Raw genomic sequence first — 57,671 nt, forward strand, 5'->3', positions numbered from 1 at the left:
CACCCAAGCTGAGCTGTACCGAGTTTGTTTTAACCACGTACGGACAGATAAACTGCAATTTGCAATATGGAAGTAGTTGCTTGTAGCCGCAGCCCATATTTCGTTATCTATTTTGGCCGGGATAGGGTATAATGAAGATAATGAATGATGGGGAGGGAATGGTATGGCAGTGACACCACCGGTGGCACCGACACCGCCGACGCCTCCGTCTGTGCCGAAAGTGATGATGGGGGATGGCGGCAGTGTGACGGAATCGACTGTGCCGCAGAACAGCCAGCAGACGGATGCGCAGCGGCAGGAGGCACAGGCCCGTCAGGCTGTAGCGCGTGGTGATGGTGCGCTTTCTAAGACGACGCAGGCGCGGCCGGAGGCTAAGAATGAGGCGCCGGCGGGACAGTCGTCAAATGGAAGCCAGCAAAATGGTGCAACACCTGTGGTGCAGACGGATCCGCAGGCGGCCGCCGCTTTGCAGGCTGGCAGTTCCCAGGAGCAGGGAGATCAGGCGGCGCAGGCTGCGGTTCAAACGGCGACGGGACAGCCGCCACCTTCGCCGTTGACGCAGGGAGCTGGGTATTGGGCGTTCACATTTGCAGCGGTCGTCGTCCTGGCATTTGTGTTTTACCGCGTGTTCATGAAAAAGCGGCGTGGCGCCAAGGGCGAGTTGTCGGCCGAAGATATCCGGCTAGCAGTGATGACGGAGACGGAGGATCTGCCGAATCTGCGTGGCTTGACGCCGGATGAGGTGTTGAGGCAGCTGGAGGAGCAGGAACGGCTTGAGGCTGAAGCCGAGATGCGCCAGGCCCGTGCAGAGGCGAAACAGCGGCTGGCGGCAGCCAAAGCCAGCCGCGGCGTACCTGTGCATCCGTCACGCGGGGAGTCGGCAGCGGCAGCACCGAAGCAGGCGGCACAGCAGTATCGTGAGCAGGTGACAGCTATGCCGCCTGAGGTAAAGGCAAAGCCGAAGAAGATCGTGCGCAAGCCACCGTCCAGCCCCGATGAGAAGGAGCATTTTGAGATAAGTGTCTGAATATTGACCGAGATTCTTTTAGACGATATAATAGAGAAATGGAATGACAGGAAATGATATGATCTGTTCGATTGTATTGAGATATGGAGAGTGAGTATTTTGTTAGACATGAAGTTTGTCCGTGAACATCTCGACGAAGTCCGTCAGATGCTCAAGAATCGCTGTAATCCGCTGAACCTTGATGACTTTGAAGGCATCGAGAAACGCCGCCGTGAGTTGCTGCAGGAGACGGAGACGCTCAAGAGCCAGCGCAATGCGGTTTCCAAGGAAATCAGCGCGATGAAGAAGAACAAGGAGAACGCGGACGAGCGCATCAAAGAGATGCGTGAGGTCGGCCAGAAGATTGCAGAGCTCGACGGCGAGCTCAAAGAGGTCGAGGAAAAACTCCGCGATATCCTGCTGCATATCCCGAATATGCCGCGTGAGGATGTTCCTATCGGCAAGGACGACACGGAGAATCCGGAAGTCCGCAAATGGGGAACGCCGCGTGAATTCACGTTCGAGCCGAAGGCTCATTGGGATATCGGCACGGATCTCGATATCCTCGACGCTGACCGTGCTGCCAAGGTCACGGGCGCACGGTTCACGTTCTACAAGGGCCTGGGGGCCCGTCTTGAGCGTGCCTGCATCAACTTCATGATGGATCTCCATGCGGATAAGCATGGCTACACCGAAATGCTCGCTCCGTATATGGCGAACAAGGACAGCATGACGGGCACGGGCCAGCTGCCGAAATTTGCAGAGGATATGTTCAAGCTCGAAGGGCTTGACTACTATCTCGTACCGACGGCTGAAGTTCCGACGACGAACTACTATCGCGATGAGATCCTCGATGCCAAGATGCTGCCGCAATATTTCAGCTGCTATACGGCATGCTTCCGGGCTGAGGCAGGCAGTGCCGGCCGCGATACGCGCGGTCTTATCCGCCAGCATCAGTTCAACAAGGTCGAGATGATCAAGTTCTGCACGCCGGAGACGAGCTGGGAAGAGCTCGATAAGATGGTGGACAATGCGGAAGACGTCCTGCGCCTGCTGGAAATCCCGTATCATGTCGTCAAGCTCTGCACGGGCGATATGAGCTTCACGTCGGCAACGACCTACGACATCGAGGTATGGTTCCCGTCCCAGAACAAGTACCGTGAGATCTCGTCCTGCTCGAATTGCACGGATTATCAGGCACGCCGTGCGAACATCAAGTTCCGCCGCGATGCCAAGAGCAAGCCGGAATTCGTGCATACGCTCAATGGTTCGGGCCTGGCTGTGGGCCGTACCGTTGCCGCTATCCTCGAGAACTATCAGCAGGAAGACGGCAGCGTTATCGTCCCGAAGGTTCTCGTACCTTATATGGGCGGCGTCGAAGTCATCAAGAAAGCAGAACTCTAAGCGAGAACGATTCAGAGCCTCCCAGGTGGGAGGCTCTTTTGCTGAAAGAAGGAGAGCGCTATGAAAATCGTTGTGGGAATCACTGGTGCCAGCGGCAGCATCTACGGCCTGCGGCTCATCGATACGCTGCGGCAGGCTGGCCATGAGGTGCATGCTGTCGTCACGGACAGCGGCTGGCAGGTGCTGGATTACGAATGCGGCGTGAGCCGCGAGGCTTTTGCCCAGCGCGTCGACGTGCTCTACGATAACCATGATATCGGAGCTGCCATTGCGAGCGGCTCCTTCCGCATGGATGCGATGGTCATCGTGCCGTGCTCGATGAAGACGGCCGGCAGTATCGCCCATGCGGTATCGGATAATCTGCTGACGCGGGCGGCGGATGTCGCGCTCAAGGAATACCGGCCATTGCTCATCGTGCCGCGTGAGACGCCGATGCATGCGATTCATTTGGAGAATCTGCTGAAACTTTCCCAGGCGGGAGCCCGCATTATCCCCGCGAGCCCGGGGTTCTATCATCGTCCGCAGACGCTGGCTGATCTCGTGGACATGCTCGTGGGCAAGATCTGCGATCAGCTGGGGGTGGAGCATGAGCTGTTTGCCCGCTGGCAATGAGATAAAGCGAAAGCCAGCAGGAGGATATATCCTCCTGCTGGCTTTTTTTACAGGTATTTCATTGCTTCGCTCTTGGCGAGCTGGTCGCAGCGTTCGTTGAGGTCGACGCCGACGTGGCCTTTTACCCAGTGGAAGGTGATCTGGTGACGGGCGTAGAGCTCGTCGAGTTTCATCCAGAGATCCTGGTTGAGCACCGGATTGCCATCGGCTTTTTTCCAGCCGCGGCTTTTCCAAGACTTGAGCCATCCCTTGGTGAAGCCGTTCTTCAGGTATTGGCTGTCGGTGTAGATCGCGATCTTGGCCGGGGACTGGGGGAATGACATGGCGGCGATGGCTGCCGATAGTTCCATGCGGTTGTTGGTGGTGCTTGGCGTTCCTTCGTGGAGCTCAGTTACTTCGCCGGTGTGCACATCGGTGACGACGGCGGCCCAGCCGCCAGGCCCGTCGGGATTGCGCAGGCAGGAGCCATCGGTGTAGATGACGTAATCCTGTTCGTCATCTGGCAGGGCCGGCGCGGCTGGCTGGGAAGCTGCTGTACGTCTGGCGGGGTTCGTGGCGCGCCGGGGGGCAGGGGCAGCCTGTGGCAGGGTGCGTTCGCCGCCATTCAGCCAGGCGAGGGCCTCGCTGACATCGGTGAAGCCCTTGTAGCGGGCACCGGCAAAACCATCGACCTGTTTCTTGCATTCGGCCCAGGTCGTGAAGATGCCGCAGGCGCGGCCAGCGCGTACGGCGTATACTTTCTTTGGCATAGAAACCTCCTGAATCGTAAAGTGAGAGTACCTTTATTATATAGGGAAATGCAGGGAAAAAGAAGTTGAAATTTCCAGTAAAAATAGTAAACTTATCTTTACTATTTCGGTTATCTCTGCTAAAATCGAAAGGTAGTATAGGATAGGAGAATTCTCGGCGGATGGGAAGGGAGATGGTGAGGCTGCTGAAGCTGCTGGAGCTTGTCGGTGCGTTTGTTTTGCGCCGGCTGGATGATTTGGGCACGATTGTGCTGCTTTACCGTGATACCATGCGGGAGCTCGGCCATAAGCCGCGTTTGCGCCATATCCTGGCGCAGATGTCGCATCTTGGCGTCGACTCTTTGCTGATCGTGAGCTTGACCCTGCTGTTCACAGGTGTGGTAATGACCTTGCAGACGGCAGATATCCTGATCCGTTTCGGGGCGCAGGGGACAATCGGTGGTATCATTTCAATCGCTATCGGCCGTGAGCTGGGCCCTGTTCTGGTCGGCGTCGTCTGTGCGGGCCGCGTGGGGGCGGCAATCACGGCGGAGATCTCGACGATGAAGGTTACGGAGCAGATCGATGCGTTGCGCGTCATGGCGGTCAGTCCTGTCAATTACCTCATTGTGCCGCGCATGATCGCCTGCATGATTGTCGTCCCGATACTTACGGTGTTCGGTGATATCATCGGTGTGATAGGCGGTTGGTTCGTGGCGGTCTACTATAATGGCATCAGCTCGTATCTGTTTATGAATTCAATCCATAAGTTCACGGAAGTCTTCGATATCACGGGCGGTGTCATCAAGGCGGTGTTCTTCGGCAATGTCATTGCTGTACTGGGCTGTTATTACGGCCTGCACAGTCCCGATGGTGCCGAGGGCGTCGGCAAGGCGACGACCAAGACGGTCGTTTCTTCGATCATCGTCATTTTTATCCTGAACGCCGTGCTGACGTTCGTCCTATATTGAGATTTGCTTGTAAAAGTGTGAGGAATCATGATTCGACTCGTGGATGTGTGCAAGAGCTTTGGCGAGAAAGAAGTCCTGCACCATATCAATCTGACAATTGAAGAGGGGGAGACGCTTGCCATCATCGGGGGCTCAGGCTCAGGCAAAAGCACGCTTCTGCGTCTGCTTATCGGTCTGATCCGGCCGACTGCGGGCGAGATCTGGATCGGTGATCAGGACATTGCACAGTTGGCGGAGAAGGAGCTTGATAAGGTCCGGCTGCATATGGGCATGGTGTTCCAGTATTCAGCCCTGTTTGATTCGATGACTGTGGGGGATAATGTAGCCTTTGGCTTACGGGAGCACACGGATCTTCCTGAGACGGAAATCCAGCGTATCGTGACGGAGAAGCTGCATCTTGTCGGCTTGGACAATGCTGCGCAGCGGATGCCGAGCGAACTTTCGGGCGGCATGAAGAAGCGCGTGAGTTTGGCGCGAGCCATTGCCTTTGGTCCGGACATCATCTTCTACGATGAACCGAGTTCGGGCCTTGATCCGCTGATGACGGCAAAAATCGACGAGCTCATCCTGCATACGCAGCAGACTCTCGATGTGACTTCGGTCGTCGTAACGCATGATATGGTGAGTGCTTGCCGCATTGCCGATCGCATCGCGATGGTTCACGAAGGGAGCATCATTGCCCTCGACACGGTCGAGAACATCAAGCAGAGCAAGGATGAAAGGGTGCGGGCATTTTTCCGCACAGTGGCGATAGATAGGGAGGCACAGGGATGATGACAACAGAGGCAAAGGTAGGTGCGTTTACGCTGGTGGGGCTGGCACTCTTGGCTGGTGTCATCGTCATGCTCAGCGGGTTCAAGTTCGGTGGTGACAAGGACTACACGCTCTATGCCGGTTTCCGTCAGGTCATTGGCGTAGAACCGCAGTCGACTGTCCGGCTTTCTGGTGTGCCGGTCGGCGAAGTCAAGGAAGTCAGGAATGATGGCCGTGGTGTTACCGTGACGATGCGCATCCATGGTGATGCGCAGATCCCGAAGGGGTCGCAGGTAACGGTCGGCTCAGCTGGCGTCATGGGCGAGAAGTTTATCAACATCGTACCGGCAGACACGTATAAAGGCTGGGTTGAAGATGGTGACTACTTGATTGGCCAGGACGAGGAAGGCATGGATACGATGTTCGCCAACCTCAATAAGCTGACCGAACAGGCGCAGACCTTGATTGCCGATATGCACGGTATCCTGGGGAACGCAGATTTCCAGCAGTCGATTATCATGATGGCTGTGAATATGCGCGATACGACAGCACATGTCAATGGACTCGTGGCGGCGCTGGAAAGCATGGCACAGTCCAATCAGGGCAACATCAATCAGATGCTTGGCAATATGAATGCGATGACGGCCAGCCTCAACCGGACGGCCCAGGTTGTCGAAGCCATGATGACAAATCTTTCGACTGTGGGAGCTGATCCGCAGACGGCTGAGAATCTGCGGCTGACACTTAGCAACATTGCCGAGGCCAGTGATAAGATCCGGGTGATTGCGGAAGGGCTGGCTAAAGTGGCTGGCGATGAAAAGACTATCGAAGATACGAAGGCTATCATCCATAATACGCGTGAACTGACAGAAAAGGCAGGAAAAATGAAACGCCGCCTCGAATCTATCAAGGTGTCACCGGAGATGGATGTTCTCTACAGCGGGGGCCAGGGAAAGTGGAGCACCAATTTGAATGTCAATGTGGGAGCGCCAGAAGGGGCATTCCTGAATTTTGGCATGGATAATATCGGTAAAGATGGCCGAGGGAATTTCCAGCTGGGGACACGTGCTGGCAGTTTCGGTGCGCGTGGCGGCGTCATCTATGGCAAGGCTGGTCTTGGTGTAGATGCCTATGCAGGCGATAAGTTCAAGTTTTCGGCGGATGTCTATGATGCTAGTGATCCATCGGTGCGCCTGCGGGCACAGTATCGTCTGGGGAACAGTGATACCTGGCTGCTGGGGCAGATGAACGATGTCAATGACAGCGAGCATCGTGCGACCTTCGTAGGCATCCGGCAGTCGTTTTGATTCTCGATAATCTCTGCCCGCGCAAGCGGGCATCTATATACATGATGAAATCTGGTTTCAAGGGAGGATATAGTCTTGAAGAGGAATAAAGGTTTTCATAAAAAATTGACGGCGCTCGTCATGGGCGGCCTGGCGATGATGATGGTGTCGGGAACGGCTATGGCTGCCGACACGGTGCAGCTGGATCTCAAGGACAGCGTGCAGATGGCGCTGGAGAATAACCGCAATATCAAGAGTGCCTTGGCGGGCGTAGATGCGGCGAAGTGGAATCTGTCGTCTTATCGCCGCAAGACCGGCGTGACTTTTTCCTGGGCAGCGACGGCTCAGCGTATTGGCGGCAGAACGAATGAGCTAAACGGCATCGATGGTTCGCAGTATGGCAACACCTGGAAGGCTACCATGCCGCTTTACAATGGTTCGCTGCGTGCAGCTATCGACCAGTATGGCTATGGGCTCAATGAAGCCGATGTAACGCTGGAGAATGTGAAACAGGGCATCCGTTACGAGGCTACGGCTGATTACTATAAGATCCTGCAGTGCCGCAATCTCATCGGCGTCCAGCAGGATGCAGTCAACACGCTGCAGGAACATCTCGACAATGTCAATGCCCAGTATCGCGTTGGTACGGTAGCCAAATCGGATGTGCTGGCTTCCCAGGTACAGCTGGCTAATGCACAGCAGGCACTGGTGACAGCGCAGAACAATTACGATATCGCTATCTCAACGCTTAATAACGTTGTCGGCTTGCCGACGGATACGGTGCTCGATATCCGTGATCAGCTTAAATACACGAAATACGATTTATCGCTTGATGACTGCACGAAGTATGCATTGGCTAATCGTGCCGATGGTGCAGCTGCGTATTATGCGGTCAAGCAGGCTGAGGCCTCCATCAATACGGCACGTTCGGGCTATTATCCGACGGTCAATGCTGTGGCCAGCAAGACCATTGCTGGTGACAGCGGGTTCAAGGATAATGAATCAGAAACTTGGGTGGCAGGTGCTGAGGCATCGTGGAATATCTTCGATAATGGTGTAACCGCAGCGAATATCAAAACAGCAGAAGCCAGCCTGGTCACGAAGCAGGAAAAAGCTCATCAGACGGATGAGACCATACAGCTTGACGTGCGCACGGCATATCTGAGCTTGCAGGCTGCAGAGAAGAATATCCAGACGACGCAGGTAGCTGTGACGCAGGCTGAGGAGGATTATAAGATTGCGCAAGTCCGCTACAGTGCTGGTGTCGGTACGAACCTTGACGTCATGGATGCCAACGAGAAGCTGACGTCGGCCCGGACAAATTACTATACGGCGCTCTATCAGTACAATACAAGCAAGGCAGCGCTTGATAAAGCAATGGGCCTGCCCGTAGATATCGATGTCGTGAAGTACCGTGAGTCGCAGCTTGCTGGCAACCGTGTCAAGAAAGTCCGCGAGGATGCCAAGCTCCATGCGGATGCAATTCTTGAACTGACGGAGGAAGCAAAACAGGCCTCCAAGGAAGAGGCAAAGGCAGGCCGTCAGATAGAGCGGGAAGCACAGAAGGCAGCCAAGGAGAAGAAGGTTAAGGAGAGTGCAGCAACGGCTAAGTCTGCACCGGTGGCAGAACCGGCTGAAGCAGCACAGAATACGGATTCAGTAGCAGAGGAAATGGCAAAATAAATCTTGCCGGAATAATATAGCCAGGGACTGGGCTTTTTGAGGGGTATATCATGAAGCGGAAATCAATGGGAATACTGGCAGTTGTTTGTTGCATATGCATGCTCGGGGTATTAGGGCTCCGCTACTATATGCAGACGGCTGCCTTCACGGAATCCGCTGGACAGACAATCTCCTCAGTGGCCACAGAAGCACTGGGCGTGCAGGTCGATGTCGGTGATATCGAAGTCAAGTCGTTCCGCACGCTGGAGTTGCACGATCTGGCAATCTATGATAAGCAGGCGGCAGTCATCGCACGGGCAGAAAAAGCGCAGGTGACCTACCGCCTGCTTTCTGCGCTTTCTTCGCCGGTCGAGGCGATCAAAGAGGTGACTGTCTCGGATGTGACGGCCGTTGTCGAGCAGCGGGCCGATGGCAGCTGGAACTATCGCGATGTGATCAGTGATGAGCCAAGCAGTCAGCAGTTCCACGGCATCGTCAATGTCGAGAACGCACAGGTGACTGGCCGTATGCAGGGGCGGGAACTGACGCTGACGGATGTCAATGGCAGCCTGGATTTTGCAGACTATCCGGTGCTCAAGGCGCAGGTGTCGGCCAATAACCAAGGGGCAGCCATCGAGGCGTCGGGAACCTTTGATGACGCGCGGCAGATTTTCAATGTGGCAGTCCATGAGGCCGATGTGCAGCACTATCTCGGACTCTTGCCAGCTGATTGGCTGCCCGATGAGGTGACACTTGAAGGTGGCCGGATCAGCCAGGCGGAACTGCATGTATTCCGGGATGGCAGCCAGCTGTCATTCAGTGGCGAGGCAGACTTCACGGAGGGGGCTCTGCGCGTCCAGTCGACGGAAATCAAGGGCATCAAGGGCCATACGGCCTTCACCAATGTGGAGGTCCTGCTTTCGGCTGAGGCGGAAGCCAATGGCCAGCAGGCTAAGGCACATGGCAAGATTCGGCTGGATACAGGTGTACCCTATCTGGATCTTGAGGCCACGTCGGATTCATTCGACCCTGGAAAGATCCTGGTGAATATCCCCTATCAGGGGGCGGCGTCTTTTGCAGCTAAGGTGAAAGGTACCATCCAGAATCCGTTGGTTGATGGCAGCGTCAAGGTAGCCGCCGGTTCCGCCGCAGGAGTGTCCTTCAAAAATCTGGCGGCGAAGGTTCGCTATCAGGACGGCCATGTGTTTGTGGAAGACATGCGCATGGACACGTTGGGTGGTCAGGCGGCAGGCGAGTTGGCGCTGTCGACGCTTGATCTGGGATATACTGCCCATGTACGGGTACAGGGAATCGATATGGCAGAGGTGGCCGCTGTGATTCCGGCTGCCAGTGCGGTGACCGGACGCGTGTCGGGAGACATCGGCTTCAGCGGTACCGGCCTGGAACTGGAGGTGATGCAGGCGTACGGCAATGCCAAGCTGCAGCATGGTGCCTATCGGGATCTGCCCATCGAGGATCTCAATGGCTCCTTCTATCTGGCTGGTGACGACCTCAAGCTGGATTTCGTCAGCATGAACCTGCCAGGCAAGAGCCGCTTAGGGGTCGAGGGCACGGTGGCCGATGTGCTGGCTGAACCGACGCTTGACTTGGCGTTCTATGGAGCGCATTTCGATTTGTCTCTGCTGAGCAAGCTTGAGCCTGAGGCCGACCTGACTGGTGTCAGTGATTTCAAGGGGACGGTGCAGGGCCCCGCCGTCAATCCGCAGGTGGAGATCAAGTTTTCTGGCCTTAATGGCACTTTGTTCAAACAGCCCTTTGACAGTCTGAAACTTATGGCCAGCGGCAGTTTGGATGGTGTGCATATCGATGACTTCCTGATGGAGAAAGATGGCCGGGAAGTTTGGCGGGTGGCTGGTTCTGCCGGTTTTGCCGGCGAGCGCCGGTTGAATCTGCGAATCGATACGATGGGCGCCCGTATGGAAGATATCGCGGCATTGGTGGCGCCGGATCAGCCCATCACGGGTAATGTCGATAATATCATCACACTTACGGGAACATTGGATAATCCCAAAGGTGTCGGTTATATTCATTTCTATCGTGGCAGTTATCATGGTGTACTGCTTTCAGGCATGGACGGTGACTATTTCCTGGATAATGGTGTAATCCGTTTGCAGGATTTTCATGCGTATTCGCCGATGGTTGATATGGTGCTCAACGGCACGATCGACCAGGCGAAGCATCTCGATATGGAGGTAGAAGCCCGGGACATCGATCTGAAGCGCGTGGAGCACAAGCTGCCCTATGAGGTAAGCGGTCATGGAACTTTCAAGGGCAAGATCCTGGGCACGACGGACAGCCCGGAGTTTTATGGTATCCTCGAGGCATCGAGCCTGGTGCTGAATGAGCAGGAAATCACGAATCTGCGCGGTCTGGTCAAGTACCGGCGTGAGATTGCTGACCTCGATCAATTCCGCTTTGAACAGAATGGCGGCACGTATGAGGTTACCGGCTCGGTCGATACGGCTACTGAAAAGATAGCAGGCAAGCTGAAGATCGATAATGCAGATGCCAATGCGATAGCGGCGCTGGCCAATCAGAAGAATGATTTGCTGCAGGGACGGGTCGACTGTACCGCTGATGTAGGCGGTACGCTGCGCAATCCGCAGGTACAGCTGGCTGGTGCTATGGAACAGGGTACCGTGGGCGGCTACGATATCCACGATGTGGCGTTCAACCTCCGGCTGGCAGATCAAGTGGTGTATATCGATAAGTTCTCGGCCTGTCAAGGGCCGACGGGGCTGATGACCTTGTCCGGCAGTGCCGGGCTGGCTGGCGGGCCGCTGGCAGCAAAACTTTCCGCGTCCAATCTGGAAATGGGCATGTTTGCGCAGTTGGCAGGCATCAAGACCACGGTCATCGGCACAGCTGATGTTGAAGCTGTGTTTGGCGGTGTGCTGGCGAATCCGTCCGCCGATGTGACCATCAAGGGCCATGACGGTGGTGTGCAGGGGTCGACTTTCGATAGCCTCGATGGTGCGCTGCACCTCAAGAATGGGCTGGTGCGTGTCGACGCATTGACCGTGAGAAAAATGTCTGGAGCTAGGACGTATCAGGCCAGTGCACAGGGAATCATCCCGTTGCGTGCGCTTTCGGCGGACCGCGACGAGGCGCTGGATGATATCGAGCAGATGCAGTTGACGCTAAGCCTCGATCAGGCGGATCTGTCACTGCTGCCCCTGCTATCCAAGCAGCTTGACTGGGCTGTGGGCGCGACGACGGGCAGCTTGAAGATCCATGGCACGCTGGCGCACCCTTATATCGATGGTTCGCTGGGGATAAGGGCTGGTGCTGTCAAATTCAAGGCGATTGAGAATCCGGTGACCGATATGAATGCGGATATTGTATTCATGGGCAGCAAGATGACAGTCAGGGATTTTTCTGGTAAAATGGGCGATGGTACGTATTCATTGACTGGTGATATACAGTTTGATGGCGTGAAGCCGCAGAAATACGATCTGAAGCTGCAGCTTGACAAGCTGGATGTGCAAAGCAGTATGTTCCGCGGGCCGATTACTGGTGAGTTCCGTCTGTTCGATACGGATTTTTACGGGGAAACACTGCCGAAACTCTATGGAAAAATCGATTTTGCTGATTGCCTTGTCTCGGTGCCGGCTATCCCCGATAGTGAGGGTGAGATGCCTGAGGCTGTGCTCGATGTACAGGTCAATGTCGGAAAGAAGGTTCATTTCTACAGTCCCTATCTTTACGATATGTATCTGACTGGCCAGGTCCATGCTGGCGGCATCACCAGTCATCCGAAGATGTCGGGCAGCTTGGAGGTCAAGCGTGGCGGCACCATCAACTACCTCAAGACAGAGTTTGCCATCCGTGAAGGGCGGGCGACTTTTAATCAGGTGGCTTCGTTCCTGCCGAGCATTGATTTCTTCGCCGACACACGGCTGACGCGGACGCGGGTGTTCCTGGCGGCCAAGGGGCCACTGGGGAACATGAGGGTCATCCTGTCGTCAAGCCCGCAGATGAGCCAGACGCAGATTATCCAGCTGCTCACATTGCGCGATGCATACAAGCATGGGCAAAATAACATGACAGCGGCAGATCTTCTGACTGTGGGCTTGCAGATGAGTTTCCTGTCGGAAGTGGAGGGCGTCATGCGTGACGTTCTCTATCTCGACCAGTTCACGATTTCCCGCGGTAATGGTTCGGCTTTTGAAAATCGCGCCGAAGAAAATGAAAGAAACAAATACGATTTTAATGTTCAGATGGGAAAATATATCTCGGACAAGGTTATGGTGAAATATACGCGCAGTCTGGGCGGCAACAAAAGTGTCAACCGCTATGGGCTTCGCTATGATTTCGATGACAGATGGGGTATGACGCTTGAGCGTGAAGGCCGTGACTATGTTGTCGGTGTTGAAGCAAGGACATCGTTCTGAGATGGCATGCTGGAAAAGGAGGTGAGCAGGATGCAGTTTGAACAATATGTCGCAGCGCTGCAGCAAGTGAAGACCTTGTCCCCTGAGCGGGAGCGCAGGCTTTGGCAGGCCTACAAAGAGGAGGGGCAAAGCGAAGCCCGCCGCCTGCTCATCGAGTCTTACCAGCCGTTGGTGTTCAAGCAGGCGGTGCCTTACCGCAACCTGCAGAATATCATGGATATCGTGCAGGAAGGTACTATTGGCCTTATCGAGGCGGTGGAAAGCTATGATCCGCAGCGCGGTGTGGCTTTCAGCCTGTTTGCCGTGCATCGCATCCGCGGGCGCATGCTGAATTACCTGCACAAGGAGGGCCGCGTGGATGTTGCCTGTATGGATGCGCGGCCGGCCGATGGCGGCTTGACTCTCAAGGAAAATCTCATGGATCTGAGCCCCTCGGTCACCGAGCAGGCTGAGTCCAATGAGCTGGCAGCCAGACTGCATCAAGCGATGGAGCGGCTGCCGGCACGCGAGCGCGCCGTGCTGGAGAGCATGTACATGCAGAGTGAGGAGGCTGGCGATGTGGCTGCAGGGCTGCAGGTCAGCAAGTCACATATCTACCGGCTGCAGAAAAACGGCATCCGCCGCGTGCGTGGCATGTTGTCGCGTTTCATGCAACATTGGTGAAAATGGCTGAAAAACAGTGAAATCAAGCTCAATAGGGCTTAAAATCAAGGATAAATGCCAACGTTTATCCAAAACCGCGTTATATTGCAGGTCACGCTCTATATAGCCAATTGGATTATAAGATAGAGTGGGTTACAGGAGGTTATGTGATGGCGGACCGGCGCAAAACGCAGAAAAATCATATCCGGGCAGCCCGGGATTGGCTTGGCGAGGCGGAGCATTCCTTGGAGCATGAAAATGACATCCAGGGAGATCTCAAGCTCATGCTGGCACGGGCGGAGCTGTCACAGGTAAAAGACAGTCCGCGCTGTGCGTGGCTGAAGTGCTGGGCAAAGCGGCTATTGCCGCCTGTGGTTGCGCTTTTACTCGTGGCGGCTGGTATTTTCGCTAGTGGCCGTCTGGCAGGTGATGAAGTGCCGCCTGGGCCGCAGTCTCCTGCCGTGGACGACATAGCAGATCCGGTCACGCCGCCTGTTGTGGAAGAGCAGCCGCAGCAGGCAGCTGGTGAAGCTGCAACTGCACCAGCCAAAGCTGAGGCCGGGGCCAGGGAGGCAGAAGCTCCCGCTGCGACGACGGCTGCTCCGGAAGAGAAAGCAGCGGTGCCAGCCCCAGCGGCGGTGCCGGATGCGCAGAAACAGCGGCTCATGCAGTCGGCAGGCAAGATCCTGCGGCAGCAATGACGATAGAAAACATCAACCTTAGGAGGTTTGTCTGTTGAATAGAAAGAATGAACGATTCCTTGCCTATGCGGTTGCATTGGCTACCAGTTTTTCCGCGTTCCCTGGCGCTGCTCATGCAGCCGAGGCTGAGGTACCAGCCGTGACAGCCAATGCCGAGGCGGCACCTCCTGCTGGCGCAACTGTTGAGGCAGCTGCTGATGCTGCTGCGCAGCCGCAGGCCGATAAGTCTGCAGCTGCCGATACTGCAGCTGGCAGTGCTCCGGCAGAGCAGACGGCGGCTGAAAAGCCGGATGACTCTGCTGTTGATACACGTACGGCGGAGTGGTCGCAGAAGCGCCCGCAGGAAAAAGCCATCAGCGATATGCTGAGCCAGTATGAGGGCAAGACCATTGTCGATACAGTCTTTGAGGGGGCGACAAGTCTTACGGAAGGCACGGCCAAGGCGGCCATCGGCATGCATACCGGTGATATGTTCACGGCGGCTGGTCTCAACAAGGATCGTGATGCTATCTATAACACGGGCTATTTCTATGATCTCTACCCGTCCTTCGAGGTGGTGCCTGAGGGTGTGGTCATCACGTATCATGTGCTGGAGAATCCGGTGCTGAATGATGTGAAGATCTCGGGCAATACGGTGGAATCGGACGAGGTGCTCTATGGTCTTGTGACGGTCAAGAAGGGCGAGATCCTGAATAGCCGTACCCTGCAGGAGAGCGTGCAGGCTATTCAGGACCAGTATCGCAAGGATGGCTATATCCTGGCCAAGATCACGGATATGAACATTGACCGTGAGGGGGCACTGCAGCTCAAGATCAACGAAGGTGTGCTGGAAGGCTATAAGGTCAAGGGAAATTCGAAGACCAAAGACCGCGTCATCCTGCGGGAGATGCGCCAGAAGGTAGGCGAGCCGTTCAACTCCAAGAAGGCGCGCCGCAGTATGCAGCGTGTCTATAACCTCGGCTTTTTTGAGGATGTTAACATCAAGATGAATCCAGGCGTTGAGCCGAATGCTGTTGTCATGGAGCTCGATGTCAAGGAGAAGCGTACGGGTACCTTTGGTATCGGTGCGGGCTATAGCAGCCAGGATGGTGTCCTTGGTATGATCAGTATCGGCGACACGAACTTCCTCGGCACTGGTGATGCCATCAATCTGACTTATCAGAAGAGCGGCGGCAACCGCGATGCACAGGGCTATACGTTCTCTTACCGTAAGCCGTGGCTTGATTCCAAAGAGACTGTTGGTACGCTGCGCCTTTACAACCGCACCTATGAATATGACGATTATAATACGGATGGCGGCCTGATCGAGTCGTATATGCGCAAGTATGCGGGCGGTGAGATCACGTTCGGCCGGCCGGTCAGTGAGTATTCGACGAACTATATCACGTTCCGCAATCGCGATGATAAATACGTACGGCATACCGGTGGCAGCACATATCCTGCCGGCCGTAAGGGAACGGCTTGGGAGAAGGAAAACTTTGGTACTACCCGCAGCGTTACACTCGAGCATGTCACAGATACACGCGACAATGTCTACAATCCGACGACGGGCGGCCGTGTCAGCTTGATGGGTGAGGTAGCCGGCTTGGGCGGTGATTTCAATTTCCAGAAAGTTACCATTGAGGATAAGCGCTATGTCAAGGTAGGCCATGCACAGGTTATCGCTTTGCGTGGGCAGTATGGTGTTGGCCGTGGTCATATCTCGTACTTCAATAAGTTCAAATTAGGTGGCCAGGATTCATTGCGTGGTTACCGCGACGACCAGTTCCGCGGCACACGCATGATGCTGGCTACGCTGGAATATCGTTTCCCGCTGGCCTCCAAGGTCCAAGGTGCGTTGTTCACGGACTGGGGTGCTGCCTGGAGCGATGGTCTGACGCCGAAAGACCTCAAGGGGAGTATCGGTGTCGGCCTGTCGCTGAACACGCCGCTGGGGCCGCTGCGTCTCGACTACGGCCGTGGCAGCAATGGCGGCCGTGTTCACTTCACGGTAGGCGGTGCATTCTGATAATAGGCAGGGGAGAAAGGAAGTGCCAGGCTGCATGAGGTATGTAGCAGTTGCACTTGCGATGTTCTGCAGTTTTCTGTGCATGGTGCCGTCCGTGCTGGCAGCGCCAGCCCCCCGTATTGAGCAGGTGACGGCTAAAGTTACTGCCGCCGGCAGTCTGCCGCCTTTGGTCCAGGAACGCATGGAGCAGAGTGTGGGGGCGATTGCCCGCCAGCTATTGGAAGGCAAGCCGGTTGCTGAGCCGCCAGCAACGCGCCGGCAACAGGAACAGCTCATCCATGAGGTATTCGATAAGGTGCTGGTTGGTTATACCGTCAAACGTGTAACCATCCAGCCAGCGCCGATTGCAACGGTGGCGGTAGAGCTATACCCTTGGGCAGATACCATCCAGCAGGTGGATGTAAAGACAAGTGTCGAAGGCATGTCACCGCGCATCGAGAAATTGGTCCGGCAGGATATCGCTGGGGTGGAGCAGGTTTTCCAGGCAGCGCTGACGGGTCTGCCGACTGCGGCTTCGGATTGGACGAATGGTGTGCTCAAGCATCATCTGAACGATTATCTGGCTGAGCATCTGCCGGAGTTCCGGGCTGATTTCGAGCTGGATCCGGAACAGGTGACGAAGGTACAGCTAGTGCTTTATCCGCGGCTGCCAGTGGTGCGAACCGTGGATCTATCCATGCGATCGGATACGGTGCCGAATTTCACGCTGCTCAATCATCGCCAGCTTGTTCAGGAGAAAGCCGATGAGCTAGTGGGGGTTCCTGTGGCCTTCGTGGCTCGGCACAAGCAGGAGCTCTCGCGGCAGTTCGCCGAGGAGCTTGACTGCCAGCCGGATTTCCGGATCATGCATATGAAGACGCAGATGACGCTGGAAGTAGCTGAGCAGCTGCAGATCATGAGCCGTTCAGATACGAGCCGTTACCGGCTGCGGCTTACTGGCTGGGCCGATGTTGGCCGCAGGAATAGTAGTGGCAAGGCGGAAGATGAGAATTTGATGCTGCGCCTGCATGCGGGCAGCATGCTGTCCCAGCAGGATGAGCTGTTCCTGTTGCTGGATTTTGCCCCGCAGGCTGTGAATTGGCGTTGGGCTTTGGGGTATGACCGCTTGTTGAGCCCCTATACGCATGGGCAGATCCGTTATGATTTCACGGCGGGGGATTTTGTGCTGGCGGCCACGCAGCAGCTTTCCCCACGCTGGCTGCTGCGTTATGAGTACCGGCTGGCCGATGCGTTGGGAGAGGCTGCTGTGCGCTATAAGCTTCACGACTTCCTGAGTGTGGAGTATCTCATTAATCGGCGGCAGAAGTGGTTTCGATTTATAGGCAATTTCTAATGGATGATGCCGGCTTGATCGGCGGAAATTTGCTTGAATAAGAAATGAGAGTTTGTTATAATGAAATTCGTATATGGCGGCGAAGCCAGCCATAGCGGAATCATAACTCTTAAACAAACCCGCAAGGGAAAAGGAGAAAGAAAAATGGTTAAATTAGAGAAAAAACAGGTCAAGATCATCAGCGTACTGATTGCGATTGTATTTATCGGTTCTGTTGTAGCTTTAGCCCTGACGCAGTCGGGTTCGGGTATTGCCAGCGCTGCCAGCTCGAATGTTGGCGTCGTTGATTACAACCAGATCATGAGCCAGCATCCGCAGGTGCAGGCAGCCAGCACGGAAATGCAGCAGGCTGTCCAGGATGCCCAGAAAGAGTTCGAGTCGAAGGCGGCAAACATGAACGACCAGGAAAAACATGACTATTATCAGCAGACACAGCAGCGTCTGCAGCAGAAACAGCAGGAACTGATGGAGCCAATCACGAAGAGCGTTGAGGCTTCCGTCAAGAAGGTGGCCGAGCAGAAGGGCCTTTCCGTTGTTCTGGAGAAGAGTGCAGTCGTTTACGGTGGCACCGACATCACGCAGGATGTTGTAAAACAGGTAAGCAAATAAAACGGGATATAGACCTGGAAATACCGAGCCACTTGTTGCGCTCGGTACTTCTTTTAGGGGGGAGACGGGCATGGACGAGGAAAAAGCCACGGAGGATGGCGCTAGAAGACGGCGCCGTAATATCGCGGCGGGCGCAATCGCTGCAATCTGTTTGCTTGCAGCAGGTGCGGGAATCTTCCATAGCCTGGTTCGCCCGCCAGGGGAAAGCCAGCAGCAGGCGCTGGCAGCTGATGCCGGCCTGATCGACTGGCAGAAGGTCATCGAAGCACATCCAGATCATGCGCGGCTCACGAAGCTGCGTGAAGAATGCAAGGTGCTGGAGCTGGAGACGAGTGAAGTCGAGGATATCTTCACCGTCAAGCCGCCAGAGCAGGATCCTAAACCCTTGGAGGATTCGGTATGGGCGAAGAATGCACTGGACATCGTCGGCCAGCGGGCTGAACTGGAGCGCAAGAGCAAGCGCATTGCAGCGGAGTACCGTGCGCAGACTGAGGCGGCTTATCAGGAACAGATCCGGGCAATTGATGAGGAGTATCTCAACGATATCCTGAATATCAACATCAAGCTTGATAATCAAGAAGCGATGCATAATCCGTTGGATCCGGAACGGCAGCTGGCAGAAGAACGCGCAATCTGGCTGCAGCAGCGTGAGCAGTTGCAGCAGGAACGCGGGCGGCGTCAGTATGAGCTGAGGCAGGCCTATGAGCAGCAGGTCGCGGCGCATGTCCAGCAGGTCCTGGGGCCGGAGCTTGCCGCTTGGCGGGCGAATCTGCCCCAGCAGCAGGCCCAGCAGCGGGCAGCCGCTGCTGCCACGCAATCCGAGGCAGACAAGCGCAATGCTGAGACCATGCAGAAGCAGATGGAACTTGCGCAGCAGGTCCAGCAGCGGCTGGCAAAGCGCCAGGAATTACTGGCCAAACAGGCGCAGCTGCAAGCTCTGGAGGCGCATATTTTGAATGATGTGGCTGGCAGAGCGGCGAAGATAGCGATACTGCATCATTTCACCTTGATATTGGTGGATCATCCTCGTGTGCTTACGAGCTTTGCACCCGATCTGGAGCAGGCCGATCCGCTGCATCGTACGTATAGCCGAGCTATCGGCGTGACGACGGTGGATGTGACTGATGAGCTCGTACAGGAAGTGCAGACGCTTACGCCTGGCAGTGATGCGCAGGTTCAAGATACAGATAATACTAAAGGTTAATAGAAAGAAGCGGATTACAGATGAAATTACGCAAGAAATCAACGGCCCTGCTGATGGCGGCCTTTGCCTCCATGATGCTTATGAGCGGCTGTGGCCAGGCAAAGATTGGATATATCGACGGCGAGCGGGTGACGAAAGAAGCTCCGCAGATCGCATCGCTTGTCGAGGAGGGCAATCAGAAGCTGCAGGAAGCCCAGACGCAGGCAGAAGCAGATCTCAAGCAGAAATTGCAGGAAAATCCGAATATGAGCCAGGAAGAAGCGCAGAAGCTGCAGATGGATACGCAGCGCAAACTGCAGGGACTCAATCAGTCGTATGCGCTGCAGCTGCGTCAGAAGGTAGATGCGGCACTGGCTAAAGTGACCAAGGACAAGAAACTGGATGCAGTAGTCAACAATTCCCAGGAGCAGCCGATTGCCATTTCGGGGGCTACGGATGTGACGGATGATGTCATCAAGGAACTGCAGTAAGGATTAGATGGGAGAGGAATCATGAAGAAAACGTTGCAGGAAATCGCCGATTTCCTTGGTGGCCGGGTGGTAGGTGATGCGGCCATCGAAATCCACGGTCTCGACAATATCGAGGGGGCAGGTGCAGGTGACTTGACCTTCGCCGTGGAACCTCACATCGAGGAAGCGAAGACCTGTCAGGCGGCTGCTGTCATGCTGCCGGAGGGGGCTGGGGAGTTCCCGAAGACGGCGCTTTATGTGGAGGAGCCGCGTGCAGCTTTTGCAAAGCTCTTGGAGCTTTTTACGCCGAAGCTCGAATTCCCGCAGGGGGTCAGCGATAAGGCGCATATCGGCAAGGATGTGAAGCTGGGCAAGGATGTTGTCATCATGCCGTTCGCTGTGGTGGATGATCATGCGGTGATCGGTGATTGCGTTACCTTGTATCCGCATACTTACATTGGCCAGTATGCGGAGGTGGGCGATGACAGTGTGATCTACTCGAATGCAACGGTCCGTGAGCACTGCCGCGTAGGCAAACGCTGTGTGATCCATAGCTCGGCAGTCATCGGATCTGACGGCTTTGGCTTCACGACTAAAGACGGTGTACATACGAAGGTGCCGCAGGTCGGCAATGTCGTGCTCGAGGATGATGTGGAGATCGGTGCCCACGACGGTATCGATCGTGCGGCCATGGGGTCGACGGTCATCGGGAAGGGCACGAAGATTGACAATCTCGTGCATATCGGCCATAACTGCAAGATTGGGCCGAACTGCCTGATTGTTGCCCAGACGGGTATTTCCGGTTCGACGACAGTGGGCCATAATGTTACTTTTGGCGGCCAGGTCGGCACGGTTGGCCATATCAAGATTGGGGCCAATTCGGTCTATGCGGCCCGTTCGGGCATTATCGGCAATATGCCGGAGGGCGTGTTCTGCGCGGGGTTCCCTGTGCAGCCGCATGCTGAGTGGCTGCGCATGCAGGCAGCTATGAAGCATTTGCCGGAGATGCATAAGAAGCTCAAGCAGCTCGAAAAGAAGCTCGCCAAGTACGAGAAAGAGTGATTTCATTTAGTAACAGGCCTCCTCGTTTTGAGGAGGTTTTTTACTGTGGTTACCGGAGCGATTAGGAGGAGGAAAATGGTATCTTATTATCTGCTTAAAGCAATCAGTGCCATTGTCTGTCTGCTGCCGCGCGGATTCGTCGAGGCCATTGGGCAGGGGCTGGGCAATTTTGCTTGGCTGGTCATCCCGCGGAAGCGCAAAGTGCTGGCTCATGATCAGATCGTTGCTTGTTTAGGCGTTACGGATAAGGAAGCAGAGCGGATCGCAAAAGCCAGTGTCGTCCGCTTTGGACCGATGTTGTTTGAAGTATTGCGGTTTCCAGTAATCAAGAAAAATCCGCAGGCGTATGTGCGCATCGAGGGGCTTGAAAAGCTGCAGCGGGGAATGGCCGAAGGACGCGGCGCTGTGATAGCTTCGGCGCATAGCGGCAACTGGGAGCTCATGGGCGGTGCGTTTGCCATGGCTGGCATTCCCCTCGTCGGCGTGGCCATGAAGCAGAAATCGTCCGGCTCAGACCGCTTCATCAATGAGTATCGCACACTGATTGGTATGCATATCACTTACAAGACCGGTGTGCGGGAAATGTTTGATATGCTGAAAAAGGGCTGGGCAATCGGGCTCATCATGGATCAGGACACGAATCGCCATGATGGCCTGGTACTGGATTTCTTTGGACAGCCGACGAACTGTACGCCAGGGGCGGCATCCATGGCCAGGTTCCAGGATGTGCCGATCTTCACTTCGTTCATGCATCGCGATGCCCAGGGGCGGCATACTTTGTTTGTCGAGGGTCCGTTCCATGTGGAAAAGACGAAGGATAAGCGCGAGGATGTCCGGCAGATGACGCAGTTTCTCACCCATGAAATCGAGAAACATGTGCGCAGATATCCAGAGGAATGGTTCTGGCTGCATGATCGCTGGAAGTCTATCCGTGAGGAGTAGGTGGCCAGAACTTGCGCAACCAGGCATTGTCCGTTAAAATAGAGAAAGGTAATTGACTGTCGGGAGGATTAATTTTGCAGAATCAGATTACATTGGCCCAAGAGGCTGCCTATACCGGCGTCGGTCTGCATTCGGGACGTGACGTCCATATGGTGTTGAAACCGGCTCCGGCAGATACCGGAATCGTCTTTATCCGCACGGATCTGCCGGAGCGTCCGCAGATCCACGCCGTGGCCATCAATGTCACGTCGACGCTGCGGGCGACGACTGTGGAGGAAAACGGCCATAAGGTATTTACGATTGAGCATCTCATGAGTGCATTCCACGCGCAGGGCATCGATAATTGCTATGTGGAAATGGATTCGGAAGAGCCGCCGGTAGCTGATGGCTCGGCGCTGGCTTTTTTTGATCTCATGCAGCAGGCGGGGCGTCAGGAGCAGGCAGCGCCACGCCGTGAGGTAGTGATTGATAAGGTTTACCGCATCGACGATGAAGAGCATAAGCGCTTTGTCATGGTGCTTCCCTATGATGGGTTTCGTGTGAGCTTTACTTCGTTGAATCCGCACAAGCTTATCGGTGTGCAGTATGAGAACTTCGAAATCACGCCGGAGACGTATCATCAGGAAGTAGCACCGGCGCGCACGATTGCTTATGAAAAGGAGATCAAGGCTCTGCAGGAGATGGGATTGGGCCTTGGTGGCACGCTGGACAGCGTCATCGTCTACAATGATGAGGGGTGGCTGAATCCGCTGCACTTCGAGGATGAGCTCGTGCGCCATAAGATACTGGATGTCATCGGTGACCTGCGGCTGGCTGGGCCTATCCGTGGACATGTCATCGCTGTGGCTTCCGGGCACGCGCTGAATACACAGCTGGCTAAGAAGATAGCTGCTGAACTGGGATGAAAAAGAGTTGATTTTTAAGAGGAAGAAGGAATAACCATGGTATTAGATATCAACGAGATTCAGAAAATCCTGCCGCATCGTCCGCCGATGCTGCTGGTAGACCGCATCATTGAGATCGATCCGATGAAGTCGGCTACGGGTATCAAGAATGTCACGATGATGGAGGACTTTTTCCGCGGACATTTCCCGGAGCATCCAATCATGCCAGGTGTGCTGATCCTTGAGGCTATGGCGCAGGTCGGTGGTGTCATGATGCTGTATCCGGAGGAGAACCGCGGCAAACTGGCGCTGTTTGGCGGCATGGAGAATGTCAAGTTCAAACGCCAGGTCGTTCCTGGCGACCAGCTGGTGACGAAATCCCATATTGTCCGCGTACGTGGCGATTTTGGCATGCTGCATTGCGATGGCTATGTCGATGGCCAGCTGGCAGCATCGGCGGATTTTAAGTTCGCCATGCGAGACGGCGATAAACTGTGATTTTTACCGGTTTTTGCCAGAGAGAAAGAGATAATCTTTGTTCAACTCGATAAACGCCTGGATTTGCTGTCAAATGCGATGTTAAAATTTGAAGTTTACTGGGGAGTATATATAAAAGGACAGAGCAAAGAGGACTGCCATTCTGTGTAAAACGGAATGGCAGTTTAGGATAGTTGAAGGAGTTGGAGTAGATGAATACTGAAAATAGCAGTATTACGAAGCATATACACGAAACCGCAATCGTAAAGCCTGGGGCAAAGATTGCGCCGAATGTTGAGATCGGCCCGTATTCGGTGATCGGCGAGAATGTAGAGATCGGCGAGGGTACTGTGATCGGCCCGCATGTGGTCGTTACCGGCTGGACGGAAATCGGCAAGGACTGCCATATCTTCCAGGGGGCATCGATTGGCGAGGATCCGCAGGATCTCAAATTCAAAGGGGAAAAGAGCTATACCTACATCGGTGATCGTACGACCATCCGTGAGGGGGCGACGGTTCACCGTGCCACCGGCGAAGGCGAGGAGACGCGCATTGGCTGTGACTGCCTGCTTATGGCATTGACGCATGTAGCCCATAACTGCGTGATTGGCAACCATGTCATCATGTCCAACTTGGCTAGCTTGGCCGGGCATGCAATCGTGGAGGACCGGGCGGTCATCGGCGGCATGACCGGTGTGCATCAGTTCGTCAAGATTGGCCGCAATGCGATGGTCGGCGGTATGTCGCGGCTGACGCAGGACGTTGTGCCGTACACGATCGTCAATGGCCAGCCGGCTAAGGTGGTTGGCCTCAATAGTGTGGGCATCTCGCGTGCAGGCATCAAGATTGAGTCCCGCCGTAATCTCAAACAGGCCTATAAGATCCTCTACCGTTCGGGGCTGCGTATGCAGCAGGCCATTGCGGTCATCGAGCAGGAAGTCGATTCCTGTGAGGAAGTGGATCATCTGCTGCGCTTCCTGCGCAATGCTGAACGCGGCATCTGCCGTGAGCGCCGTGATGCCGAATAACGATTGATCAAGGGAGTTATCCGCATGGAGAAGATTGGACTGCTGGCCGGCATCGGCTTCCTGCCGGTAGAGTGCGCCAAGGCAGCCAGAGCACAGGGCTATGAAGTCTATGTTGTCGCCCTGCTGCCAGAGACCGAGAAATGCCTGCAGGAATATGCGACGGATTATCAGGAAATCGGCGTATTCAAGGTGGGGAAGATCCTCAAGTATCTGCGCGATAAAGAAGTCACGCAGGTCACGATGATCGGCAAAGTCACAAAAGAGCTCTTGTATGCACATAAGACGATGCCGGACTTCAAGACGATGCAGATCCTCATGAGTCTCAAGAACCGCAAGGACGACACGGTCATGGAGGCTTTGGTGGATGTTTTGGAGAAGAATACCGGGGCAAAGGTCGTCGATCAGACGGCCCTGATCCGTCCGCTGATGCCGGCTGCCGGCACGCTTACGCGCCGGCAGCCGACGGCTGAGGAGCGCAAGGACATGGAGTTCGGCTTCAAGATGGCGAAGGAGATCGGGCGCATGGACGTCGGCCAGACTGTGGTGGTCAAAGACCTGGCAGTCATGGCATTGGAGGCCATCGAGGGGACGGATGCCTGCATCCGCCGCGGTGGCCAGCTGGCCCGGGGCGGTGCCGTTGTGGCGAAGGTCGCCAAACCGCAGCAGGATAAGCGCTTCGATGTGCCGGCCGTTGGTCTCACGACGCTCAAGACCATGGTGGAGGTTGGAGCCAAAGCTTTGGTCATCGAAGCTGGTGAGACGCTGCTGGTGGAGAAGGACAAGGTCTTGCAGCTGGCTGATGCGAACGATATCACTATTGTCGCGATGTGATTGGGAGACGCAGTGGATACGAAAAAATTGTGTCCACTTGCGTCTTTTTTGTGTATAATAGAGAGTGGACTATTATGAGGAAATGCAGGAGGTGATTCGCATGAAAATCATGTTTTCTGCCGGGGAAGCATCCGGCGATGTACATGGCGAGCAGCTGGCCACGTCGATTCTGCGCATGGATCCATCGGTTGAGCTTATCGGCTTTGGCGGTGCGCAGATGGAACAGGCAGGAGTACGGCTCTATGAGAATTTTGCCGATTACAATGTCATGGGCGTCTGGGAAGTGCTCAAGAATCTGCGGCGCATCCTGAAATTATTGGACGGGCTTACAGCGTTTATGCGTGAAGAGCGGCCGGATCTGTTGGTGCTTATCGATTATCCGGATTTCAACTGGCGGCTGGCCAAACGGGCCAAGCAGCTTGGTATACCGGTGTTCTCGTATATTCCGCCATCGGCTTGGGCCTGGCGCAAGGGGCGGGCCAAGTCCTGTGCGAAGCTGGCCGATGAGTTTGTGGCCATCTTTCCGCATGAGCTGCCCGTCTATGAGGCAGCGGGAGCGAATATCTCGTTCGTAGGCAATCCGCTGGTCGATAAAGTCCGGGCTAAGATGCCACGCGAGGAGGCGCGGCGCTATTTCCGCATTCCGGCGGACAAGACGGCGGTGCTTTTGATGCCGGGCAGCCGCCGCCAGGAAATCGAGCTGCTGCTGCCGGCGATGCTGCGGGGGGCCAAGCTGCTGCTGGAGCGCAGACCGGACACACTGCTGCTGCTGCCCGTAGCCGATGGCATCGACGAAAGCCGTATCCGGCAGCTGATCGATGCGGCTGGGGTGACGGTGAAGCTGGTGCATGATGACCGGTACTCGCTGATGGGGGCTGCCGATGCGGCAGTGGCCACGTCGGGGACCGTGATCATGGAAGCGGCGTTGCTGGATCTGCCGTGTGTGGTTCTTTACCGGCTGTCGCCGCTATCGTATGCGATCGGCCGGCTGCTGGTCCATGTGGAGAATTTCAGCCTGCCCAATATCCTGCTTGGAGAGCAGTTTGAACGGGAGCTGCTGCAGGATGAGGTGACGCCGGAAAACATTGCCGGTGAGCTGGAGAAGCTCTATCCGGGGCATCCGCACCGCAAGCTGGTGGTGGATAAGCTCCAAGCCGCTTGTGCTAAACTGGGAGGCCCCGGCGCATCGTTCCGCGTGGCGGAGAAGATCTTGGCGGCGGCGCGCCGTTTGGCGACAGCAAAATGATTATCGGGGGACAAACATGAAGAATTATCGACGGCTGCTTCAGTATATGCGGCCTTATCTCAAGCAGCTGTTCTTGGCTATCATCTGTATCATTGTGGCAGCCGGCTGCAATCTATACCTGCCTTGGATCATCAAGGATATGATCGATAAGGTGCTGGCTGAAAAAGACATGATGATGCTCAACGTGATCTGCGTGGGAATCGTCGTGGTATTTTTAGTGCGCGGTATTTTCTATTACGGCCAGTCGTACCTGGTGTCGTATATCGGACAGAAAGTCATCATCGATGTGCGCGAGGTCATGTTTCGCAAGTTCCAGCGCATGCCGATGGCTTACTTCGACAAGCATCAGACGGGCGAGACCATGAGCTTCATCACCAACGATGTAGCGGCAATCCAGTCCGCACTTGTCGATCAGCTCATCGAGATGGTTACGGAAGGTTCCATCCTCATCGGCTCGATTGCGATGATGATCTATCTGGACTGGAAGCTCTCTTTGCTGACCCTGGTGGTCATTCCGCTGGTGGGCCAGGCTATGAAGATATTCGGCCGCAAGATCAAGCGTAACGGTACAGTCATCCAGGAGCGCATGGCTGATATCACCTCGCTTTTGCAGGAGAGCATCTCGGCTATCCGTGTCGTCAAATCCTTTGTGCGTGAGAAATATGAGACGGATCGTTTCCAGCGCCAGAATCAGCTCAACTTCCAGGCGGCCATGAAGAATGTGCAGCTCACGAGCCTGCTGACGCCGACCGTTGAGTTCCTGGCAGCGGTATCGGTCACCTTCATCGTTTGGTTCGGCGGCTATGAGGTCGTCAACAATGAGATGACGGCCGGTGCACTTGTGGCCTTCCTGACCTATGCGGTCAATCTGGCCAATCCGGTCAAGCGCCTGTCGCGCGTCTATGGCAACCTGCAGCGTGCGATGGCTGCTGTCGACCGTGTCTTCGCGGTCATCGACCTTGAGGAGCCAATCCACGACAAGCCTGGTGCCAAGCCGCTGCCGGAAATCGCCGGTGCGGTCAAGCTCGATAAGGTGACCTTCGAGTACAAGAAAGGTGTACCAGCGCTCAGCGATGTATCGCTGGAGGCCAAGCCAGGCCAGATGATTGCGTTTGTGGGGCCCAGTGGTGCCGGCAAATCGACGATCGCCAACCTGATCCCGCGGTTCTACGAGATCACGGAAGGGGCGATTTCCATCGATGGACAGGATATCCGGGATGTCACGGTAGCTTCGCTGCGAGAGCAGATCGGTATCGTGCCCCAGGAAACGGTGCTGTTTTCGACGACGGTGCGTGAGAATATCCGCTATGGACGCCTGGATGCGACGGATGAAGAAGTCGAGGCGGCGGCCAAGGCGGCCAATGCCGATGAATTCATCCAGAACTTGCCGCAGGGCTACGACACGAAGATCGGTGAGCGCGGCATGAACCTGTCAGGCGGCCAGCGCCAGCGCATGGCCATCGCGCGGGCCATCTTGAAGAATCCGCGCATCCTGATCCTGGACGAGGCCACGTCGGCGCTGGACACGGAAAGCGAGAAGATCGTACAGGCGGCCCTCGATAAATTGATGGTAGGCCGCACGTCCTTTGTCATTGCGCATCGTTTGTCGACCATCTTCAACGCAGACCAGATCTTCGTCATCGATGGCGGCAAGGTTAGCGAGCATGGAACGCATGAGGAGCTGTTGAAGCGCAATGGACTGTACAGTTATCTGTACAACATCCAGTTCAACAAGCAGAACGTCTAAGGAGGAAGGGAAAGAGATATGCAATTTCTCTACAATATAGCGGCGATACTTGTCGTCATATTGATCATCCCCGTGTTCATGGTCCGTTCGGTCCGTGAAAAGGGCTTTGTGGAACGGATTCGGCAGAGTCTCGGGTTCTTTCCCGCCCATGCGCTGGATAAGGTAGCCAAGAAGCACTGTATCTGGGTGCATGCGGCTTCGGTTGGCGAGATCGTCGCCACGAGTCCGCTCATCAAAGAATTCCGCCGCGAGTTCCCGAAGACGCCGATCATGGTGTCGGTGGTCACGACCAGCGGCTATGAGATGGCGAACCGCATCATCAAGGATGCAGATGCCATCATCTATTTCCCGTTGGACCTGCCGTTTTTGGCTGGCAGCGTGCTGCGCCGCATCCATCCGCGTGTATTCCTGCCGGTGGAGACGGAGCTTTGGCCGAATTTCCTGAAAACAGCACGGCAGATGCATATTCCGGTCATGATGGTCAACGGCCGCATCAGCGATCGCAGCGTCAAGCAGTACAAGCATCTGCGCAGCATCCTGACCGATATGATCGGCACCGTGAAGAAATTCGCCATGCAGTCGCAGATTGACGCGGACTATATCATGCGCCTCGGCGCGCCGCCAGAGCTGGTCACTGTCACGGGCAACACGAAGTTTGACCAGACCTATACCGATGTGAGCGCCGAGGAAAAGGCGGAAATCATCGCAGAGATGGGGCTGACGGATAATGAGGGGATTTTCCTGGCCGGATCGACGCATCGCGGCGAGGAGGACTTTGTCCTTGCTGCCTTTGCGGCTGTGCGCCAGAAGCATGCAAGGGCCAAGCTGGTCATTGCCCCGCGTGAGCTGCTGCGCACCCAGGAGGTCATCCACCTGTGCAAGAAAGCAGGGTTTACGGTCACAACGCGCACGAAGCTCCAGCAGCAGGCATCCCAGGATGAGGATATCGTGATCCTCGATACGATTGGCGAGTTGGGCAAGGTGTACAGTGCCGGTGATGTCGTTTATGTTGGCGGCAGCCTCATCCCCCATGGCGGGCACAACATCCTCGAGCCTGCGGCCCATGGCAAAGCCATCATCGTGGGGCACCACATGTTCAATTTCAAGGATACCCATGCTTTGTTCAAGAATCGCGATGCTTGCATCACCGTCGAGAATGAGAAGGAACTGGTAGAGGAAACGGTGCGTCTCTTTGACGATCCGGATCATCGTCATCGTATGGAGGCGGAGACGCTGGCCATTGTCAACGAGAATAAGGGAGCATCCCGCAAGTCGGCGGTGATCCTGCGCGAGACGCTCGAAGAATACGAGAGCGATCCTGAGAACCGCCAGCTGGCTCGTTCTACGCAGAAAATCGACAATTTCCAGACATACTTCATCGATCTTGTCCACAGCAAGGAAGTCAATGGCTTCTGTGCGCATATCATCATGGCGGTGCTGTATGTTTTTTCCCGGATCTATGTGGGCCTGGTCAACCTCAAGCTGGCCGGGTATCGCATCGGTCTGTTCAAGCAGCGTCGCCTTGGCTGCTATGTCATCAGCCTCGGCAATGTGACGGTGGGCGGAACGGGCAAGACGCCGACGGCTCAGCGGCTGGCCACGGATATCCGTGATATGGGCTATCGCGTGGTCATCCTGAACCGCGGCTACCGGGCCAAATGGCACGGTGAGGTCGGCATTGTCTCGGATGGCCAGCGGCTGCATATGAGCGCAGCCGAGGCCGGTGATGAGGCCTTCATGCTGGCCAAGCATTTGCCCAACGTGCCGGTGCTTATCGGTGCTGAACGCGCTGTAACGGGACAGTATGCTATCGACCATTTTGGCGCTGAGGTCGCAATCCTCGACGATGGCTATCAGCATTGGCAGCTGGAACGTGATATGGATATCCTGCTCATCGATGCCGTCAATGTTTTCGGCAATGGCTATATCCTGCCGCGCGGCACGCTGCGTGAGCCGGTATCCCATATCAGCCGTGCGGATGTCTGCCTGATGACCAAGGTCGATCAGGCAGCGGCCGGCTCCTGCGAGTATATCCGTGAGACCGTCAAGCGTTATAATCCGGCGGCAACTGTGGTGGAAAGCATCCATCAGCCGCGCTGCTTTGTGCCGCTGGCGGACTGGTATGTTGATATTGCCGGCGAGGGCATCGACGTGAGCCAGATGCGCGGCAAGAAGATCATGGCCGTATCGGCTATCGGCAATCCGGCCTCGTTTGAGCAGACCCTGTCGGATCTGGGCACGGTCATCCTCGAGAGCCTGCGCTACCCGGATCATCACGATTATACGATGCAGGAGATGGCTGACATTCTGCATCAGGCAAAGAACATGGGGGCCGAGGCCATCGTCATCACGGAAAAGGATGCAGTCAAGGTTCCGGCGGAGGTCATCCAGGCTGGCTGGGATATCCCGGTTTATGTCATCTGCGTAGAGGTAACGTTCCAGACGGGGCGGGATGCCTTCTGCCATATGCTCAAGGATCGGCTGGAAGAGCGTCTGGGCCCCAGAGAGACAAAACAAAACAAGTAGTCATGATTCCCAGGAAAGGATGGTATATGCCATGAATGTATTATGTGTCATACCTGCCCGCTACGCTTCAACGCGCCTGCCGGGCAAACCGCTCAAGGATATCGCTGGCAAGCCGATGGTCTGCCGTGTCTATGACCGGGCTGCCAAGGCGGCCAAGGTCAGCCGGACGCTGGTCGCTACGGATGATGAACGCATCCTGCAGGCGGTAGAGGAGCATGGCGGTGAGGCCATGATGACGCGCAAGGACCATCCGACGGGAACGGATCGGCTAGCTGAGGTGGCGGCGGCTTTCCCGGATGCGGAGCTCATCATCAACGTGCAGGGCGACGAGCCGCTCATTGAACCGGCGCTCATCGACGAGCTGGCCAGCGTGTTCGAGGCGGACAGTGAACTGCAGATGGCTACCGTAAAGACCGAGATGACGGAGAAGGATGAACAGGAAAATCCCAACAACGTCAAGGTTGTCACCGATAAGAATGGTTACGCGCTCTACTTCTCACGGTCGCTGCTGCCGTATCCGCGCCATGCGGGCTGCCCGGTATACAAGCATATCGGCATCTATGCCTATAAGCGGGATTTCCTGCTGCAGTATGCCAAGATGGAGTCGACGCTGCTGGAGACAGCAGAGTCCCTTGAGCAGCTGCGGGCGCTGGAGAATGGCTACCGCATCAAGGTGGTCGAGACGAAGGCTAAGTTTGTCGGCGTCGATACGGCCGAAGATCTGCAGAAGGTCAACGAGATTTATCAGAAAATGGGTTTATAATAAGAGTTGTAAATTTTTTAAAGGAGAGGCGAGTATGAACAAGGTAAAAGTGGGAAACTTTGAAATCGGTGGCGGCGAGAAACTGACGCTGCTGGCTGGGCCATGCGTGTTGGAGGGCCTTGACCGCTGCCTGCTGATCGGCCGCACCATCAAGGAAATCTGTGCGCGTCTGGACATCAACTACGTATTCAAGGCTTCGTTTGACAAGGCCAATCGTTCCTCCTTCCATAGTTTCCGCGGTCCGGGCATGGAAAAGGGCATCGAGATGCTCCAGCAGATCAAAGAGGAGCTTCAGGTACCGGTAGTCACGGATATCCACGAGACGTATCAGGCTGAGCCGGTGGCGAAGGTGGCAGATATCCTGCAGATCCCGGCTTTCCTGTGCCGTCAGACAGATCTCCTGCATGCGGCTGCGCAGACGGGGCGGGTCGTCAACGTCAAGAAAGGCCAGTTCCTGGCACCTGAGGATATGCGCAATGTAGTGGACAAGCTCCACGAGAGCGGCTGCAATCAGATCATGCTGACGGAGCGCGGCGCTTCGTTCGGCTATCACAATCTCGTGGTCGATATGCGTTCGCTGCCCATCATGCGTTCCTTCGGCTATCCGGTGGTCATGGATGGCACGCACAGTGTCCAGCTGCCGGGCGGCAATGGCACGACTTCGGCTGGCAACCGCGAATACGTCGAGTATCTTGTCCGGGCGGCAGTCGGTGCTGGTATTGATGCACTGTTCCTTGAAGTCCATGACAATCCGGAGGAGGCACTCTCTGACGGCGCCAACATGGTTTATCTGGACAAGCTTGAGGATCTGCTCAAGGATGCTGTTGCTATCCATGAGATCGTGCGCCAGAAGAGAGGCTGAGCAAACGCTGATTTCGGTTCGTTTACGGGCATAAGGGGAAAAGACTTGTGATGAAGATAAAAGAAAAGGCAATTGAAACACTGGAGATTGAAGCTGAGGCTGTACTGAAGCTCAAGGAGCGCATTGATGATGAGTTCGTGGCGGCTGTGCAGTGCATCCTGGACTGTCAGGCACGCGTTGTCGTGACCGGTATGGGCAAATCGGGCCATATCGGCCGCAAGATCGCGGCTACGCTGGCGAGCACTGGTACGCCGGCATTCTTCATGCATCCGGCTGAGGCCTTCCATGGCGATCTGGGTATGGTCACGGAGCGCGACGTAGTTATTGCCATCAGCAATAGCGGCGAGTCGTCGGAAATCGTCAATATCTTGCCGATCATCAGCCGCATCGGCGCGACGATCATCGCGATGTCAGGGCGCCGTGAGTCGCAGCTCGGCAAGGCCTGTGACCATTTCATCGATATCGGGGTCGCGCGCGAGGCCTGCCCGCTCGGACTGGCTCCGACGGCCAGCACGACGGCGACGCTGGCCATGGGCGACGCCGTGGCGATGGCGCTGATGTCGGTGCGCCATTTCACAAGTCAGGATTTTGCTCTTTATCATCCGGGCGGAGCTTTGGGCCGCCGCTTGCTCCTCAAGGTCGCCGATGTCATGCATACGGGCGAGGAGAATCCGATTGTCCTGCAGGATAAGACGGCGAAGGATGCGCTCTTCATCATGACGGACAAGGGCCTCGGGGCTGCTTCGGTGGTGGATGAGCAGGGCAGATTTGTCGGTCTCATCACCGATGGCATCATCCGCCGGGCACTGGCCAAGGATTACAAGTTTCTTGACGAGTCGGTCAAGAACATCATGTTCGAGCAGCCGCTCACCATTGCGCAGGATGAGCTGGCGGCGGCGGCACTCTCGGTCATGGAGAAGCATAAGCCGCGTCCGGTCACCGTACTGCCGGTCATCGATGATGACCAGACGCCAGTGGGCATTGTCCATCTGACGGATCTGCTGCGTCAGGGGGTTGTCTGATATGGAACAGAAGAGTGGTGCGTTGGAGCGGGCGCAGGCCTTGAAGCTGATCATCTTTGATGTGGATGGCGTGCTGACTGACGGCGGGATATATATCGGCGAGAGCGGCGAACTCTACAAGCCGTTCTTCTGCCGCGATGGACTGGGCATCACGCTGGCACATAAAGCCGGCCTCAAGACAGCCATCATCACGGGGCGCAAGTCCTCTCAGGTAGCTTTCCGCGCTGGGGAGCTGCATATCTCGGAGGTGTTCCAAGGCAGCTTGGATAAGCGCGCAGCTTATCGCACGCTGAAGGAAAAACTCAATCTGCGGGATGAGGAAATCGGCTATATCGGCGATGATCTCATCGACCTGCCCATCATGTGCCAGGTCGGTCTGCCGATGGCCGTGGCTGATGCGGTGCCGGAGGTTCGCCAGCAGGCATTGCTGACGGCGGGCTTTGCCGGTGGCCAGGGGGCTGTCCGGGAGCTGATCGAATTCATCCTGAAGGCGCAGGGCAAGTGGCAGGCACTGCTTCAGGACTTTTACGAGCCGGACGCTGGAAGCGGCTTGGCTCAGTGATACTTTTGCTAGAAACATTTTGTGGAGGAACGTAATCCATGCATTATAAATTCGTGATGTTTATGAGCTGGCTCATATGCCATACGCCATATGGCCTGCTTATGGCGGCTGGCCGCGTGTTGGGCAATCTCTACTATCTCCTGATCAAGAAGGAGCGTGAGCGTGCTGTGGCGCAGATGATGCCAGCCTTAGGCCTGTCCGAGGCTGAGGCTCGCAAGATGGTGCGGGAGTCCTTCGTGAATCTGGCACGCAATGTATTGGAAATCCTCTATATGCCGCGGCTCAATGAACAGAATTTCACCAAGTACATCGAGGTCGAACACCTAGAGCGCATGCGCGATGCACTGGCGGAGAACAAGGGCGTTGTGGTCCTTACTGGCCATATCGGTACCTGGGAATGGTTGTCCGCAGCGTTTTCGCTCAACGGCATGCCGGTCACGGCCATTGCCAAGCCGCAGCCGAATATCCAGTACACACAGGCTCTTGATGACCTGCGCAAGACAATCCATGTAGAGATCTTCTCGCGTGGTACGAGTGAGCTCATCGCAGCTGCCCGGGCCCTCAAAAAGGGCAAGATCCTGGGCTTCCTGGCCGATCAGGACGGCGGCCCGGGCGGTGCTTTCATCCCGTTCCTGGGCAAGATCGCATCGACGCCGATGGGGGCAGCCGTATTTTCCCGCAAGTTCAATTCACCGGTCATCCCCGCGTTTATCCTGCGCCAGCCGGATGGCAAGCATAAGGTGATTGTCGGCGAAGCCATGCGCTACGAGGATACGGGCGATACGGACAAGGATCTGTTTGACTTCACGGTGCGCATGACCAAGGTCGTGGAGCAGGTGATCCGTGAGAATCCTACCCAGTGGCTATGGTTCCAGAAGCGTTGGAATACGACGCCAGATATGCAGAAGACGGGCAAGCACCATACTGTCAAGGCACGGGAGGCTGAAGGATGAGCAAGAGGACAAAGGGCTTACTGGCAGCCGGGCTGGCAATCTTTGTGGCACTGGTCGTATGGACGGTGATGACAATACCTGAGGTGCCGGCCGACAAGACGAAGGTGGAAGCGCCGAAAACCATGTCGTATGAGGGCAATACCCTCAGTGAGGAGAAAGATGGGCGCAAGCTGTGGGAGCTGACGGCGGAGCGCATCGATGTCGATGTCGAGACGCAGGATGTCAAACTGGTGAATATCACGGGGCATTTCTATGCGGAAGATGGCCGTACCGTGGAGGTCAAGGCCGCTGAGGGAACGTTTGACAACGCGACGAAAGACGTCGCGGTCAAGGGCGGCGTGGACATCCATACCAGCGACGGTGCAAGCCTCAAGGGGCAGGAGCTGCGCTGGCAGGCGAAGGAAGCGATGCTCGCAGCTATTGGCGATGCCGTGGCCGAAAAGGACGACATGAAGATCAGCGGCGACCGCATCGAGAGTACGGATGGCTTCAATAAAATCAAGGTTATCGGCAAGGCACACCTTGTCAAGGGAGGAGAGAACAAATGAGCAAGATGAAGAAAATGCTGCTGGCACTGGCGGTAAGCGTGGCTTTGCCGATGAGCAGCATGAGTGCTGCTGGTGAGCCGGCGGAGCTCGATGCTGACACGGTGACCTATGATATGAGCACTGGCGTTGCCACGGCAACGGGCGATGTGCTTATCCGGCGGGGCACGGCCCGCGTCACGGGAGCCAAGGCTACGTATAATTCCAAGACCCAGGAGGCTACGGTAGAAGGCAGCGTCATCGCTACGCGCGATGATATGCGCCTTACCTGCGCCAAGGTCGTATCCGATGGACAGGGGCATATCCTGGCGTCGGGGAATGTGCAGGGTGCGCAGGCCGACAAGAGCTTTTCAGGCGAACAGGTTGACTATTATCCGAACCAGGGCAATTATGTGCTGATGCCGCTGGGCGGCACCCTGGCAAATGCCGATGCAACCTTCACGGCCAGCCGCATCGAAGGCTGGCTGGATGAGGAACATTATGTCGGCACTGGCAGCGCGCATCTGGTCAGCCCTGCACGCAATATGGAGGCTGGCGGCGATGCGATGGATTATCAGGGCAAGGAGCAGGGTGTCGTTGTCGTCACGGGCAATGCCTGGGCAATCCAGGGTAACAACACGCTCAAGAGCAATCGCCTGACGCTCTATCTTGCACAGGATGGGCAGGCTAAGGTAAAATAAACGGATAGACGATTATCTGGTTTTTGGAGGGCATGAGCTTTGCATATCGAAGCGAAGAATCTGGTAAAGAAATTCAAGGAGCGGACAGCCGTTGACCGGGTGTCCCTGCGGGTAGATAAAGGTGAGATCGTCGGTCTTCTGGGGCCAAACGGTGCCGGCAAGACGACATCGTTCTATATGATCGTAGGGCTTGAGCGTCCTACCTCTGGTGAGGTATATCTGTCGGATATCAATATCACGGAGCTGCCGATGTATCGCCGGGCGGAACTCGGCATCAGCTATCTGACGCAGGAGGCGTCCATTTTCCGCAAGCTCACGGTGCGTGAGAATATCATGGCCATCCTTGAGACGACCAAGCTTTCCAAGGCGGAGCAGATCACGAAATACAAGGAGCTCATCGAGGAGTTCCACATCGGCCATGTGCAGGAGCGCAAGGGGACGGAGCTTTCGGGCGGTGAGCGCCGTCGCGTGGAGATCGCGCGCTGCCTGGCGCTGGAGCCGCAGTTCATTCTGCTCGATGAGCCGTTTGCCGGTGTCGATCCGCTGGCGGTAGCAGATATCCAGGAAATCATCCAGTATCTGCGCCAGCGTGGCATGGGCATACTGATTACGGACCATAACGTACGTGAGACGCTGCATATCGTCGATCGTGCTTACATCCTCAGCGAAGGCAAGATCCTGCTGGAAGGCGACAGCCAGACCATCGCGAACAGTCCGGTGGCCAAGAAATTCTACCTCGGCGAGAATTTCACGCTTTGATTGGAGAAAGAACGATGCATTTAAGAATCTTAGATAAATATATATTCCGCGAGGTATTTTTGACCTTCCTGTTCGGCATCGCGGCCTTCACGGCTGTCTTTGTCGGATCGGGAACGCTGTTCAGCATTGCCAAATACATCACGGAATACGGCGCTTCACTGCAGTCGGTGGTGAAGATATTCGTACTGGGCCTGCCAGGCGTCATCATGTGGACGTTTCCGATGTCCATGCTGCTGGCAAGCCTGCTGACCTTTGGCAAGCTGTCGAGCTCCAGTGAGATCACAGCCATGAAGTCGTGCGGCATCAGCTTTTCGCGCATTGCGGCTCCGGCGGTGATCATGGGCTTCGTGGTCAGCATCGGTGCGATTGCCTTCAATGAATATGTTGTCCCTTGGGCGAATACGGCATATCATAACGTCCTGTATTATGAGATCCAGGGAAAGAGCGGCATGAAGTCCCAGGAACATATCATCCTCAAGGAGCTCGACCATGATAAGATAAAACGTCTTGTCTATGCGCGGGCCTACAACGCGGATACCCAGACGCTCCAGAGCATCACGCTGCAGGAGTTCAATGCCGACAGCAAGGTCAGCCATGTCGAGAATGCTGAGTATGCGGAGTGGAATGGTGACGAGTGGATCATGCATAATGGCATGATTTATGACATCGCGCAGGAAGATGGGCAAAGCGAGCACACGATGCGTTTCAACAAGCAGATATTGCCCATCAATGCCAACCCGAAACAGATCGTCCGCGAGCAGAAAGAGCTCGAGGAGATGACGATGAAGGAGCTGCGTGAGCAGATCGAGATCATGAAGACGCAGTATGTGGACACGAAGACGCTGGAGGCAGAGCTCTATCAGCGCGTCACCGTGCCGCTGGCGAGTTTGATCTTTGCACTGGTCGGTGTGCCGCTCGGCTTGCAGCCGACGCGTAATTCGTCCTCGGCAGGCTTTGCGATGAGTGTTATCATCATTTTCTGCTATTATGCACTGATGACCTTGGGCAATGCACTGGCGCGCGGTGGCATCCTGCCGCCGATGCTGGCGGTTTGGATACCGAATCTCATTGGTATGGCAGCAGGATTTGTCTTGATCCGACGGGCATCACGGTGAGGATGCCGAAATTTTGCAGGAAGGTGGAATGATGGAGGATGTATGGAGTCCTTTTGATTGCAGTGCTGATTGTTACCGGCGGTGCTATTGCGTTTATCGGTGATCGGCTGGGAACAAAAATCGGTAAGAAGCGGTTGTCTATCTTTGGCTTGCGGCCGCGGCATACATCGATCATCATCACTATTTTCACGGGTATCTGCATCACGACGCTGACCTTCGGCGTCATGGCAGCCGCTTCGGAAAATGTGCGCACAGCGCTTTTCGGCATGGAGCGGCTGAACCGGACAATGCTGGAGACGCAGGCCAGCCTCAGGGATGCGCAGTCGGACCTGCAGGCGGCGCAGAGCGAGCAGGAGCGTACCAATGAGGCCCTGGCCAAGTCGAAAGAAGACGTGGAAAGACTGCAGACGCAGCAGTCGGAGCTGGAAGCTGAGTCGGCAAGACTGCAGGAGGGCAACCGCCTGCTGGAGGCAGCGACGCAGGAGCTGACGTTGCGCAATGACACCCTGGCGGCGCAGAACAGCACGCTGAGCGCGCAGAACGGCGAGCTTACGGACAGCAACGCGCAATTGACCCGGGATAATGCCGCACTGGAAACGCGGGCCGCCAATCTGCGCGATGGGTTGATCACCATCCGTGAAGGCGACATCGTTTTCCAGGCTGGTGAGGTCATCGCCAGCGGCGTCATCCGCGGCCATCGGCCGGTAGCTGAGGTTGACCGCGATATGCAGGCCTTAGCGCAGCTGGCCAACCGCAACATATCGAATAAGCTGGGGCAGGACAATTCCGACCAGGACATCTGGATCTACCAGCCTGAATATGAGGCAGCTGTGCAGCAGATTGCGGAAAGTCCGCAGGATATGGTCGTGCGCATCGTCGCTGCTGGCAACCTGCTGCGTGGCGAGGCTGTGCGCACGACATTGGCGCTCTATAAAAACAGTGTGATTTACCGGGACAAGGAATTCATCATTGCCCGTCCGTATATGTTGGACGGTGGATCTGACGGTGAGGCTGAGCAGACCGTGATGAGCTTCCTCAAGGATGTCAATCTGGCGGCTACATCCAAAGGCATTCTGCCTGACCCAATTCGTGGCTCGGTTGGAGTCATGGAGGGGGCGCAGTTCTACGATATCGTCAATTCCCTGCGCGGCCGTCATGGCGCGGTGGTTCTGTCGGCGTATGCCAATGGCGACACGGATGCGATGGGACCGCTCCGGCTGACACTTCGGTCGGAGTTCCAGACCAATAGCGCCGTTCGTTGAGTGGAAAGTAAGCCTTCCCTACGGGGAAGGCTATTTTATAGGAGGAAGCATGAACATCGCAGCACTCGATCCCGGCCGGGATAAATGTGGGTTTGCCGTGCTGGCCGGCGATGGTACGGTGCTTTTGCAGCAGGTCATCGCAACGGCTGAGTTGGAGCAGGAAATCCTTATGGCACGGCAGCGTTTTTCGTTTGACTGCCTCATCGAAGGCAACGGTACGACGAGCCAGCAGGCGCGGGAACGCATTGCTGCTGCTCTGCCGGATCTTGCGGTCATCGTGGTCGATGAATACCGCACGACGGAGATGGCTCGTGGTGCGTACTGGCAGGCGCATCCGCCCAAGGGCTGGCGGCGGTTGCTGCCGGTGACTATGCAGGTGCCGCCTGAGCCGGTCGATGATTTTGTCGCCGTGATCCTGGGGCATCGTTATTTGCAGACTAGAGAGGGAGAGAAGCATGAATCGTGAAAAACAGCAGCGTCCGGGCTGGACGGAGTATTTCCTGGATATCGCCAAGGCTGTCGGCCGCCGGGCAACCTGCCTGCGCCGCCGCTATGGCGCGATCATCGTCAAGGACAAGATCATCATCAGCACGGGGTATAATGGTGCGCCGCGCGGTGAAGCGAACTGCATCGATACGGGCATCTGTGAGCGCGAGCGCCTGCATGTGCCCAAGGGACAGAACTATGAGCTCTGCGTAGCTGTCCATGCGGAGCAGAATGCCATCATCAATGCTGATCCTGCAGCGATGGAGGGGGCAACCATCTACATCGTCGGCATCAATGCCGATGGCAGCCTGGCATCGGGCAAGCCATGTCTGCTTTGCCGCCGCATGCTGCGCAACGCCAAGCTGGGCCAGGTGGTCTATTACGAAACCGACGGCAGCATCGTCACTTGCCGTCCGGATGAAATCCATGATTAAACGCTGCATTCAGCTTATTTTCATTGACACTGGCGAACCGCTGCGGTAAAATAGGCTTGCTATAAAAATTTGAATACAAAGGGAAAAAGAGGTGCACTTGTATGCCGGATTATATGATGGCGTTTGTGATTGCAGCCGGTGTGGCTTTGCTCATTACGCCAGGCGTGATCTTTTTGGCGGCCAAGACGGGAGCGATGGATGCTCCTGATGCGAGAAAAGTACATAAAAAACCGATTCCGCGGATTGGCGGATTGGGTATCTATGCAGCGTTCATGGCGGCGATGCTCAGCATCATGTTTGTGGTGCCGATGTCTGCTGAGGTCACGAACGAGCTCATCGGCCTTATGGTCGGCGGTTCGCTGATCGTGCTGGTCGGTATCATTGATGATTACAAGAATCTGCCGGCCAAGGTCAAGCTCGTCGGCCAGATCCTGGCAGCAGCAGTGCTGGTGGTTGTCTTTGATGTGCGCATCGATTTCATCACCGATCCGTTCGGTGACTATATCTACACCGAATGGTTTGCGATTCCGGTGACGATTTTCTGGATTGTCGGTCTCACGAACACGGTCAACCTCATCGATGGTCTTGATGGCCTGGCGGCTGGCGTATCGACCATTGCCGCTATCACGATCTTCCTCGTGGCCTTGCAGCAGGATATCGTGCTCGTAGCCGTGCTCACGGCAGCTCTGGCTGGTGCAGCCTTTGGTTTCCTTTATTACAACTTCAATCCTGCCCGCATCTTCATGGGGGATTCGGGCAGCATGTTCCTGGGCTACATGCTCGCAGGCATCTCGGTGATCGGTGCCGTGAAGAGCGCTGCGACGATCGCACTTATCGTGCCTATCCTGGCACTCGGTCTGCCGATCCTTGATACGACGTTTGCGATTGTCCGCCGTTATCGTGGCGGTGTGCCAATCTTCAAGCCCGATAAGGGTCATCTGCATCATCGCCTGCTTGACTTGGGCTTCAGCCAGCGTCAGGCCGTGCTGCTGATGTATGTGATCAGTGCGCTTTTGGGCCTGAGTGCGGTGGCGCTCACCGAGGTCAGCACGCAGATTGCCATCCTCATCGTCTGCGCGGTCGTGGTGGCAGTGCTCTTCGGGGCAAAGAAGATTGGTATTTTCCGGTTGAATGACTCCGCGCATCAGCATTGAGCCCGCGGGAATATACAGCGTAAGAACCCAGAAGGCAGGTGAAGACCTGCCTTTCTTCATAGAAAGGGGATTTTTGATGGATAAGAAGAAAATCAAGGTGATGACGGTCTTTGGCACGCGTCCTGAGGCAATCAAGATGGCACCGATCGTGCTGGAGCTTCAGAAACATGCTGACAAGATCACGCCGGTGGTAGCGGTGACGGCACAGCATCGCGAGATGCTCGATCAGGTGCTGAACCTGTTCCATATCACGCCGGACCACGACCTTGATATCATGGCACAGGGACAGACGCTCTTTGATATCACGACGAAAGCCATGAAGGGCCTGGATGCTGTGCTGTCTGAGGAGAAACCGGACATCGTGCTCGTCCATGGCGATACAACGACGACATTCGCTGGTGCTTTGGCTGCCTACTATCACCAGACGACGGTCGGCCATGTCGAGGCTGGCCTGCGCACGCACAACAAATATTCGCCGTTCCCGGAGGAGATGAACCGCAAGCTCACGGGCTGCATTTCCGATCTCAACTTCGCGCCGACCCAGACCAGCGAGCAGAACCTGCTGGCAGAAAACGTCAAACCCGAAAGCATTTTTGTCACGGGCAATACGGTCATTGATGCACTGCATCATACGGTCCGTTCCGATTTTGAGTTTGAGGATGAGATGCTGCGCAGCATCGATTTCGATAACAAGCGTATCATCCTTGTCACGACCCATCGCCGCGAGAATCTTGGTGAGCCGATGCGTCATGTCTACAAGGCACTGCGCCAGCTGACCGAGGAATTCGATGATGTTGAAGTCGTATTCCCGGTCCACAAGAATCCGAAGGTCCGCGAGGTAGTCCGCGAGGAACTCGGCGGCTTGGAGAAAGTCCATCTGATTGACCCGCTCGATTACGAGCCATTTGCCAACCTCATGAGCCGTGCGCATCTGATCCTGACGGATTCGGGCGGCGTACAGGAGGAGGCACCGGCACTGGGGAAACCCGTCCTTGTCCTGCGTGATACGACGGAGCGTCCGGAGGCTGTTGCCGCTGGTACGGTCAAGCTCATTGGTACTGACCGCGAGCGCGTGTATCAGGAAGCTAAGACGCTGCTCGAAGATCCGGCGGAGTATGGCCGCATGGCGGAGTCGGTCAACCCGTATGGCGATGGCAAGGCTTCGGAGCGCATCATCCAGGCAATCCTCTATCATTACGGCCTGGCTGAGAACCGCCCGGATGTATTCAAAGGAAAATAAACCACGTATAAGCCTTCCTGTAACGGGAAGGCTTTTTTGGCAGGGAGACAGATATGGACAAGCAGGGAAATGATGGACAGAAACATGAGGGGCTGCGCCAGGCAGTCAAGGCTTTTTCGGTGCTGGGCGGCATTGGCATATATCTGGTGGTCTTTGTCGGTATTTGTGTATTCTTGGGCAATCTGGCCGATGAGAATCTCGGGCTTGGCTATGCCGGAAAATTGGTCGGGATCCTCGTAGGTTTCCCTGGCGCTATCTATACGTTATACCGTCAGCTCAAGCAGGGAAATGTGCTTTGAATGGCGGTATTGATGGAATTGTTGATATTTTGTATTTTGTTGAAAAAATACTTGCCATTCATTAATCAATCGCATATAATAAACATTGCGACCAACGTGGATAAATCAATTTTATTGGTTTATGGTAGTATAAATAAATGTTTTTTATGACTAAATAGGAAAAATAAATCATATTTTTTCGTTGGATTTCTAGAAAACAAAAGGGATTTGAACCATCGATGTCGAAATATGACTGTTAGGCAGATGGTGTCCCACAGGGATGTATACTATCGTCGTAAGTATTCAACGAAAACGACGGCTTTGGCTGCCGTTGGAGGAGGAATATGAAAGAAGTTTTATCGGTATTCATAAGGCGCCTGGCGGGTGGCTTGGCGGCAGCCTCATTGATGGTCGGCAGTCTCTTGCTTGCAAGAGGCGAGGCGGATCTCATCGGTGCACTGCTGCTGGGGTATCTGGCGGCGCTGGTGTTTGTCTGGAATATGGCCTGGCGATTGTGGAAAATCGCTGCGGTTCCTACTGGCGGCGCAAAGAAGCAGATGCTTTGGGGGCTGGTTTTGCGGATGATGGTTCTACTGTTGATCCTGCTGACAGCCGTGAATATTTCTGCGCAAGTGTTCGGAGTGACCGTGCTGGGTTTTCTCATCTGTTATGGGCTGTCAATATTCTTGCTGATCCACATGAATCACGGTAAAGAATAACTTTGGTTTCTTAGGGAAGGAGGTTGAGTGTATGGGCGAAGAGGTCGTTCATCGCGGAACAGAGCAGATAATGGGCTTCTCCTTTAACATGGAGACGCTGTATATGACCTGGCTCGCGATGGCAATTGTCCTGTTGATCGCATTCCTGGCTACCCGCAATCTGAAGATCATTCCGAGCGGCTGGCAGAATGTCGTGGAAATCATTGTCTTGTGGCTCCACGAGCAGCTGGATGCGATGATGGGGCAGAGAGGCCGGTTCCTGGCGCCATTCATCGTGTCACTGTTCATGTTCCTGCTGGTTTCCAACTGGCTGGGACTGGTGCCGAAGATGGCATCACCGACCAATGATCTGAACACTACACTGGCATTAGCACTCCTGGTCATTGTCATGGTACATGTACTGGGGCTTTTCATGAAGGGGGGCCACTATGTGGCGCATTTCTTCAAGCCGACGCCGGTATTTGTGATCATCAATGCGATCGAGGAAATTGCCAAGCCGATCACGCTGGCATTTCGTCTATTTGGTAACATCCTGGCAGGCGAGATCCTTATTGTCGTCCTGCTGAAACTCATGCCAATCTGGATGCCGATCCCGGCCGTTGCCTGGCTGGCGTTCAGTATCTTCATCGGCGGAGTTCAGGCCGTCATCTTCACGATGCTTTCAATGGCATATCTTGCCAATGCAGTCAAGCATGAAGAAGAGGAATCATAACTCTACTATCTGAGAAGTTTGTACATTTTTAAGGAGGATTTTTTCATGGAAAATGCAATTATGGTAGCAGCAGCTTTAATCGGTGCAGGTCTCTGCATGGGTCTTGCCGCAGTCGGCGCAGGTCTTGGTGATGGTATGGTAACGAGCCGTTTCATCGAGGGTATCACGCGTCAGCCGGAAGCTAAGAACACGCTGTTCACCAATACGCTGATTTCCGTCGGTCTGATCGAGGCAATGGCAATCATCGCAACGGTTGTTGCCCTGATCATGCTCTATGCTAACCCGCTCATCAAATAATTCCTTTTTGATGAAGAATATGCACAAGGGGGGGCATAGTAATTGATCGAGTTAAATATGACATTTTTCGCGCAGATCCTCAACTTCGTAATCCTGGTCGTATTGCTGCGCGCTGTGGCTTATAAGCCGGTCGTCAACATGCTCAAAGCCCGCGAGGATAAGATAAAGGAAAGCCTCGATAAAGCAGACGCTGATGCAGCAGAAGCTGATCAGCTGCTGGCTGACTACAAAAAGAAGCTGGCTGCTGCCAATATCAAGGCTGAGGAGATTATCCGCAACGCGGAAAAACGTGCCAGCGAAGATCGCGAGGCCGCACGTGCTGAGACGAAACGCGAAATCGAGCAGATGAAGAAAGCCGCTGCAGCGGAGATCCAGCGTGACCGCGAGCGGGCTGTTGCCCAGCTCCGCGCTGAGGTCGTGGCTCTGTCCATGGCTGCTGCCGGCAAGATCATCTCGAAAAATATCGATAAAGCTGAGAATGAACAGCTTATCACGGAATTCGTCGATAAGCTCGACAAAGATAAGATTGGTGATCTGCCATGCTAAACTTACAGCTTGCACGTAAATATTCCCGGGCCATCTTCGAGATTGCCCAGGAGGAAGATAAGCTTGTGGAGTATGGCAAGGAACTCGCGGATGTACGTGCCGGGCTGGACTCGGTTCCCGAGGCTGCCGCATTCCTTTCCAATCCGCAGGTCGAGACGAAGGCGAAGAAAGAGCTCCTGGCGAAGATGTTTGCCGGCGAGCTTTCGGCAAACGTGTCCAATTTCTTGATGCTGCTGGTCGACAAGCGCCGCATTGCGCTCCTGGCTGCCATCGAGGATGAGTACCGTGGGCTTTCCAATGAGGCCAGAGGCATCCTTATTGCGGATGTGACGACGGCAGAGCCGGCAGGTGAGGCGCAGCAGCAGGCCATACGGGCCAAGATTGCGCAGGTCACGGGCAAGAAAGTGGAGCTTCGTCTCCATGAAGACAAAGACATCATCGGTGGTGTGGTCGTCAAGATCGGTGACCGCCGCATCGATGGCAGTGTTGCCGGCCGCCTCGAAACGCTGAAAAAAGAATTACTGGCGAACAAGTGATGAAACTGGGGTGACAGCGAAGTTATGAAAATGAATCCGGAAGAAATAACAGCCATCATCAAAAACCAGATCAAGAACTATAACGTTGATCTCAATGTGGATGATGTTGGCACGGTTATCGAAATCGGTGACGGCATCGCGCATATCCATGGTCTTGAGAAGGCTATGGCTGGCGAGCTGCTCGATTTCGGCAATGATGTATATGGTCTGGTCCTGAACCTTGAGCAGGACAATGTCGGTGCCGTTATCTTAGGCGGTGAGACGAAGGTCAAAGAAGGCTCGCAGGTCAAGCGCACGGGCAAGATTATGCAGGTGCCGGCTGGCGAAGCTATGATTGGCCGCGTTGTCGATGCTATCGGCCGTCCAATTGATGGCAAGGGTGAGATCAAAGCAGAGACGATGCGTCCGGTCGAGTATCATGCACCGGGCATCGCTGACCGTAAATCGGTCCATGAGCCGCTGCAGACTGGTCTGAAGGCAATCGATGCGCTCGTACCGATCGGCCGCGGCCAGCGCGAGCTCATCATCGGTGACCGTGGTATCGGTAAGACGGCTATCGCCGTTGACACGATCCTCAACCAGCATGACCAGGATTGTATCTGCGTCTATGTGGCTATCGGCCAGAAGGCATCGACGGTTGCCCGTGTCGTCAAGACCCTCGAAGAGGCTGGCGCTATGAAGTATACGATCGTCGTCGCAGCTACGGCTGCTGACAGCGCTCCGCTGCAGTATCTGGCTCCGTATGCCGGTGTTGCTATGGCTGAGCACTTCATGTATCAGGGCAAGGCCTGCCTCTGCGTATACGATGACCTTACGAAGCACGCAGCTGCTTATCGTGCTATGTCCCTGCTGCTCAGAAGACCGCCGGGGCGCGAGGCTTATCCGGGCGATGTATTCTACTTGCATTCCCGCCTTTTGGAGCGTGCGGCAAAACTCAGCGACGAGCTCGGCGGCGGTTCCATCACGGCTCTGCCGATCATCGAGACGCAGGCCGGCGACGTATCTGCCTACATCCCGACGAACGTCATCTCCATTACCGATGGCCAGATTATGCTCGAGACGAACTCGTTCTATTCCGGTATCCGTCCGGCTATCAGCGTCGGTCTGTCCGTATCCCGTGTCGGTGGTTCGGCGCAGATCAAGGCGATGAAGCAGGTCGCTGGTACGATGCGCCTTGACCTTGCCCAGTATCGTGAGCTGGCTGCCTTCTCGCAGTTCGCTTCCGACCTCGACAAGGCTACGAAGGCTCAGCTCGACCGCGGTGCCCGCATGGTAGAGACGCTGAAGCAGGCGCAGTACAGCCCGCTCTTGGTACAGGATCAGGTCATGGTCATCTACACGGCTGTCAAGGGTTTCCTCGTCGACATCCCGGTAGAGAAGGTCGTAGAGTTCCATGCAGATTTCCTGAAGTTCATGCATGCACAGCATCCGGAGATCGGCCGCAAGATTGCCGAGCAGAAGAAGCTGGATGATGCAATCGAGGCAGAGCTCAAGCAGGCAATTGAGGAGTTCAAGGAAACCATCACATACAAAATGGCATAAGGCAGCGAGGTGATTCTTTTTGGCTAGTTTACAGGATATTCGCCAGCGCATCAAAAGCGTAAAGAGTACCAAGCAGATCACGAGTGCCATGAACATGGTTGCGACTTCGCGTTTGCGTCATGCAAAGGAGGCAGCCAGCGCTAATCGTCCCTATGCTGAGAAGGTTATGGAGGTTGTGAAGGAAATCGCTGCCAATGCCGGTACGGATTTCTCGCATCCGCTTCTCGAGACCCATAAGGATGGCAAGAAGCTCATCCTGCTGGTCACGGCCGACAAGGGCCTGGCTGGCGCTTATTCCAGCAATGCCTGCAAAGCAGTAGAAGCCATTGTGGAATCGAAGGATGATACGGATCTCGTCGTGGTAGGCCGCAAGGGTGTTGCACACTTCAAGAACCGCGGCTACGAGGTCGTCCAGAGCTTCATTGGCATTAGCGAGCGTCCGTCCTTTGAACATGCACGCAATATTGCCGAAGATATTGTAGAGCGCTTCAAGTCCGGTGAATATCGGGAAGTGCAGATGGTCTATACGAAGTTCATCTCTGCCATCAGCTGTGAGCCGCAGTCAGTTCAGCTGCTGCCGTTCCAGTCCGAGGCAGGCGGTGAGACGGGGGTACATGCCGAGTACATCTATGAGCCGGATGCGGCTACGGTGCTTGGCTTCATGCTTCCCCAGTATCTGTATACGACGGTCTACGCGGCGCTGCTGCAGTCGGCAGCATCTGAGCTGAGCTCCCGCATGAATGCGATGAGCAATGCGACGGATAACGCGGAAGAACTCATGAGCAAGCTGGACCTCTACTACAACAAGGTACGTCAGGCAGGCATCACCAACGAGATCACCGAGATCGTTGGCGGCGCCGAAGCTCTGAAATAAGAGCATCGTTAGGAGGTTTACCATTGGCAACAAAAGGTAAAGTCGTACAGGTCATCGGACCTGTCGTAGATATCGAATTCCCGGCGGGCGAACTGCCGGAGATTCTCAATGCAGTCACCATCAAGGGCAAAGCTGGTGAAGTAGAAATCGACCTCGTGGTCGAGGTCATGCAGCACCTCGGCGACAGCGTGACCCGCTGCATCGCTATGAGCTCTACCGATGGTCTTACCCGTGGCATGGAGGCCGTTGATACGGGCGCTCCAATCACGGTTCCGGTCGGCAATGAAGTTCTCGGCCGTATCTTCAACGTTCTGGGCCAGACGGTTGACCATGATCCGACGCCGGTCGGCAACAAGGAATCCTGGCCAATCCATCGTCCGGCTCCGAAGTTCGATGAGCAGGAGACGAGCACGCAGGTCCTCGAGACCGGCATCAAGGTCGTTGACCTCATCGCTCCGTATGCCCGCGGTGGTAAAATCGGTCTGTTCGGCGGTGCAGGCGTCGGCAAGACGGTCCTCATCATGGAGCTCATCCATAACATCGCGAAAGAGCACGGCGGCTACTCGGTATTTGCCGGTGTCGGCGAGCGTACCCGTGAGGGTAATGACCTCTGGGGCGAGATGAAGGAGTCGAAGGTCATCGACAAGACGGCTCTCGTCTATGGCCAGATGAATGAGCCGCCAGGAGCACGTATGCGCGTTGCTCTGACGGGGCTTACCATGGCTGAGTACTTCCGTGATGTCCAGCATCAGGACGTGCTGTTGTTCATCGATAACATCTTCCGTTTCATCCAGGCAGGTTCGGAGGTATCCGCACTGCTCGGCCGTATGCCGTCGGCAGTAGGTTACCAGCCGACGCTGACCACGGATATCGGTGCTCTGCAGGAGCGTATCACGTCCACGAAACAGGGTTCCATCACGTCGGTCCAGGCAGTCTATGTCCCGGCCGATGACCTTACGGACCCGGCTCCGGCAGGTACGTTCACGCACCTCGATGCGACGACGGTTCTTTCCCGTCAGATCGCTGAGCTGGGCATCTATCCGGCCGTTGACCCGCTCGATTCCACGAGCCGTATCCTGAACCAGGAAGTCCTGGGCCAGGAGCACTATGAAGTCGCTCGCGGCGTACAGGCTGTCCTGCAGAAGTACAAAGAGCTGCAGGATATCATCGCCATCCTCGGTATGGAGGAGCTCTCCGAAGAGGATAAGCTCACGGTATCCCGTGCGCGCAAGATCCAGCGTTTCCTCTCGCAGCCGTTCCACGTTGCTGAGGTATTCACGGGCTCGCCGGGCAAATACGTTCCGCTCAAGGAGACGGTCCGTGGATTCAAGGAAATCCTCGAGGGTAAATATGACGACCTGCCGGAGAATGCGTTCTACATGGTAGGTACGATTGACGAAGCTGTGGAGAAAGCTAAGAAGATCAAAGAGGAGGAATAATCTATGGCGACTATCAAGCTAGAGATTGTCTCTCCGGATAAAGTTGTTTACTCCGCAGACATCAGCATGCTCATCGTCCGTTCCACGGGCGGCGAGCTCGGCATCCTGCCGAAACATGCCCCGCTGGTCACGGGCCTCGTGCCGCACGCTATGCGCGTGCGCTTAGGCTCCGACCGTGATGAGCAGCTCATCGCGGTGGCTGGTGGGTTCATGGAGGTCACGCCGGATAAGATCACGGTGCTGGCGACTGCTGCTGAGCAGCCGATCGACATCGACATCAACCGCGCGAAGGATGCTATGGCCCGTGCGAAAGCACGTCTGAATGAGTTCCATCAGGGAACCGCTGAGGCGAAGAACATCGACGTCGAACGCGCCCAGCTTGCCATGCAGCGTGCTATGGCCCGCCTGCGTGCGACGAAGACGGAATTCCAGGAATAAGGCACACAAAAAGAGCTATCGTTGGATAGCTCTTTTTTGGTGCGCAGAACGAATCAGTTGGCGTACTTATTATAAAGCTCGAGCAGGAACATGGCGATGGCAAGGCCCATCGAAGCAAGGCTCGCGCGGTTCACGTAGATCTTGGCGTTCTCGGAGATCTTGGCATGACGGAAGACATAGGTCATGGACAGCGAGAAGGTCAGCAGCACGTACATCCAGCGGTTGAGGCTGGTGAGGTATTCCCAGCCGGCAAGGGTGATGACGATCATGAAGGCGATGATGCCCAGCAGCAGATAGTCCTTGCCGATTTTTTCCTGCGGCTTGCTGTCGTCAGCTTTTTTCTTGGGATAGACTTTGTTTTGCAGTTTCTTGTATTGTTTGGCCATAAGCGAAAACTCCTTTGCGATGAAATCAAACATATCCATTATACCATGAGATGATTGGACGAGACAAATCATGGTTTACAGGGTTACGGCTATTTTGGCGGCGGGGCAGGAAATAACGCGTTCGAGGCGAATGATATAGGTAATGATGTGAACGAATGTGCCGGAAAGAGTTAGAGGGTAGCTATATGGATAGCGAAGCATTAGGGAAGAAATTGGCAGCCAAGGCGGATTACCTGCCGGGGGGATTCTTCATCTACCGGGCGGACGCGGCTGAGGAAATATTATATGCCAACGAGCAGGTCCTGAGGCTTTTCGAGTGCGAGAGCTATGAAGAGTTCTATGCGTATGTCGGCGGCAGCTTCCAGGGAATGGTCAACCGCAATGAGCTCGAGGGCGTCGAGAAGGATATTGCCTATCAGGTAGGCCAGCATGACAACCGTTTCGATCATGTGACGTATTTCATCACGACAAAAAAGGGGAATACCTGCTATATCGAGGACTTTGGCCGTCTGGTCGACGATCCGGAGGAAGGGCCGCTTTATTATGTCTTCATTGCCGATGTGGAAGTGAAGTCGCAGAAGTATGAGCACGACCGCGTGACGGGGCTCATGAGCATGCGGCTGTTCCTCGAGGCGACGGAGTCGCTGCTGGCCAACCTGCGCCGCAGTCCCCTGCCGCGGCCCATGGTGCTCGTCTTCATCAACGTGCGCAATTTCAAGCATTACAATGTCCGCTATGGGCTGGCTGCCGGCGACGAATGCTTGCGCAATATCGGCCGCATCCTCACGCTGCATTTCCCGCAGGATCTGCTGACGCGGCTCAACAACGATCACTTTGGCATCCTGACCCAGGCAGAGGGTGTGACGGAAAAACTTGCACAGGTCCGGGAGGCCATCAAGGCACTGAGCGATGAATTGCTGCTGGAGATGAAGGCGGGCGTCTATGCCATCCCTGAGCAGCGGGAGGTACAGACAATCGTGGCGCTGGACTATGCCAAGATCGCCTGCGACAGCATCAAGAACAAGGTCGGCAGCTCGGTGCAGTATTATTCTGAGGACATCCACCGCCAGCTGGAGATCTATGAGTATGTCACGAGCCATATCGATATGGCGCTGGAGCGCAAGTGGGTCAAGCTCTACTACCAGCCGGTCGTGCGGACGCTGTCCAAGGAGCTTTGCAGCATGGAGGTGCTGGCGCGCTGGGTAGATCCCATCTATGGCATGCTGAATCCAGGGCAGTTCATCAGTGCGCTGGAGGATAGCGGCCAGATCCACAAGCTGGATGCGTATATGGCGTGGGAGACCTGCCGGCTCATGCGCGAGCGCATGGACAAGAATATCGTCGTTGTGCCGGTATCCTTCAATCTGTCGCGTCTGGATTTCCTGCTCTGCAACATCTTTGCCGACATCGAGGCGGCGGTGACGGAGTTTCGGATTCCACGCTATATGATCCACATTGAGATCACTGAGAGTATGCTGTTTGACAATGGGGTGCACATGCAGGGGGAGATCCAGAAGTTCCACGATGCCGGCTATCAGGTCTGGATGGATGATTTCGGCAGCGGCTATTCGTCCCTCAATGTGCTCAAGGATTATCATTTTGATGAAATCAAGCTCGATATGATGTTCCTGTCGTCGTTCAATGACCGTTCGCAGGCGATCCTGACCTCCACGGTGGATATGGCCAAGAAGATCGGCATCCAGACGCTGGCCGAGGGGGTCGAGACGGAGGAGCAGTTCGAGTTTCTGCGCAGCATCGGCTGCGAGAAGGTGCAGGGCTATTTCTTCGGCAAGCCGCTGCCCTATCAGGAATCCATCGACAATATCATCAGCAAGGGCATGAAGATTGCTTCGCTGGACTGGCAGCATTATTACGACCAGGCCGGCCGCATCAATCTGATCACCGATCAGCCCACGGCCATCGTGGAGGACGACGGCCGGAATTTCCAAGTACTGTTCGCCAATGTGGCCTTCTATGAGCAGCTGAATGGACTGGAGATCCACGGCTTGGTGCAGCTCGAGCGTACGGTCAATTCGAGCTTCTCGCCGCTGCATCTGCGGCTGCGGGAGTTCGTGGAGAAGCTGAAGCGGCATAAGACAGAAGATGTGATGTTCTATGCCAACCGGGGCCAATATCTCATGCTGAAGTTCGAGCCGGTGGTGGAGTATGCGAACAAATACCTGTACCGTGCGACGCTTATCAATCTGTCGGCCGATGCGGAGCGCGTCGCCGAGCAGCGGCTGGATCGTGTCATGCGCGATGTCAGTGTCTTGTTTGATGATATTGTCGTGCTGGATTTTGCCAAGGACTGTGCTGAGCCCTTGCTGTTCTCCAAGGTGACGGGTAAGGCGGGAGAACGTCATTGGTATGAGCTTTTGGCTTACCGGAAAAAGATGCTCGATGAGATGATGCATCCGGAAGACCGGCAACGGTATCTGGATTTTGTCGGAGGCATGGATGTGCGGCAGCGCATCAAGGAAAGTCCGCGGGGCTTTGTCGAGGGATTCTTCCGCACGAAGGATCGGGATGGTCTGTATAGCTGGAAGCAGTTCGACTGGTTTGCGGAAGGAGGGGTGAAGGATCCGCTGGTGGTGCTCTGTGTCAAGCGGGCCAATCTTGAAGATCCGGCGCTTACCGAGACGCTTATGCAGATCGTAAGGGAAGACGTGGAGGTGCAGGAACGCTTTTCGCAGGCGGGGCGCAAGCAGCAGCAGCAGGCGCTGCTTTGGCGTACCTTGATGGCACACACCACGGACTGCTACTTCTGGAAGGATGCAGAGCGTCGTTTTGTCGGGGCCAGCCAGTCATTCCTTGACTATTACGGCCTGGCATCATTGGATGACATTGTGGGTAAGAATGATGAGGAGATGCATTGGCATATCGACAATCAGCCCTATAAAAGCGATGAACTGGATGTCATTGCCAACGGGGCTGTGGTGCATGATGCGCCCGGTAAGTGCATCATCAAGGGAACCGTGCACCCCATTGTCTGCAATAAGTGGCCAATTTATGACAAGGGCCGCATTGTTGGCCTTATGGGCTATTTCATGAATGCCGAGAAGCTGTGCAACCGCACCCGGAGCATCACAGGCAGCGTGCGCATGGACATGATTACGGGGCTCATGAATTGGCGCGGTCTGGCGGAGGTTTTTGTGGGCTATGTGGAGCAGATGGAGTTCCATGCGCGTCATTTCGGTCTTATCCTGTTGCGTTTCGGTGAGTATGCTGAAATCAGCCAGCAGCGTGGTGTGCGGATCGCCAATTCGTATCTGCGGACAGCAGCTGACAGCTTGCGGGAAAGCTGTGGCAGGCAGTGCTCGCTGGCACGTCTCAAAGGGGCCGATTTTGGTGTACTGAGTTATTTCGAGCGGGCTGGTGAGCTGGAAAACCGCGTGGCGGCCATGATGAAGCAGCTCTGCGGCAGCTATGAGATCCATCATCAGCTCGTGGAGATGACGGTGCGCTGCAGCGTGACCGTTGACACCGAGGCTTCTTCTCTCGAAGAGATGTATGCACTTGGCAATAAAAAACTGGAAAAATGTACACAAAAAGGTCAAAAGTAATTGCAGGATGACCCAATGCTTGGTAAAATGTAAGTTACGATAATTTGCGAAACACGTAATACCTGGCGCGTACCAGGGAGAAAATAAATGATTTACAGGAGGCTGAGCTATGATTAGAGAGCATCGCAGCAGAAGCAAACTCGAGGCTTATTATCAGAAATTCACGGAAGACGGCATATTAGATCCCAATGTACATCCCTGGGTGGCCGAGTCCTGGGAACGGAGCCAGGAGCTGGGCATCGATCGGGATACGATGAAGATTGAACGCAGGATGTCCAAGGAGGAATTCCTGGAGCTGCAGAACAAGCATCGCGATGCTATCGACTATCTGAGCAAGCTCAGTGAGGGCATCCGCGAGTTCTTCCAGGAGTACAACCTGAGCCTGCTGCTGGTCGACGCTGACTGCACGGTGCTCAAGAGCTATTCGCTGCCGTTCTATCAGATGACACCGGGGGAAATCGAAGGCACGCGTGTCGGGGTGGAGGAGGTCGGTACCTCATCCATTTGCATTGCCTATGAGCATCAGACGCCGTTTTGGATGTTTGGGCCGGAGATGTGGGTCAAAGAGTGTCAGCTCGGCGATGCCTGCTCGGCGCCGGTCAAAGTCAATGGTGAGTTCCATTACATCATCACGCTGGTATCGATGGAGCAGATCGCGATGCCGCAGGATGCGGTCATCTCGCTGCTGCTGACGATGCGCACGGCCCTTGAGCAGCATCTGACGGAATCCCTGCGTATAAAAGCGGAGGAAGCAATCCTTGACGCGACGCCGTTTGCGGTCTACCATGTCATGCCGGGGGGCGAGGTCGCCTATGCGAACCAGCTCGGCCATACGCGCCTTGAAGGCATCGGTGCCAAGAAGGGCGATGGCAGCCGCCATACGCAGAATCTCAACGATGTCATCATGAACTATCAGCATACGCCTATCTACAAGGGCTTCCGCGGTGTGCCTTCCTACAACAAGGAAGTCACCTGGATCACGCCGGCTAAGACCTATGAGGACATCACGACCGTCGTGCCGTTGGAGCGCGATGAAGACCAGGCCGTGCAGAGCGTCGTGGTCGTATCGATGCCGATCGAGGATCTGCGCACGCTCGTGGCCCATGCCGCTGGCTATACGGCCAAGTACAGCCTCAACTCGATGGTCGGCGACGGCTCGACGTTCCTGAGTGTCCGCAATAAAGCGGGCCGCGTGGCCAAGAACAACCACCATGTCCTGATCCAGGGCGAGGCCGGCACGGGCAAGCAGCGCATGGCGCATGGCATCCATCAGGCAAGTGCGCGGGCAGCTGGTCCGCTGATCACGCTGCGCTGCGGCGACACGACGCCGGAGCTGCTGGAGCAGGAGCTTTTCGGCGTCATGCTGAATCCGGAAGTCAGCCACCAAGGCCGTCTCGAGCTGGCTTCGGGCGGTACATTGTTCCTCGACGAGATTGAGAAACTGCCAAAGAATATTGCCCTGGAGCTGGCAGAGGCATTGGAGACAGGCAAGACTTGCCGTGTGGGCGAGAATGTAGAGCGCACGATTGATGTGCGCATCATTGCGGCCTGCGACAGCGACCTCAAGCGCCTGACCGAGCGCGGGCTGTTCGCCCGCGAGCTCTATGAGATCGTCAGCCGCAGCATCGTACGCGTGCCGGCCCTGCGGAGCCGCCGCGAGGATATCCCTGAGCTGGCCCAGCATATTGTCAAGGAGCTGGCAGAGCAGCATCAGATGGAACCGAAGGAAATCCTGCCAGCCACGGAAAAAGTGCTGGAGGACTACGACTGGCCGGGCAATATCAAACAGCTGCAGAGCGTTCTGGAGTATGCCTTCTTCAATACGCCGGGCAAGACCATCCGGCCGAACGACATCAGTCTCATGGGCGATGTCAAGCCGGATAACAAGTGGAAGGAAGACAAGGAAGTATTCGTCAAGGCCTGGCAGGCTGCGGGCGGCAATGTCAGCCGTCTGGCGAATCTCTTGAATGTCAGCCGCGTGACGCTGTATCGTTATCTGAAGAAATACGGATTGGAAAAGAAGTAAAGCTAAAGGAGCAACAACGTGCGTTTAAGAAGAAAACCGTGGGTGGATGAGGCCATCCATGAATTTGATGCGTTTGTCATCAGCCGTGACCAGGAAATCGGTGAGGAAAAGCAGGGCAAGTGGGCGGAGATCTTTGGCCGCCAGGCGCCGCTGCATGTCGAGCTCGGCACGGGCAAGGGCGATTTCATCAGCCAGCTGGCTGAGCGCAACCCCGATATCAACTACATCGGCATTGAGGCCCAGCAGGATGTCCTCTATTCGGCAGCCAAGAAGATTGCGGAGAAGGAACTCAAGAATGTCCGCCTGCTGGTGTTTGATATCAACAACATCGAGAAAATCTTCGGCGAGGAGGAAGTTGACCGCTTCTACATCAACTTCTGCGATCCCTGGCCGAAGAAGCGTCATGCGAAACGCCGCCTGACCCATGTCGGTTTCCTGGAGAAGTACCGCCGTCTGCTCAAGAAGCCAGGCGAGCTGCATTTCAAGACCGACAATCGTCCGCTGTTTGATTTCTCGCTGGAGCAGTTCGAGGAGGCAGGCCTGCCGACGCGTGATGTGTCGTTTGACCTTCATGCTGAGAACCGTCCGGACAATATCATGACGGAATATGAACGCAAGTTCAGCGGCTTCGGCGAGAAGATCAACCGCTGTGAGGTTATCTTTCCGTAAGGGGGCTATGTCATGCGGATAAGGAAGACCATGTGGAACAACGATGCCGAGCCCATCCTTGTCATCATGATTATCCTCATTGTTCTTGGGACAATCAATGTATTCAGCTCAAGCTTTGTCATTGCGACGACGGATTATGAGAACCCGTATTATTTCCTGATCCGTCACGCAGTCTGGCTGGTGGTCGGGTTCATTGCCTTCGTCATCTGCCGCAAGGTCAACTACCGGCGCTGGCGAGACTGGATGCCGATGCTGCTGATCGGCATGATACTGGCGCTGGCGGCGGTGCTCGTGGTGGGCATGAGCGTCAACGGTGCGCGGCGCTGGCTGGGCGTCGGCCCGCTGAGCTTCCAGCCAGCGGAGTTTGCCAAGCTCGTGAGTCTGATGCTGGCGGCTGCAATCCTGTCGGTGCAGGTCAAGGCTGGCCGGCCCGCAAGTGTCATGAACCTGCAGTTTGCCTTGATCATGTTGATGGCTGGCCTTACGGAGCTGGAGCCTGATATGGGAACGGCGTGCATCATCCTGGGCGTGCCGCTCATCATGGCCTTTGTCGTCGGCATGACGCCGGCGATGACCAAGGGCGTACTGCTCGCCATCCCGTTGGGCGTTGTCGGCCTTATCACGCTGCAGCCGTATCGTCTGAACCGCGTGCGCATCATGCTCGATCCGTGGTCGGATGCCCAGGGCATCGGCTATCAGACGGTGCAGTCGCTCTCGACCATCGGCTCGGGGGGCTTCTGGGGCATGGGCCTGGGCGATGGCGTCAGCAAGTACGAGTACCTGCCCGAGGCACATACGGATTTCGCGTTTGCGATTTTCTGCCAGGAGCATGGGTATGTCGGTGCCTTGATGGTATTCTTGCTGTTTGCCCTGTTGATTTTCTTCTGTGTCCGCATTGCCAACCGTGCGGCCGATGAGTTCGGCCAGATCCTGGCCATGGGCATCATGCTCTTGATCCTTGGCCAGGCGCTGGCGAACCTCGCGATGGTCGGTGGCATGTTCGCCGTCGTCGGCGTGCCGCTGCCCTTCATCAGCTATGGTGGCTCATCGCTGCTGGTCACGATGATTGCCATGGGGATGCTGCTCAATATCTGCGACCATGGCCGTGCGCCGGATTACGGTGACGCGGCCGGCAGGAAGACGGAAGCCGTCAAGGGCAAGCCTGGGCAGGAAGCGGCCAGCAGCCGTCCGCAGCTTCGCTTGGTGAAATAATGGATCCAGCAACAAAAAAACCTTCCCGTGGGAAGGTTTTTTATATTGCTGGATTATTTCTTTGCCTTGCG

The 57,671-nt window shown here is 55.6% G+C and carries 55 protein-coding genes (1 of these 55 running past the window's edge); 52 read left to right on the forward strand and 3 right to left on the reverse strand.

What is annotated here, in order from left to right; all coding sequences use genetic code 11:
- Positions 1-163: 163 nt before the first annotated feature.
- The 3 genes from BM181_RS04940 to BM181_RS04950 all read left to right on the forward strand — a co-directional run bounded on the left by BM181_RS04940 (position 164) and on the right by BM181_RS04950 (position 3,022).
- Positions 164-1,027, forward strand: coding sequence for a hypothetical protein (locus BM181_RS04940; protein ID WP_075442699.1), 864 nt, complete (start codon positions 164-166; stop codon positions 1,025-1,027).
- Positions 1,028-1,126: 99 nt separating this feature from the next.
- Complete coding sequence (serS, locus tag BM181_RS04945; protein WP_075442700.1) at positions 1,127-2,410, forward strand: serine--tRNA ligase; 1,284 nt, start codon at positions 1,127-1,129, stop codon at positions 2,408-2,410.
- Positions 2,411-2,470: 60 nt separating this feature from the next.
- Positions 2,471-3,022 (forward strand): UbiX family flavin prenyltransferase, encoded by a 552-nt coding sequence (locus BM181_RS04950; protein ID WP_075442701.1) that lies wholly within the window; start codon positions 2,471-2,473, stop codon positions 3,020-3,022.
- 47 nt (positions 3,023-3,069) lie between these two features.
- Here BM181_RS04950 and rnhA read toward each other — a convergent pair whose 3' ends face one another.
- A complete protein-coding gene (rnhA, locus tag BM181_RS04955; protein WP_075442702.1) occupies positions 3,070-3,771 on the reverse strand; it encodes a ribonuclease HI in 702 nt (233 codons plus the stop codon).
- Between the two features lie 161 nt (positions 3,772-3,932).
- Between rnhA and BM181_RS04960 the strand changes: the two genes are divergently transcribed.
- From BM181_RS04960 to BM181_RS05180, 45 genes are all read left to right on the forward strand, one after another.
- Positions 3,933-4,721: an MlaE family ABC transporter permease gene (locus tag BM181_RS04960; protein WP_371263010.1), complete on the forward strand. Its 789-nt coding sequence runs from the start codon at positions 3,933-3,935 to the stop codon at positions 4,719-4,721.
- A 27-nt stretch (positions 4,722-4,748) separates the two neighbouring features.
- Positions 4,749-5,495: an ABC transporter ATP-binding protein gene (locus tag BM181_RS04965; protein WP_075442703.1), complete on the forward strand. Its 747-nt coding sequence runs from the start codon at positions 4,749-4,751 to the stop codon at positions 5,493-5,495.
- Positions 5,492-6,781 (forward strand): MlaD family protein, encoded by a 1,290-nt coding sequence (locus tag BM181_RS04970; protein ID WP_371263011.1) that lies wholly within the window; start codon positions 5,492-5,494, stop codon positions 6,779-6,781. The genes BM181_RS04965 and BM181_RS04970 overlap by 4 nt, the downstream gene beginning before the upstream one ends.
- A gap of 75 nt (positions 6,782-6,856) precedes the next feature.
- Entirely contained in the window at positions 6,857-8,443 is a 1,587-nt protein-coding gene (locus BM181_RS04975) for a TolC family protein (protein WP_075442704.1), read from the forward strand.
- 50 nt (positions 8,444-8,493) lie between these two features.
- A complete protein-coding gene (locus tag BM181_RS04980; protein ID WP_075442705.1) occupies positions 8,494-12,837 on the forward strand; it encodes a translocation/assembly module TamB domain-containing protein in 4,344 nt (1,447 codons plus the stop codon).
- Positions 12,838-12,867: 30 nt separating this feature from the next.
- A complete protein-coding gene (locus BM181_RS04985) occupies positions 12,868-13,500 on the forward strand; it encodes a sigma-70 family RNA polymerase sigma factor (protein WP_075442706.1) in 633 nt (210 codons plus the stop codon).
- Between the two features lie 149 nt (positions 13,501-13,649).
- Complete coding sequence (locus BM181_RS04990; protein ID WP_082336176.1) at positions 13,650-14,180, forward strand: hypothetical protein; 531 nt, start codon at positions 13,650-13,652, stop codon at positions 14,178-14,180.
- Between the two features lie 34 nt (positions 14,181-14,214).
- Complete coding sequence (locus BM181_RS04995) at positions 14,215-16,188, forward strand: BamA/OMP85 family outer membrane protein (protein ID WP_075442708.1); 1,974 nt, start codon at positions 14,215-14,217, stop codon at positions 16,186-16,188.
- Positions 16,189-16,222: 34 nt separating this feature from the next.
- Positions 16,223-17,521 (forward strand): acylphosphatase, encoded by a 1,299-nt coding sequence (locus BM181_RS05000; protein WP_075442709.1) that lies wholly within the window; start codon positions 16,223-16,225, stop codon positions 17,519-17,521.
- A 144-nt stretch (positions 17,522-17,665) separates the two neighbouring features.
- Positions 17,666-18,130 carry an OmpH/Skp family outer membrane protein gene (locus tag BM181_RS05005; protein WP_075442710.1) on the forward strand — a complete coding sequence of 155 codons (465 nt, stop codon included), beginning with the start codon at positions 17,666-17,668 and terminating at the stop codon, positions 18,128-18,130.
- A 70-nt stretch (positions 18,131-18,200) separates the two neighbouring features.
- The gene (locus tag BM181_RS05010) at positions 18,201-19,334 is read left to right on the forward strand and encodes a hypothetical protein (RefSeq protein ID WP_075442711.1); all 1,134 of its coding nucleotides are present in this window, start codon (positions 18,201-18,203) and stop codon (positions 19,332-19,334) included.
- A 20-nt stretch (positions 19,335-19,354) separates the two neighbouring features.
- Positions 19,355-19,804: an OmpH/Skp family outer membrane protein gene (locus BM181_RS05015; RefSeq protein WP_075442712.1), complete on the forward strand. Its 450-nt coding sequence runs from the start codon at positions 19,355-19,357 to the stop codon at positions 19,802-19,804.
- A gap of 21 nt (positions 19,805-19,825) precedes the next feature.
- Positions 19,826-20,845, forward strand: a complete 1,020-nt coding sequence (gene lpxD / locus BM181_RS05020) for a UDP-3-O-(3-hydroxymyristoyl)glucosamine N-acyltransferase (protein ID WP_075442713.1) — start codon at positions 19,826-19,828, stop codon at positions 20,843-20,845.
- 75 nt (positions 20,846-20,920) lie between these two features.
- Positions 20,921-21,787: a lysophospholipid acyltransferase family protein gene (locus BM181_RS05025; RefSeq protein WP_075442714.1), complete on the forward strand. Its 867-nt coding sequence runs from the start codon at positions 20,921-20,923 to the stop codon at positions 21,785-21,787.
- A 74-nt stretch (positions 21,788-21,861) separates the two neighbouring features.
- Positions 21,862-22,692 (forward strand): UDP-3-O-acyl-N-acetylglucosamine deacetylase, encoded by an 831-nt coding sequence (gene lpxC, locus BM181_RS05030; RefSeq protein ID WP_082336177.1) that lies wholly within the window; start codon positions 21,862-21,864, stop codon positions 22,690-22,692.
- 36 nt (positions 22,693-22,728) lie between these two features.
- Positions 22,729-23,169 carry a 3-hydroxyacyl-ACP dehydratase FabZ gene (gene fabZ / locus BM181_RS05035; protein ID WP_075442716.1) on the forward strand — a complete coding sequence of 147 codons (441 nt, stop codon included), beginning with the start codon at positions 22,729-22,731 and terminating at the stop codon, positions 23,167-23,169.
- A 191-nt stretch (positions 23,170-23,360) separates the two neighbouring features.
- On the forward strand, positions 23,361-24,176 hold the full coding sequence (gene lpxA, locus BM181_RS05040; protein ID WP_075442717.1) for an acyl-ACP--UDP-N-acetylglucosamine O-acyltransferase: 816 nt from the start codon (positions 23,361-23,363) through the stop codon (positions 24,174-24,176).
- A gap of 24 nt (positions 24,177-24,200) precedes the next feature.
- Positions 24,201-25,007, forward strand: a complete 807-nt coding sequence (locus tag BM181_RS05045) for an LpxI family protein (RefSeq protein WP_075442718.1) — start codon at positions 24,201-24,203, stop codon at positions 25,005-25,007.
- A gap of 82 nt (positions 25,008-25,089) precedes the next feature.
- On the forward strand, positions 25,090-26,253 hold the full coding sequence (gene lpxB, locus BM181_RS05050) for a lipid-A-disaccharide synthase (RefSeq protein ID WP_075442719.1): 1,164 nt from the start codon (positions 25,090-25,092) through the stop codon (positions 26,251-26,253).
- 16 nt (positions 26,254-26,269) lie between these two features.
- The gene (msbA, locus tag BM181_RS05055; protein WP_075442720.1) at positions 26,270-28,000 is read left to right on the forward strand and encodes a lipid A export permease/ATP-binding protein MsbA; all 1,731 of its coding nucleotides are present in this window, start codon (positions 26,270-26,272) and stop codon (positions 27,998-28,000) included.
- An 18-nt stretch (positions 28,001-28,018) separates the two neighbouring features.
- The gene (gene lpxK / locus BM181_RS05060) at positions 28,019-30,526 is read left to right on the forward strand and encodes a tetraacyldisaccharide 4'-kinase (RefSeq protein WP_075442721.1); all 2,508 of its coding nucleotides are present in this window, start codon (positions 28,019-28,021) and stop codon (positions 30,524-30,526) included.
- 31 nt (positions 30,527-30,557) lie between these two features.
- Positions 30,558-31,289 carry a 3-deoxy-manno-octulosonate cytidylyltransferase gene (kdsB, locus tag BM181_RS05065; protein ID WP_075442790.1) on the forward strand — a complete coding sequence of 244 codons (732 nt, stop codon included), beginning with the start codon at positions 30,558-30,560 and terminating at the stop codon, positions 31,287-31,289.
- A gap of 34 nt (positions 31,290-31,323) precedes the next feature.
- Entirely contained in the window at positions 31,324-32,151 is an 828-nt protein-coding gene (gene kdsA, locus BM181_RS05070) for a 3-deoxy-8-phosphooctulonate synthase (RefSeq protein WP_075442722.1), read from the forward strand.
- Positions 32,152-32,201: 50 nt separating this feature from the next.
- Positions 32,202-33,173, forward strand: coding sequence for a KpsF/GutQ family sugar-phosphate isomerase (locus tag BM181_RS05075; protein WP_075442723.1), 972 nt, complete (start codon positions 32,202-32,204; stop codon positions 33,171-33,173).
- A gap of 1 nt (position 33,174) precedes the next feature.
- Positions 33,175-33,735 carry a KdsC family phosphatase gene (locus tag BM181_RS05080; RefSeq protein WP_075442724.1) on the forward strand — a complete coding sequence of 187 codons (561 nt, stop codon included), beginning with the start codon at positions 33,175-33,177 and terminating at the stop codon, positions 33,733-33,735.
- Between the two features lie 38 nt (positions 33,736-33,773).
- Positions 33,774-34,688, forward strand: coding sequence for a lysophospholipid acyltransferase family protein (locus BM181_RS05085; RefSeq protein WP_075442725.1), 915 nt, complete (start codon positions 33,774-33,776; stop codon positions 34,686-34,688).
- Positions 34,685-35,236, forward strand: coding sequence for an LPS export ABC transporter periplasmic protein LptC (lptC, locus tag BM181_RS05090; RefSeq protein ID WP_075442726.1), 552 nt, complete (start codon positions 34,685-34,687; stop codon positions 35,234-35,236). Before BM181_RS05085 ends, lptC begins: the two co-directional genes overlap by 4 nt.
- Complete coding sequence (locus BM181_RS05095) at positions 35,233-35,913, forward strand: LptA/OstA family protein (protein ID WP_075442727.1); 681 nt, start codon at positions 35,233-35,235, stop codon at positions 35,911-35,913. Before lptC ends, BM181_RS05095 begins: the two co-directional genes overlap by 4 nt.
- A gap of 39 nt (positions 35,914-35,952) precedes the next feature.
- Positions 35,953-36,672, forward strand: a complete 720-nt coding sequence (gene lptB / locus BM181_RS05100) for an LPS export ABC transporter ATP-binding protein (protein ID WP_075442728.1) — start codon at positions 35,953-35,955, stop codon at positions 36,670-36,672.
- A 14-nt stretch (positions 36,673-36,686) separates the two neighbouring features.
- Positions 36,687-37,787, forward strand: a complete 1,101-nt coding sequence (locus tag BM181_RS05105; RefSeq protein ID WP_075442729.1) for an LptF/LptG family permease — start codon at positions 36,687-36,689, stop codon at positions 37,785-37,787.
- Between the two features lie 38 nt (positions 37,788-37,825).
- The gene (locus BM181_RS05110) at positions 37,826-39,049 is read left to right on the forward strand and encodes a DUF3084 domain-containing protein (RefSeq protein ID WP_075442730.1); all 1,224 of its coding nucleotides are present in this window, start codon (positions 37,826-37,828) and stop codon (positions 39,047-39,049) included.
- 49 nt (positions 39,050-39,098) lie between these two features.
- Positions 39,099-39,515 (forward strand): RuvC family protein, encoded by a 417-nt coding sequence (locus tag BM181_RS05115; protein ID WP_075442731.1) that lies wholly within the window; start codon positions 39,099-39,101, stop codon positions 39,513-39,515.
- Complete coding sequence (locus tag BM181_RS05120) at positions 39,505-39,969, forward strand: deoxycytidylate deaminase (protein WP_075442732.1); 465 nt, start codon at positions 39,505-39,507, stop codon at positions 39,967-39,969. The genes BM181_RS05115 and BM181_RS05120 overlap by 11 nt, the downstream gene beginning before the upstream one ends.
- A gap of 101 nt (positions 39,970-40,070) precedes the next feature.
- Positions 40,071-41,123 carry an MraY family glycosyltransferase gene (locus tag BM181_RS05125; RefSeq protein WP_075442733.1) on the forward strand — a complete coding sequence of 351 codons (1,053 nt, stop codon included), beginning with the start codon at positions 40,071-40,073 and terminating at the stop codon, positions 41,121-41,123.
- Between the two features lie 76 nt (positions 41,124-41,199).
- Entirely contained in the window at positions 41,200-42,363 is a 1,164-nt protein-coding gene (wecB, locus tag BM181_RS05130) for a non-hydrolyzing UDP-N-acetylglucosamine 2-epimerase (protein ID WP_075442734.1), read from the forward strand.
- A gap of 53 nt (positions 42,364-42,416) precedes the next feature.
- The gene (locus BM181_RS05135; RefSeq protein WP_075442735.1) at positions 42,417-42,662 is read left to right on the forward strand and encodes an AtpZ/AtpI family protein; all 246 of its coding nucleotides are present in this window, start codon (positions 42,417-42,419) and stop codon (positions 42,660-42,662) included.
- 323 nt (positions 42,663-42,985) lie between these two features.
- A complete protein-coding gene (locus tag BM181_RS05140) occupies positions 42,986-43,360 on the forward strand; it encodes a hypothetical protein (protein WP_075442736.1) in 375 nt (124 codons plus the stop codon).
- Between the two features lie 31 nt (positions 43,361-43,391).
- The gene (gene atpB / locus BM181_RS05145; RefSeq protein WP_075442737.1) at positions 43,392-44,072 is read left to right on the forward strand and encodes a F0F1 ATP synthase subunit A; all 681 of its coding nucleotides are present in this window, start codon (positions 43,392-43,394) and stop codon (positions 44,070-44,072) included.
- Positions 44,073-44,117: 45 nt separating this feature from the next.
- Positions 44,118-44,369 carry a F0F1 ATP synthase subunit C gene (gene atpE, locus BM181_RS05150; RefSeq protein WP_075429131.1) on the forward strand — a complete coding sequence of 84 codons (252 nt, stop codon included), beginning with the start codon at positions 44,118-44,120 and terminating at the stop codon, positions 44,367-44,369.
- A 42-nt stretch (positions 44,370-44,411) separates the two neighbouring features.
- On the forward strand, positions 44,412-44,915 hold the full coding sequence (atpF, locus tag BM181_RS05155; protein ID WP_075429130.1) for a F0F1 ATP synthase subunit B: 504 nt from the start codon (positions 44,412-44,414) through the stop codon (positions 44,913-44,915).
- Entirely contained in the window at positions 44,909-45,451 is a 543-nt protein-coding gene (locus BM181_RS05160; protein ID WP_075442738.1) for a F0F1 ATP synthase subunit delta, read from the forward strand. The genes atpF and BM181_RS05160 overlap by 7 nt, the downstream gene beginning before the upstream one ends.
- A gap of 24 nt (positions 45,452-45,475) precedes the next feature.
- Positions 45,476-46,993, forward strand: coding sequence for a F0F1 ATP synthase subunit alpha (atpA, locus tag BM181_RS05165; RefSeq protein WP_075442739.1), 1,518 nt, complete (start codon positions 45,476-45,478; stop codon positions 46,991-46,993).
- 19 nt (positions 46,994-47,012) lie between these two features.
- Positions 47,013-47,867, forward strand: coding sequence for an ATP synthase F1 subunit gamma (gene atpG, locus BM181_RS05170; RefSeq protein WP_075442740.1), 855 nt, complete (start codon positions 47,013-47,015; stop codon positions 47,865-47,867).
- A 23-nt stretch (positions 47,868-47,890) separates the two neighbouring features.
- Positions 47,891-49,306, forward strand: coding sequence for a F0F1 ATP synthase subunit beta (gene atpD / locus BM181_RS05175; protein ID WP_075442741.1), 1,416 nt, complete (start codon positions 47,891-47,893; stop codon positions 49,304-49,306).
- Positions 49,307-49,309: 3 nt separating this feature from the next.
- Positions 49,310-49,744, forward strand: a complete 435-nt coding sequence (locus tag BM181_RS05180; RefSeq protein ID WP_075442742.1) for a F0F1 ATP synthase subunit epsilon — start codon at positions 49,310-49,312, stop codon at positions 49,742-49,744.
- A 53-nt stretch (positions 49,745-49,797) separates the two neighbouring features.
- On the opposite strand, the gene BM181_RS05185 is transcribed toward BM181_RS05180, so the two are convergent.
- Complete coding sequence (locus BM181_RS05185) at positions 49,798-50,130, reverse strand: hypothetical protein (protein ID WP_075442743.1); 333 nt, start codon at positions 50,128-50,130, stop codon at positions 49,798-49,800.
- Positions 50,131-50,315: 185 nt separating this feature from the next.
- On the opposite strand from BM181_RS05185, the gene BM181_RS05190 reads away from it, so the two are divergent.
- The 4 genes from BM181_RS05190 to BM181_RS05205 all read left to right on the forward strand — a co-directional run bounded on the left by BM181_RS05190 (position 50,316) and on the right by BM181_RS05205 (position 57,600).
- Complete coding sequence (locus BM181_RS05190) at positions 50,316-53,693, forward strand: EAL domain-containing protein (RefSeq protein ID WP_075442744.1); 3,378 nt, start codon at positions 50,316-50,318, stop codon at positions 53,691-53,693.
- Positions 53,694-53,802: 109 nt separating this feature from the next.
- Positions 53,803-55,719 (forward strand): sigma 54-interacting transcriptional regulator, encoded by a 1,917-nt coding sequence (locus BM181_RS05195; protein ID WP_075442745.1) that lies wholly within the window; start codon positions 53,803-53,805, stop codon positions 55,717-55,719.
- 18 nt (positions 55,720-55,737) lie between these two features.
- Entirely contained in the window at positions 55,738-56,388 is a 651-nt protein-coding gene (trmB, locus tag BM181_RS05200; RefSeq protein ID WP_075442746.1) for a tRNA (guanosine(46)-N7)-methyltransferase TrmB, read from the forward strand.
- A gap of 12 nt (positions 56,389-56,400) precedes the next feature.
- Positions 56,401-57,600 (forward strand): FtsW/RodA/SpoVE family cell cycle protein, encoded by a 1,200-nt coding sequence (locus tag BM181_RS05205; RefSeq protein ID WP_075442747.1) that lies wholly within the window; start codon positions 56,401-56,403, stop codon positions 57,598-57,600.
- Between the two features lie 53 nt (positions 57,601-57,653).
- Here BM181_RS05205 and BM181_RS05210 read toward each other — a convergent pair whose 3' ends face one another.
- Positions 57,654-57,671, reverse strand: the final stretch of a protein-coding gene (locus tag BM181_RS05210; protein ID WP_075442748.1) for a nitrous oxide-stimulated promoter family protein. 444 nt of this gene lie beyond the right edge of the window; the window shows 18 of its 462 coding nt (coding positions 445-462); its start codon lies off the right edge, out of view — the gene reads right to left on this strand; it ends in the stop codon at positions 57,654-57,656.

It is taken from the genome of Pseudoselenomonas ruminantium (assembly GCF_900113715.1).
GTDB lineage: Bacteria > Bacillota > Negativicutes > Selenomonadales > Selenomonadaceae > Selenomonas_A > Selenomonas_A caprae.

What these genes read in the sequence shown, in the direction of transcription:
- BM181_RS04940 (WP_075442699.1), top strand. Translation starts at nt 164, where the DNA reads ATGGCAGTGACACCACCGGTGGCACCGACACCGCCGACGCCTCCGTCT.
- BM181_RS04950 (WP_075442701.1), top strand. Translation starts at nt 2,471, where the DNA reads ATGAAAATCGTTGTGGGAATCACTGGTGCCAGCGGCAGCATCTACGGC.
- rnhA (WP_075442702.1), bottom strand. Translation starts at nt 3,771, where the DNA reads ATGCCAAAGAAAGTATACGCCGTACGCGCTGGCCGCGCCTGCGGCATC.
- BM181_RS04960 (WP_371263010.1), top strand. Translation starts at nt 3,933, where the DNA reads ATGGGAAGGGAGATGGTGAGGCTGCTGAAGCTGCTGGAGCTTGTCGGT.
- BM181_RS04965 (WP_075442703.1), top strand. Translation starts at nt 4,749, where the DNA reads ATGATTCGACTCGTGGATGTGTGCAAGAGCTTTGGCGAGAAAGAAGTC.
- BM181_RS04970 (WP_371263011.1), top strand. Translation starts at nt 5,492, where the DNA reads ATGATGACAACAGAGGCAAAGGTAGGTGCGTTTACGCTGGTGGGGCTG.
- BM181_RS04980 (WP_075442705.1), top strand. Translation starts at nt 8,494, where the DNA reads ATGAAGCGGAAATCAATGGGAATACTGGCAGTTGTTTGTTGCATATGC.
- BM181_RS04985 (WP_075442706.1), top strand. Translation starts at nt 12,868, where the DNA reads ATGCAGTTTGAACAATATGTCGCAGCGCTGCAGCAAGTGAAGACCTTG.
- BM181_RS04990 (WP_082336176.1), top strand. Translation starts at nt 13,650, where the DNA reads ATGGCGGACCGGCGCAAAACGCAGAAAAATCATATCCGGGCAGCCCGG.
- BM181_RS05000 (WP_075442709.1), top strand. Translation starts at nt 16,223, where the DNA reads ATGAGGTATGTAGCAGTTGCACTTGCGATGTTCTGCAGTTTTCTGTGC.
- BM181_RS05005 (WP_075442710.1), top strand. Translation starts at nt 17,666, where the DNA reads ATGGTTAAATTAGAGAAAAAACAGGTCAAGATCATCAGCGTACTGATT.
- BM181_RS05010 (WP_075442711.1), top strand. Translation starts at nt 18,201, where the DNA reads ATGGACGAGGAAAAAGCCACGGAGGATGGCGCTAGAAGACGGCGCCGT.
- BM181_RS05015 (WP_075442712.1), top strand. Translation starts at nt 19,355, where the DNA reads ATGAAATTACGCAAGAAATCAACGGCCCTGCTGATGGCGGCCTTTGCC.
- lpxD (WP_075442713.1), top strand. Translation starts at nt 19,826, where the DNA reads ATGAAGAAAACGTTGCAGGAAATCGCCGATTTCCTTGGTGGCCGGGTG.
- BM181_RS05025 (WP_075442714.1), top strand. Translation starts at nt 20,921, where the DNA reads ATGGTATCTTATTATCTGCTTAAAGCAATCAGTGCCATTGTCTGTCTG.
- fabZ (WP_075442716.1), top strand. Translation starts at nt 22,729, where the DNA reads ATGGTATTAGATATCAACGAGATTCAGAAAATCCTGCCGCATCGTCCG.
- lpxA (WP_075442717.1), top strand. Translation starts at nt 23,361, where the DNA reads ATGAATACTGAAAATAGCAGTATTACGAAGCATATACACGAAACCGCA.
- BM181_RS05045 (WP_075442718.1), top strand. Translation starts at nt 24,201, where the DNA reads ATGGAGAAGATTGGACTGCTGGCCGGCATCGGCTTCCTGCCGGTAGAG.
- lpxB (WP_075442719.1), top strand. Translation starts at nt 25,090, where the DNA reads ATGCAGGAGGTGATTCGCATGAAAATCATGTTTTCTGCCGGGGAAGCA.
- msbA (WP_075442720.1), top strand. Translation starts at nt 26,270, where the DNA reads ATGAAGAATTATCGACGGCTGCTTCAGTATATGCGGCCTTATCTCAAG.
- lpxK (WP_075442721.1), top strand. Translation starts at nt 28,019, where the DNA reads ATGCAATTTCTCTACAATATAGCGGCGATACTTGTCGTCATATTGATC.
- kdsB (WP_075442790.1), top strand. Translation starts at nt 30,558, where the DNA reads ATGAATGTATTATGTGTCATACCTGCCCGCTACGCTTCAACGCGCCTG.
- kdsA (WP_075442722.1), top strand. Translation starts at nt 31,324, where the DNA reads ATGAACAAGGTAAAAGTGGGAAACTTTGAAATCGGTGGCGGCGAGAAA.
- BM181_RS05075 (WP_075442723.1), top strand. Translation starts at nt 32,202, where the DNA reads ATGAAGATAAAAGAAAAGGCAATTGAAACACTGGAGATTGAAGCTGAG.
- BM181_RS05080 (WP_075442724.1), top strand. Translation starts at nt 33,175, where the DNA reads ATGGAACAGAAGAGTGGTGCGTTGGAGCGGGCGCAGGCCTTGAAGCTG.
- BM181_RS05085 (WP_075442725.1), top strand. Translation starts at nt 33,774, where the DNA reads ATGCATTATAAATTCGTGATGTTTATGAGCTGGCTCATATGCCATACG.
- lptC (WP_075442726.1), top strand. Translation starts at nt 34,685, where the DNA reads ATGAGCAAGAGGACAAAGGGCTTACTGGCAGCCGGGCTGGCAATCTTT.
- BM181_RS05095 (WP_075442727.1), top strand. Translation starts at nt 35,233, where the DNA reads ATGAGCAAGATGAAGAAAATGCTGCTGGCACTGGCGGTAAGCGTGGCT.
- BM181_RS05105 (WP_075442729.1), top strand. Translation starts at nt 36,687, where the DNA reads ATGCATTTAAGAATCTTAGATAAATATATATTCCGCGAGGTATTTTTG.
- BM181_RS05110 (WP_075442730.1), top strand. Translation starts at nt 37,826, where the DNA reads ATGTATGGAGTCCTTTTGATTGCAGTGCTGATTGTTACCGGCGGTGCT.
- BM181_RS05115 (WP_075442731.1), top strand. Translation starts at nt 39,099, where the DNA reads ATGAACATCGCAGCACTCGATCCCGGCCGGGATAAATGTGGGTTTGCC.
- BM181_RS05120 (WP_075442732.1), top strand. Translation starts at nt 39,505, where the DNA reads ATGAATCGTGAAAAACAGCAGCGTCCGGGCTGGACGGAGTATTTCCTG.
- BM181_RS05125 (WP_075442733.1), top strand. Translation starts at nt 40,071, where the DNA reads ATGCCGGATTATATGATGGCGTTTGTGATTGCAGCCGGTGTGGCTTTG.
- wecB (WP_075442734.1), top strand. Translation starts at nt 41,200, where the DNA reads ATGGATAAGAAGAAAATCAAGGTGATGACGGTCTTTGGCACGCGTCCT.
- BM181_RS05135 (WP_075442735.1), top strand. Translation starts at nt 42,417, where the DNA reads ATGGACAAGCAGGGAAATGATGGACAGAAACATGAGGGGCTGCGCCAG.
- BM181_RS05140 (WP_075442736.1), top strand. Translation starts at nt 42,986, where the DNA reads ATGAAAGAAGTTTTATCGGTATTCATAAGGCGCCTGGCGGGTGGCTTG.
- atpB (WP_075442737.1), top strand. Translation starts at nt 43,392, where the DNA reads ATGGGCGAAGAGGTCGTTCATCGCGGAACAGAGCAGATAATGGGCTTC.
- atpE (WP_075429131.1), top strand. Translation starts at nt 44,118, where the DNA reads ATGGAAAATGCAATTATGGTAGCAGCAGCTTTAATCGGTGCAGGTCTC.
- BM181_RS05160 (WP_075442738.1), top strand. Translation starts at nt 44,909, where the DNA reads ATGCTAAACTTACAGCTTGCACGTAAATATTCCCGGGCCATCTTCGAG.
- atpA (WP_075442739.1), top strand. Translation starts at nt 45,476, where the DNA reads ATGAAAATGAATCCGGAAGAAATAACAGCCATCATCAAAAACCAGATC.
- BM181_RS05180 (WP_075442742.1), top strand. Translation starts at nt 49,310, where the DNA reads ATGGCGACTATCAAGCTAGAGATTGTCTCTCCGGATAAAGTTGTTTAC.
- BM181_RS05185 (WP_075442743.1), bottom strand. Translation starts at nt 50,130, where the DNA reads ATGGCCAAACAATACAAGAAACTGCAAAACAAAGTCTATCCCAAGAAA.
- BM181_RS05190 (WP_075442744.1), top strand. Translation starts at nt 50,316, where the DNA reads ATGGATAGCGAAGCATTAGGGAAGAAATTGGCAGCCAAGGCGGATTAC.
- BM181_RS05195 (WP_075442745.1), top strand. Translation starts at nt 53,803, where the DNA reads ATGATTAGAGAGCATCGCAGCAGAAGCAAACTCGAGGCTTATTATCAG.
- BM181_RS05205 (WP_075442747.1), top strand. Translation starts at nt 56,401, where the DNA reads ATGCGGATAAGGAAGACCATGTGGAACAACGATGCCGAGCCCATCCTT.